Source organism: Martelella sp. K41-7, from assembly GCF_055808365.1.
In genome coordinates this window covers 1,669,880-1,727,297 of the sequence record NZ_CM147867.1, presented here as the reverse complement: position 1 = coordinate 1,727,297, position 57,418 = coordinate 1,669,880, and the positions used below count along the sequence as shown (strand labels likewise).

At 58.2% G+C, this 57,418-nt stretch carries 46 protein-coding genes, 1 tRNA gene and 7 pseudogenes (2 of these 54 cut by a window edge); 25 read left to right on the top strand and 29 right to left on the bottom strand.

What is annotated here, in order from left to right:
- Positions 1-118: the 5' end (the start) of an IS256 family transposase gene (locus tag AC0L7L_RS08190; protein WP_473513301.1), read on the bottom strand. It extends 1,106 nt beyond the left edge of the window; the window shows 118 of its 1,224 coding nt (coding positions 1-118); its start codon is at positions 116-118; the stop codon falls past the left edge of the window.
- A 58-nt stretch (positions 119-176) separates the two neighbouring features.
- Here AC0L7L_RS08190 and AC0L7L_RS08185 point away from each other — a divergent pair.
- Positions 177-1,099: pseudogene (locus AC0L7L_RS08185) on the top strand (transposase); the annotation flags it as partial.
- A gap of 212 nt (positions 1,100-1,311) precedes the next feature.
- Here the strand turns inward: AC0L7L_RS08185 and AC0L7L_RS08180 are convergent.
- Positions 1,312-1,879 (bottom strand): annotated as a pseudogene (locus AC0L7L_RS08180) (transposase family protein); the annotation flags it as partial.
- A pseudogene (locus AC0L7L_RS08175) lies at positions 1,880-2,565 on the bottom strand (IS5 family transposase).
- A 182-nt stretch (positions 2,566-2,747) separates the two neighbouring features.
- Here AC0L7L_RS08175 and AC0L7L_RS08170 point away from each other — a divergent pair.
- The 3 genes and pseudogenes from AC0L7L_RS08170 (at position 2,748) to AC0L7L_RS08160 (ending at position 5,657) form a co-directional block, all read left to right on the top strand.
- Positions 2,748-3,783, top strand: a pseudogene (locus AC0L7L_RS08170) (IS110 family RNA-guided transposase).
- A gap of 592 nt (positions 3,784-4,375) precedes the next feature.
- Positions 4,376-5,339, top strand: a pseudogene (locus AC0L7L_RS08165) (IS110 family RNA-guided transposase).
- Positions 5,340-5,567: 228 nt separating this feature from the next.
- Positions 5,568-5,657: transfer RNA gene (locus AC0L7L_RS08160), tRNA-Ser, on the top strand.
- 323 nt (positions 5,658-5,980) lie between these two features.
- Here AC0L7L_RS08160 and AC0L7L_RS08155 read toward each other — a convergent pair.
- The 8 genes and pseudogenes from AC0L7L_RS08155 to AC0L7L_RS08120 all read right to left on the bottom strand — a co-directional run.
- A complete protein-coding gene (locus tag AC0L7L_RS08155) occupies positions 5,981-7,378 on the bottom strand; it encodes a hypothetical protein (RefSeq protein WP_272211331.1) in 1,398 nt (465 codons plus the stop codon).
- A gap of 31 nt (positions 7,379-7,409) precedes the next feature.
- The gene (locus AC0L7L_RS08150; protein WP_473513299.1) at positions 7,410-8,318 is read right to left on the bottom strand and encodes a phospholipase D family protein; all 909 of its coding nucleotides are present in this window, start codon (positions 8,316-8,318) and stop codon (positions 7,410-7,412) included.
- A complete protein-coding gene (locus AC0L7L_RS08145) occupies positions 8,318-9,871 on the bottom strand; it encodes a hypothetical protein (RefSeq protein ID WP_473513297.1) in 1,554 nt (517 codons plus the stop codon). Before AC0L7L_RS08145 ends, AC0L7L_RS08150 begins: the two co-directional genes overlap by 1 nt.
- Before the next feature lie 84 nt (positions 9,872-9,955).
- Complete coding sequence (locus AC0L7L_RS08140) at positions 9,956-10,336, bottom strand: hypothetical protein (RefSeq protein WP_473513295.1); 381 nt, start codon at positions 10,334-10,336, stop codon at positions 9,956-9,958.
- Entirely contained in the window at positions 10,336-11,661 is a 1,326-nt protein-coding gene (locus AC0L7L_RS08135; protein ID WP_473513293.1) for a recombinase family protein, read from the bottom strand. The genes AC0L7L_RS08140 and AC0L7L_RS08135 overlap by 1 nt, the downstream gene beginning before the upstream one ends.
- On the bottom strand, positions 11,658-12,158 hold the full coding sequence (locus AC0L7L_RS08130) for a DUF2924 domain-containing protein (protein WP_272211325.1): 501 nt from the start codon (positions 12,156-12,158) through the stop codon (positions 11,658-11,660). The genes AC0L7L_RS08135 and AC0L7L_RS08130 overlap by 4 nt, the downstream gene beginning before the upstream one ends.
- Positions 12,159-12,315: 157 nt before the next feature.
- Positions 12,316-13,402, bottom strand: a protein-coding gene (locus AC0L7L_RS08125; RefSeq protein WP_473513291.1) for an IS3 family transposase whose coding sequence is annotated in 2 segments (ribosomal slippage) — positions 12,316-13,150 and positions 13,149-13,402 — 1,089 coding nt in all. Because the reading frame shifts where the segments join, the coding sequence is not laid out codon by codon here.
- Between the two features lie 69 nt (positions 13,403-13,471).
- A pseudogene (locus AC0L7L_RS08120) lies at positions 13,472-14,016 on the bottom strand (IS3 family transposase); the annotation flags it as partial.
- On the opposite strand from AC0L7L_RS08120, the gene AC0L7L_RS08115 reads away from it, so the two are divergent.
- A complete protein-coding gene (locus AC0L7L_RS08115; protein WP_334312904.1) occupies positions 14,015-14,593 on the top strand; it encodes a DNA adenine methylase in 579 nt (192 codons plus the stop codon). The pseudogene AC0L7L_RS08120 and the gene AC0L7L_RS08115 sit on opposite strands and share 2 nt — an antisense overlap.
- A 76-nt stretch (positions 14,594-14,669) precedes the next feature.
- On the opposite strand, the gene AC0L7L_RS08110 is transcribed toward AC0L7L_RS08115, so the two are convergent.
- Positions 14,670-15,494: a tyrosine-type recombinase/integrase gene (locus tag AC0L7L_RS08110; RefSeq protein ID WP_473513289.1), complete on the bottom strand. Its 825-nt coding sequence runs from the start codon at positions 15,492-15,494 to the stop codon at positions 14,670-14,672.
- 307 nt (positions 15,495-15,801) lie between these two features.
- Here AC0L7L_RS08110 and dusA point away from each other — a divergent pair, with 307 nt between their 5' ends.
- The gene (gene dusA / locus AC0L7L_RS08105; protein WP_473513287.1) at positions 15,802-16,812 is read left to right on the top strand and encodes a tRNA dihydrouridine(20/20a) synthase DusA; all 1,011 of its coding nucleotides are present in this window, start codon (positions 15,802-15,804) and stop codon (positions 16,810-16,812) included.
- Positions 16,813-16,892: 80 nt separating this feature from the next.
- On the opposite strand, the gene AC0L7L_RS08100 is transcribed toward dusA, so the two are convergent.
- From AC0L7L_RS08100 to AC0L7L_RS08085, 4 genes are all read right to left on the bottom strand, one after another.
- Positions 16,893-17,105, bottom strand: a complete 213-nt coding sequence (locus AC0L7L_RS08100) for a DHHA1 domain-containing protein (protein WP_473513825.1) — start codon at positions 17,103-17,105, stop codon at positions 16,893-16,895.
- Complete coding sequence (gene alaS, locus AC0L7L_RS08095; protein ID WP_473513285.1) at positions 17,086-19,545, bottom strand: alanine--tRNA ligase; 2,460 nt, start codon at positions 19,543-19,545, stop codon at positions 17,086-17,088. The genes AC0L7L_RS08100 and alaS overlap by 20 nt, the downstream gene beginning before the upstream one ends.
- 162 nt (positions 19,546-19,707) lie before the next feature.
- Positions 19,708-20,790 carry a recombinase RecA gene (recA, locus tag AC0L7L_RS08090; RefSeq protein ID WP_272211320.1) on the bottom strand — a complete coding sequence of 361 codons (1,083 nt, stop codon included), beginning with the start codon at positions 20,788-20,790 and terminating at the stop codon, positions 19,708-19,710.
- Positions 20,791-20,947: 157 nt separating this feature from the next.
- Positions 20,948-22,612 (bottom strand): SulP family inorganic anion transporter, encoded by a 1,665-nt coding sequence (locus AC0L7L_RS08085; protein WP_473513283.1) that lies wholly within the window; start codon positions 22,610-22,612, stop codon positions 20,948-20,950.
- Between the two features lie 181 nt (positions 22,613-22,793).
- On the opposite strand from AC0L7L_RS08085, the gene AC0L7L_RS08080 reads away from it, so the two are divergent.
- A complete protein-coding gene (locus AC0L7L_RS08080; protein WP_272211319.1) occupies positions 22,794-23,648 on the top strand; it encodes an AraC family transcriptional regulator in 855 nt (284 codons plus the stop codon).
- 33 nt (positions 23,649-23,681) lie between these two features.
- On the opposite strand, the gene AC0L7L_RS08075 is transcribed toward AC0L7L_RS08080, so the two are convergent.
- The gene (locus AC0L7L_RS08075) at positions 23,682-24,539 is read right to left on the bottom strand and encodes a MurR/RpiR family transcriptional regulator (RefSeq protein WP_272211318.1); all 858 of its coding nucleotides are present in this window, start codon (positions 24,537-24,539) and stop codon (positions 23,682-23,684) included.
- Between the two features lie 260 nt (positions 24,540-24,799).
- Here AC0L7L_RS08075 and murQ point away from each other — a divergent pair, with 260 nt between their 5' ends.
- The 7 genes from murQ (at position 24,800) to AC0L7L_RS08040 (ending at position 33,027) form a co-directional block, all read left to right on the top strand.
- Complete coding sequence (murQ, locus tag AC0L7L_RS08070) at positions 24,800-25,732, top strand: N-acetylmuramic acid 6-phosphate etherase (protein WP_473513280.1); 933 nt, start codon at positions 24,800-24,802, stop codon at positions 25,730-25,732.
- Positions 25,733-25,795: 63 nt separating this feature from the next.
- Positions 25,796-27,310 (top strand): ABC transporter substrate-binding protein, encoded by a 1,515-nt coding sequence (locus AC0L7L_RS08065; protein ID WP_272211317.1) that lies wholly within the window; start codon positions 25,796-25,798, stop codon positions 27,308-27,310.
- A 33-nt stretch (positions 27,311-27,343) separates the two neighbouring features.
- Entirely contained in the window at positions 27,344-28,303 is a 960-nt protein-coding gene (locus AC0L7L_RS08060) for an ABC transporter permease (protein WP_473513278.1), read from the top strand.
- A complete protein-coding gene (locus AC0L7L_RS08055) occupies positions 28,303-29,142 on the top strand; it encodes an ABC transporter permease (protein WP_272211315.1) in 840 nt (279 codons plus the stop codon). The genes AC0L7L_RS08060 and AC0L7L_RS08055 overlap by 1 nt, the downstream gene beginning before the upstream one ends.
- Entirely contained in the window at positions 29,139-30,887 is a 1,749-nt protein-coding gene (locus AC0L7L_RS08050; protein ID WP_473513276.1) for an ABC transporter ATP-binding protein, read from the top strand. The genes AC0L7L_RS08055 and AC0L7L_RS08050 overlap by 4 nt, the downstream gene beginning before the upstream one ends.
- Entirely contained in the window at positions 30,887-31,900 is a 1,014-nt protein-coding gene (locus AC0L7L_RS08045) for a serine hydrolase domain-containing protein (RefSeq protein ID WP_473513274.1), read from the top strand. The genes AC0L7L_RS08050 and AC0L7L_RS08045 overlap by 1 nt, the downstream gene beginning before the upstream one ends.
- Complete coding sequence (locus AC0L7L_RS08040) at positions 31,900-33,027, top strand: anhydro-N-acetylmuramic acid kinase (RefSeq protein ID WP_473513272.1); 1,128 nt, start codon at positions 31,900-31,902, stop codon at positions 33,025-33,027. The genes AC0L7L_RS08045 and AC0L7L_RS08040 overlap by 1 nt, the downstream gene beginning before the upstream one ends.
- Before the next feature lie 68 nt (positions 33,028-33,095).
- On the opposite strand, the gene AC0L7L_RS08035 is transcribed toward AC0L7L_RS08040, so the two are convergent.
- Positions 33,096-33,932, bottom strand: coding sequence for an IS5 family transposase (locus AC0L7L_RS08035; protein ID WP_272210312.1), 837 nt, complete (start codon positions 33,930-33,932; stop codon positions 33,096-33,098).
- Between the two features lie 154 nt (positions 33,933-34,086).
- On the opposite strand from AC0L7L_RS08035, the gene AC0L7L_RS08030 reads away from it, so the two are divergent.
- Positions 34,087-34,392: a hypothetical protein gene (locus AC0L7L_RS08030; RefSeq protein WP_473513270.1), complete on the top strand. Its 306-nt coding sequence runs from the start codon at positions 34,087-34,089 to the stop codon at positions 34,390-34,392.
- Positions 34,393-34,426: 34 nt separating this feature from the next.
- A protein-coding gene (locus AC0L7L_RS08025) for an IS3 family transposase (RefSeq protein WP_473513268.1) occupies positions 34,427-35,513 on the top strand; the annotation gives its coding sequence in 2 pieces (ribosomal slippage) (positions 34,427-34,683 and positions 34,682-35,513; 1,089 coding nt in all).
- Positions 35,514-36,189: 676 nt separating this feature from the next.
- On the opposite strand, the gene AC0L7L_RS08020 is transcribed toward AC0L7L_RS08025, so the two are convergent.
- The 4 genes from AC0L7L_RS08020 to AC0L7L_RS08005 form a co-directional block, all read right to left on the bottom strand.
- The gene (locus tag AC0L7L_RS08020; protein WP_272211306.1) at positions 36,190-36,603 is read right to left on the bottom strand and encodes a GNAT family N-acetyltransferase; all 414 of its coding nucleotides are present in this window, start codon (positions 36,601-36,603) and stop codon (positions 36,190-36,192) included.
- A gap of 254 nt (positions 36,604-36,857) precedes the next feature.
- Positions 36,858-36,989: a hypothetical protein gene (locus tag AC0L7L_RS08015; protein ID WP_473513265.1), complete on the bottom strand. Its 132-nt coding sequence runs from the start codon at positions 36,987-36,989 to the stop codon at positions 36,858-36,860.
- Positions 36,990-37,168: 179 nt separating this feature from the next.
- On the bottom strand, positions 37,169-37,813 hold the full coding sequence (locus AC0L7L_RS08010) for a DsbA family oxidoreductase (RefSeq protein WP_272211303.1): 645 nt from the start codon (positions 37,811-37,813) through the stop codon (positions 37,169-37,171).
- A gap of 37 nt (positions 37,814-37,850) precedes the next feature.
- Positions 37,851-39,668, bottom strand: coding sequence for an extracellular solute-binding protein (locus tag AC0L7L_RS08005; RefSeq protein WP_272211302.1), 1,818 nt, complete (start codon positions 39,666-39,668; stop codon positions 37,851-37,853).
- Positions 39,669-39,923: 255 nt separating this feature from the next.
- On the opposite strand from AC0L7L_RS08005, the gene AC0L7L_RS08000 reads away from it, so the two are divergent.
- Entirely contained in the window at positions 39,924-40,562 is a 639-nt protein-coding gene (locus tag AC0L7L_RS08000) for an invasion associated locus B family protein (protein WP_272211301.1), read from the top strand.
- A gap of 112 nt (positions 40,563-40,674) precedes the next feature.
- Here AC0L7L_RS08000 and AC0L7L_RS07995 read toward each other — a convergent pair whose 3' ends face one another.
- The 4 genes from AC0L7L_RS07995 to AC0L7L_RS07980 all read right to left on the bottom strand — a co-directional run bounded on the left by AC0L7L_RS07995 (position 40,675) and on the right by AC0L7L_RS07980 (position 43,889).
- Positions 40,675-41,511, bottom strand: a complete 837-nt coding sequence (locus AC0L7L_RS07995; protein ID WP_272212434.1) for an IS5 family transposase — start codon at positions 41,509-41,511, stop codon at positions 40,675-40,677.
- Between the two features lie 77 nt (positions 41,512-41,588).
- Positions 41,589-41,918: a heat shock protein HspQ gene (hspQ, locus tag AC0L7L_RS07990; protein WP_473513263.1), complete on the bottom strand. Its 330-nt coding sequence runs from the start codon at positions 41,916-41,918 to the stop codon at positions 41,589-41,591.
- Positions 41,919-42,067: 149 nt separating this feature from the next.
- On the bottom strand, positions 42,068-43,477 hold the full coding sequence (gene glnA, locus AC0L7L_RS07985) for a type I glutamate--ammonia ligase (RefSeq protein WP_473513261.1): 1,410 nt from the start codon (positions 43,475-43,477) through the stop codon (positions 42,068-42,070).
- 73 nt (positions 43,478-43,550) lie between these two features.
- On the bottom strand, positions 43,551-43,889 hold the full coding sequence (locus AC0L7L_RS07980; RefSeq protein WP_024707846.1) for a P-II family nitrogen regulator: 339 nt from the start codon (positions 43,887-43,889) through the stop codon (positions 43,551-43,553).
- A 356-nt stretch (positions 43,890-44,245) separates the two neighbouring features.
- Between AC0L7L_RS07980 and AC0L7L_RS07975 the strand changes: the two genes are divergently transcribed.
- Positions 44,246-45,712, top strand: a complete 1,467-nt coding sequence (locus AC0L7L_RS07975; protein WP_473513258.1) for an NAD(P)H-hydrate dehydratase — start codon at positions 44,246-44,248, stop codon at positions 45,710-45,712.
- Here AC0L7L_RS07975 and AC0L7L_RS07970 read toward each other — a convergent pair.
- Together AC0L7L_RS07970 and uvrA are read right to left on the bottom strand one after the other, a co-directional pair.
- The gene (locus tag AC0L7L_RS07970) at positions 45,705-46,508 is read right to left on the bottom strand and encodes a DUF72 domain-containing protein (protein ID WP_473513256.1); all 804 of its coding nucleotides are present in this window, start codon (positions 46,506-46,508) and stop codon (positions 45,705-45,707) included. The two genes, AC0L7L_RS07975 and AC0L7L_RS07970, sit on opposite strands and share 8 nt — an antisense overlap.
- A gap of 17 nt (positions 46,509-46,525) precedes the next feature.
- Positions 46,526-49,447 carry an excinuclease ABC subunit UvrA gene (gene uvrA / locus AC0L7L_RS07965; RefSeq protein WP_473513254.1) on the bottom strand — a complete coding sequence of 974 codons (2,922 nt, stop codon included), beginning with the start codon at positions 49,445-49,447 and terminating at the stop codon, positions 46,526-46,528.
- Between the two features lie 245 nt (positions 49,448-49,692).
- Between uvrA and AC0L7L_RS07960 the strand changes: the two genes are divergently transcribed.
- Both AC0L7L_RS07960 and AC0L7L_RS07955 read left to right on the top strand, forming a co-directional pair.
- On the top strand, positions 49,693-50,199 hold the full coding sequence (locus tag AC0L7L_RS07960; protein WP_473513253.1) for a single-stranded DNA-binding protein: 507 nt from the start codon (positions 49,693-49,695) through the stop codon (positions 50,197-50,199).
- 226 nt (positions 50,200-50,425) lie between these two features.
- Positions 50,426-51,304 (top strand): alpha/beta fold hydrolase, encoded by an 879-nt coding sequence (locus AC0L7L_RS07955; RefSeq protein ID WP_473513251.1) that lies wholly within the window; start codon positions 50,426-50,428, stop codon positions 51,302-51,304.
- 38 nt (positions 51,305-51,342) lie between these two features.
- On the opposite strand, the gene AC0L7L_RS07950 is transcribed toward AC0L7L_RS07955, so the two are convergent.
- Entirely contained in the window at positions 51,343-51,990 is a 648-nt protein-coding gene (locus tag AC0L7L_RS07950) for a MarC family protein (RefSeq protein ID WP_272211292.1), read from the bottom strand.
- Between the two features lie 236 nt (positions 51,991-52,226).
- Here AC0L7L_RS07950 and gyrA point away from each other — a divergent pair.
- From gyrA to queA, 5 genes and pseudogenes are all read left to right on the top strand, one after another.
- A pseudogene (gene gyrA, locus AC0L7L_RS07945) lies at positions 52,227-55,024 on the top strand (DNA gyrase subunit A).
- A 148-nt stretch (positions 55,025-55,172) separates the two neighbouring features.
- Positions 55,173-55,667, top strand: a complete 495-nt coding sequence (gene coaD / locus AC0L7L_RS07940; RefSeq protein WP_272211290.1) for a pantetheine-phosphate adenylyltransferase — start codon at positions 55,173-55,175, stop codon at positions 55,665-55,667.
- A 36-nt stretch (positions 55,668-55,703) separates the two neighbouring features.
- Positions 55,704-56,282, top strand: a complete 579-nt coding sequence (locus tag AC0L7L_RS07935; protein WP_272211289.1) for a peptidylprolyl isomerase — start codon at positions 55,704-55,706, stop codon at positions 56,280-56,282.
- A gap of 39 nt (positions 56,283-56,321) precedes the next feature.
- Entirely contained in the window at positions 56,322-56,831 is a 510-nt protein-coding gene (locus tag AC0L7L_RS07930) for a peptidylprolyl isomerase (protein ID WP_272211288.1), read from the top strand.
- Between the two features lie 121 nt (positions 56,832-56,952).
- Positions 56,953-57,418 carry the 5' end (the start) of a tRNA preQ1(34) S-adenosylmethionine ribosyltransferase-isomerase QueA gene (queA, locus tag AC0L7L_RS07925; RefSeq protein WP_272211287.1) on the top strand. Its footprint extends 608 nt past the window's final position, so 466 of the gene's 1,074 nt are visible here — the first part of the coding sequence; the start codon lies at positions 56,953-56,955; its stop codon lies beyond the right edge, outside the window.

Sequence of the window (57,418 nt, the reverse complement as noted above, 5' to 3'; positions counted from 1 at the left end):
TCAGGGCACGTTCGGCCAGTGCTTTCGTCAGTTCGGACAGAATACCATCCTTGCCGAAAAGGTCACCGGGCGAGCGCCCTTGCATCAGGCGGTCCAGGAGTTCTTTGTCGATGCTCATACGTGGGTCTCCTCAAAGAGCAGTTACCACGCCAGAGCACAAAAATCAGGACAGTCCCCACATGCTCGAGATCGGAGCAGTGCAGTTTTTCCATGATCCCCTGGTCGTCGGGACAGCGGACATTCAGGAGCTCTCGAAGACCCACGAGATCGTCTCACGCTCGAAGACCGAGCTTTGGCACCGCATCCTGACGCATTACCTGCCACTCTACTTCCCCGAGGCTGAGCGGTTTCATCGAAGCTCTCGGACCGACTGGCTCCTGGCATTCATCGAGAAGTATCCAACACCGACGATGATTACGACCATGAACCAGGAAGCCTTCATCGCAGACACCTGGCAGGTGGTTGGCAAGAAGGTCTCCAAAGAGCGCCTGCTTTCAGACATTTACGCCACGGCCGAAATCTCTGTTGGATTGCCCGTACATGCGGGCTCCGACGCCGTGCGCATGTTCCGCCTTGTCCTTGCCGAGGGCAGAAGCCTTGTCCGCCAACGCAACGAGATCGAGGCCAGGGCAGTCGAGCTGCCGGACTATCAGTTGCTGACAACCATTCCCGGAATCGGTCCGATCAACGCCATGACCATTCTGGCCGAGGCAGGTGACCTGCGCCGGTTCCGACATCACCGGCAATTCCTGAAGTTCTGCGGCATGGACCTCGCCACTGTGCAGTCTGGCATGTTCCGCGGTCAAAGCCGGATATCGAAGTACGGCAACGCCCGCCTGCGTCGTACGCTCTGGATGGCCGGCCAGACTGCCGTTCTCAAGCGGACCAACAGCTTTCGTGACAAGTTCGAACGCTACATCTCGAAAGATCGACACAACGCTCATCTGCGTCGCAAGGCTTACACCGCGATCGCGGCAAAGATGGCGCGCACCGTACACGCCGTAGTTAAACACGGCGAACCCTATCGCCCCTTCTTCGAGGGGGTGAGCCCAGGCGGAAGGACCTCTTTCTGACACGAGCCGTGGAGGCAGGCATCTGACCTCGTAGATAATGTTCGGGCCTTCTGCTTGGGAATTGGGATCTCGTATTAAGGACGGTGAGGGCCGCCATCGCGCGTACCCTGTGTTTGGCTCATGGAAGAGATCATTTCTTGACGGCAGAGCCCGTCTGGGCAATCTTAACAAGGCACCCGGGACACCGGATGCCCTATGACCTGCTGACCTAAGCAGCCAGATTTTCTCGACATAGGACGTTGTCTGTCAGTACAGTATGGATTGCATAGGGAACCGCTTTGACCAGATTGCGCAGGAACTGGGCAGCCGCCACCTTACCTGCCTTCCCGTACAATTCGGCATAGGTAAACTTGGACGTCCTGTCGATGGCGACGAAGAGGTAGCGTTTGCCCTCGGCGGTGTGAACTTCGGCAATATCAATGTGAAAATAGCCGATGGGATAGGCTTTGAATTTCTTCTTGACCGGCTTGTCGCCCTTTACCTCTGGCAGTCTGGAAATGCCATGCCGTTGCAGGCAGTGATGAGCGCGTGAGGTGTCGAATGGTTGGCTGCAGCGCATAAAGGTAATCATCGAGTGGCAGCAGAGTATGCTTGCGGAAGGCAACGATCACTGCCTCTTCCTCAAGCGACAAGACCGTTGACTTCGGCTCTTTGGGACCGGTCGGTAGATCAGAAACGGAAGTTCGCTTCTTCCATTTCGCAACGGTCTTCTGATTGATCCCATACTGCTTCGAGAGCGTTCTCAGGCTCGCTTGACTATTTTGTATTGCCCGACGGACTGCCTCAGAGCCTGACTCAAAAAGAATTCATCTATAGCAATACCTTGCGAGCCGTTTTGTGATGATGCGGATGTGGGCGATCATAATCCATGCCTCGGCTGAGGCTATGGACTTTTCCCAATCCTTGGCCAGTCTGCGGCTTCTGCCAAGCCATGCAAAGGTCCGCTCCACGACCCATCGGCGGGGAAGAAGTTCAAAACCCTTGGCCTTGTCCGTTCGCTTTATGATTTCCAGCGTCCACTTGCCGACTTTCTTCAAGCGGCCTTTCAATTTGTCGCCCGCATAGCCGCCATCGGGAAAGACATGAAGAAGCCACGGCCAGCAATGCTTGATTGTCCGTAGAAGATCAGTCACGCCATCGCGATCCTGAATGTCAGCGCTATGGACCGTGAGGCCAACCATCAGGCCGATTGTGTCGACAACGATGTGGCGCTTGCGGCCCTTGATCTTTTTGCCCGCCACTCGTAGAAATAGCCCTGTACGGTCGAATAGGGTGGGAAGTCCTTCGGCAGCATTCGCCATTGGCAGCCGGTCGAAGGAATATAGAAGATCGCGTTGATGACGTCACGCAGGCAGATCTTGCGGGGCCTGCCGAGCCGTCGCCCTTTCGGCAGTAACGATGAAATCAAGTCCCATTCCCGATCCGTCACATCGCTTGCATAGCGGGCTGATTTGCGGACATATTGCCGCCGGGTGATTTCGGTCCAGGCCATCGTGCGCTCCATCGTTTCTTCGCAAATCCGATGGAATCACATCCTGCTGAAATCACTCAACTCTTTTTCGGTCAGATGGGGTGATTGGGGTCTCGCCCGAGCCCAGATGCGGGTGGCTGCTCCTGTCGGGATGTTAAAACGTGGTCGATTGGAATGGCCATAAGCATCGGGAAGGAGCAACCATGACGTATTTTGCCGGACTGGACGTGTCTTTGGAAGAGACCGCAATTTGCATTGTCGACGAGAGCGGTCGGATCGTGAAGGAAACGCAAGCGGCGAGCGAACCACAGGCCTTGTCGGATGCGTTACGGAAGGTCGATCTGCCGCTGGAGCGCATCGGACTGGAAGCGTGCTCGCTGACAGCCTGGCTTCACGACGGGCTGCGCGACCAAGGCCTGTCGGCGATCTGCATCGAAACGCGGGCTGCCAATGCGGCGATGAAGACGATGCCCAACAATACCGATCGCAACGACGCCCGCGCGCTTGCACAGATCATGCGCACGGGCTGGTATAGGCAGGTGCATGTGAAGAGCCGGCAATGCCGCCTCTTGCGCTCTCTTCTGGTCGCCCGTCGCACGATGTTGAACGAGATGCGTTCGATCGAAAACGTGGTGAGAGCAATGCTGCGCGAGGCCGGCGTCAAGCTCGGCACGCCGTCGCGCACCGCCTTTGCCGACCGCGTGCGCGCGTTGGCCGGCGCCGAGACGCAAGTGATGGCGATGGTCGAACCGCTTCTTGCGGTCCTCAGCGTCATGCTGAAGGAGCTCGCCCGCCTGACCAGGCAAGTTCAGGGCATCGTCCGCAAGGAGGAAGTCTGTCAGCGGCTGATGAGCGCACCCGGCGTCGGGCCGATCACGGCTCTCACCTTCCGCGCCACGATCGACCGGCCGGAGCGGTTCGGCTCCAGCCAGGCGGGGGCCACATCTGGGGCTGACGCCGGCGCGCTACCAGTCAGGCGAGACCGGTATTCAGGGCAAGATCAGCCGATGCGGCGACGAACTCGCCCGCACCGCGCTCTACGAGGCGGCGCATTCGCTGCTCGTGCGCTCGAAGAAATGGTCGAGCCTCAGGGCGTGGGGCATGAACATCGCCAAACGCCGTGGCATGGCGCGGGCCCGCGTGGCGGTGGCCCGCAAACTGGCGGTCATCCTGCATCGCATGTGGGCTGATGCAACCGACTTCCGCTTTGGAAAGCAGCCTGCCGCACTGGCGGCGTGACCCGAGGCAGATCAAAGGAGCAAGTAACACGAACAAAGCTTTCGCCCGAAAGGGCGAGGCCCGGATCGTTCCGTGGGGACGATGGGCGAGGCGATCTCGTTGAGAGTCCCGAACCTGCCGAACCAAGGTTTGCAAGGTCGTGAAACAGATTGAGACGCCTCGCTCTCCTGACCCCATCATGCGGCGGCCCCGAGAAAATCACCGGTGCGCCGACCGCGAAGAGAAGCGAGTGACCTGCGGAACGGTCCGAGAAAAAGTGCAGGAGCACCTTGACCACAACGACCCCAATCAGAGAAGGCTCTCAGTCGTCGTGGCGCTGCCTTGTAAAACCTGTCCCATAGTGCTTCCCTCCAAGTTTGAGAAAATATTGCACCATCAAAGTCCGGGACTGAACATCTTATGTGCCTCTGGCCTGCTAGATTAGCCCCGTTATCGCTCCCGGCCAGGACCGGCGGCGGGGTGGGATACAGCGCTTAACACCTTATGGCATGACCACGTTCGCTAGCAGGCTGATCCCGCCTCTCTTCACCGTCTCGAACTGTTGATGGCGGCCCGTTCGCGGGACCGCGAAGCATAAGGAAGAGAGAGCGACATGATAGCAGCGACGACAATGATCGGTATAGATGTGTCCCGCGATTGGCTTGACGGTTTCTGCAGTTCAAGTGGTCGGCACTTCCGCCTTCCCAATAGTTGTGAAGGTCACATCCAGTTGCTGGCCCGTCTCCAACTCATGCCGGGTTTGGTACGGGTTGGATTCGAGGCGACCGGCGGGCAGGAGTGGGCGCTTTGGGTCTTCCTCGTCGCGGCGGGGGTCAAGGCTGTGCAACTCCCTCCGGCACAGATCAAGGCCTTTGCCCTTTCCCGAGGAACTCGCGCAAAAACAGACCGGATCGACGCGGAACTCATTGCCAGGTTCATGCTGTCCCGCCCGGAGGCCGGGCGGTTACTTCCGAACAGAAACCTTCGGGTTCTCAAAGCGTTGACGACCCGGCGCGCTCAGATCTTTGACATGCGCAAGCGACTTGCGGCGCAAATCTCCGCACGTGAAAAACAAGGTGTGGCAGAAGACGTCGCCGAAATGGACAATGTCCTGAGAGCAATGCTGGACGACCAGATCAGGGATGTTGAGCGCCGGATCGAGAGCGCCATTTCCCAAGACGACAGTCTGGCTGCAAAAGCGCGGTTGCTGCGATCCATTCCCGGTATCGGCCCGGTCTCGGCAGCTATGCTGATCGCCGAGATGCCCGAGCTCGGACGAGATGAACGCAGGCGAGGCCGCGGCCATGACCGGGCTCGCCGCCGTGCCGCATGACAGTGGCACGATGCGCGGCAGAAGGATGATAGCAGGAGGCCGACGATCTCTGCGACATGTGCTGTTCCAAGCCGCGCTCGCCGCCGCGTGCCACAATCCGGTGCTGAAGCCTCTCGCAAAGCGCCTGAAGACACGTGGAAAACGCCACAAGTTCGTCATAATCGCAATCGCACGCAGGCTGGTCACAATCGTAAACGCAGTCCTCAAGGCGGCCACACCTTGGCGTTCAGAAGCCTCCACCTAAACACAGTTGCTAGAACCTTTCGCTTTTTCATTGCGGAAATATTGGCGTGAAAGTCATGAACGAACCTCGAACACACTGTACGGATTTTGCACCGGAGAAGTGACAGGTTCCGTTCTCGTTCTTGCTTCATTCTGTAAACTTCTGCATGGCGTTGGTTTCTGTGGAGAGGACAAGATTTCGAAAAAACATCTTGATCTCAATGGCATTTAACCCTAAACGGGCGTCATCGGAGAGGTGGCCGAGTGGTCGAAGGCGCTCCCCTGCTAAGGGAGTATACCAGTGATGGTATCGAGGGTTCGAATCCCTTCCTCTCCGCCATTTTCCCCATTGCGAACCAGTGACACCGCCCTGACGGGCACGGATTTTTCCGTGTTATCAAAGGGGTTTACGGGAAATGACCGAACCTCATAGACGCGCCGCCTAGCTGAAGCTGGGCTCAGAATGGCCCTCAGTCTCAGTTTGGGCGAACCTCGCCCATTGCGGTTCGGCCCTCTTTCCTTACGCTTTTTCAATGACCTGACTTCGATCTCCGCCAAAACCCAAACGCGCGTTCCGAACGATATCCATGCCAACGGAGATCGAACACGCAGTAGGCGCATTGCTCAGGATCGCAGCGAAAATCCAGGCGGCGTTTGGGGTGCTTATGGATGAGGAATAGGATCGAGCGCCAGTCTGACCGTGAAGCGCTCGTTCAGCCGGTCATTGATTTCGCCGATCTCGTGAGTGTCATCTTCTTGCAGCGAAATCACCGCACGAACTTGGGTCTCAACGTCTTTCGCCAGCTGATCAAGTGGCTTCAAGATGGGATTGCCGGGTCCAGTTGATCGAGCGCCAGCAACAGCAATCTGCGCCGCAAACCTCGCGAAGGCGAGGTATTCTATGACGCGGTGGTGTTCGCTTTCGTCCGCTTCGACATCGAGCGCATTAAGAGCACGCATCGCCTTGAAATGCTGATTGAGCAGACGCCCAACCAAACGCGGCCAGTCGCCGTTTTTTCCGCTGATTGGCAGAACGTGAAGATCGCTGTCGCCGCCTCCTGCAGGCTGAGCATATGCGAGAATAATCTGCAGCAAGGTTCTCAGCCGCACAAGCTCTGTGGTGGTGATGCGTTGTCCGGCCAAGTCTTTGCTACGCGCCTCAAAGGCTTTTACAGCTTCCTCGATCTTCTTTGCTGTCGCCTTCACCCGCTGTCTCGCTGCTTTTTCTTCGGCGGCCTTTGCAAGCTGAGCAGTTTCCGGTTCGTCGTCGCCTTCGGATGAAGGCTCGGTATTTCGGAGGTCAATTTCTGACTGTCGCCGAAGATCATCCTCATCCTCGCTCGACAAATCACTCGCCATGAGGCCGATTAGTCTGTTCAGGCACATGCTGACAAGATCGGCGGCCCCATCCTGGCGCTTTGCCAAAACGAAGGCATTGCGGCTGTCCTCGGCCTTTGCTCGGCTACGAGCCCGGACAAAAGCTTCATAGGACAGTACCCGGAGTTCGGGTTGCTCATCGCTTCCACTGGCTTCGACCACAGCTCTGCCGACATGCTCCGCAGAGACCGGTTGTTCTCCAATATCAAGCATTTCCAACTCGTTGATGGCCTGGAGCAGGAACAGGTCCTCGTAGGTCGTCTCCGATAGGAAATCTGCGATCTTACGCTTCTTGCCCCGGTGCGGAGGCAAGGTTCGGATCAGAAGCGCGTCAAGATCGACAATGATGGTCGGTACTGAAAGCCCGCCCTCAAACTGAACCCTTGCCGTTCGAGGGCGCAGGTCTGGAGTGGGAAGGTCCCATTCAAACCGAGACGATGTGTCGATCTGAATTCGGTCACCTAACTCGACGCCGTCTCGATCGTATAGCTGCAGTGACAAGGCGCGATCCGAGGCTGGAGCAGGCGGGGTCCAGTTCAGTCGATGTCTCTGCAAGGTGAACGCGCCGCCATCCCGTGCCTGTAAGCCGTCATTGATGTTGGTTGTAATCAGCCGCGGGAGAATTTCGTCCCGATCCAGTGGGGTCTGCCGATATCCGTCGAGTTTCAAAGCGCGAAGAGCCATGCCGGGCTCTACGCGTTTGTATAGGCCCAGTTCAGCGTTTCCCCTTGGGATAGTCGGTCCCAGCAGAGCCGGAAGGGAGCAGTTCATGCTGCCTGAAATCACGTGGTCCCATTCTTTGCCGCAGGCGATAAAGGCTTTGGCATGGACGAGACCGAGAGGACCGTTCGTCCCTCAGATCAAAGAGTTCCACCGTAGCGCCATCCAACACCGACGCGGGAAACTGCGCGGCCAGCGGGTCGATCAGTATATCCGTGGGCGGCATTCCAAGGACTTCACGCAAGCGCGTAAGGCCCTCGAGCTTAGCATCCCAGTAGGGCGATAGCACAACCAGCCGCTCAATTTCATCACCGGCCACTGCAGCCTCGATCTGGTCGAGGAACGTCTGGTCCGATTTGTCGGCGAGAAGGCGGATATCCGATTGATCGCCGGGGGTTTCGATTTCCGCAGCCTCTCGAAGCCATGGCGAATACCGAAAGGCGCGACTCAGAGCGTCCCCAAACCAGGGATCCTCCGCTGGAACGTAGCTTCGGAGGTAGTTTAGCGCCTCGCCAAAGAGAGCCGCATTGTCCTTGTCAGTAGCTGAGTACCTGACATCTGCGACCAGCTCTTTGTTGCCCGCCAGTCCGAGGGCGGTCAGGTTCGCTGATCCAATCAGCAACCGTCCTTTCTCAGGCCCGACCAGTAGGGTCATCTTGGGATGAAACGCGCCACCTACTGACACCTTCGCTAGATGATAAAGCGCTCCGGCGTATCTCGGTGCTCCATATTCGGCGAAGCTCATATTCAGCATCGCTTTGTCCGCCAATATGGCGATGTTCCGGCAGCCAGCGCCTCTCAGTTTCGGGAAAGGTACATCCTCAAAGGCTTGCGCGGAAAAAGCATAGGTTGTCATGAACGCCGAATGAAACCCCGTCTCGCTAAAGACATCGTAATACTTCATCAGCGCTCAAGCTCCTCGAGGCCAAGCGGAGTTACGCCGCGATCATCAAGGAATTTGACGTCGCGGAGGAACTGCACAGCTTGGTCGATCCGAGGACTGCTCGGCGAGACTCGAAAAAAGTCACGGAAACGAAGAGCGCCGTCGTCTGGCTCGAAGAGGAACGTATAGGCCTTCTGATTGCGGAATTTTCGGGAAGCGACCCAAAGATGTCGGCGAAAAATGCGTTCCCTCAGAAGTTCCGCAAGAGCCGTCTGGACGGGCAAATCATGCCGCAATTCTATGAATTTCATCTCGCTTACCAGAGATTGAAAATGCTCTGCACTCCCTAGCCACTCCAGAATGGAACGGTCGAGCTGTTTACCTTTCAAGGACAGTGCCGCAATCACTGACCACGCCGACTTGACTGCCTGCTCATCCTCTGCGGCGGTCAGCGCTTCCTGCATCGCGTGTGCCGCGGTCTTCGCGTGATTTTCAAGATCGGAAATATCGATCTGCTCAAGGATCCACTCCTGCAAAGATTGGTTGCCTGGAAGGCCTGCCATATCCATCACACCCTCAATCACGCCGTCTAGGGACATGCTGTGGGGCGGGGCATTGGTCAGGATGCGTAGACCCGCAAAAAGCAACGTTTCGTACGCCAACCGAAAAAGGTCACTGGCCTGGTACAGCGCCCATACGGGTTGAAGTTCGGACGAGTCCATCCCTTCATCCACTCCGGTAGTGGCACCAAACCAGTCCCACTTCGATTCCTCGGATTTTGGGGGCCGTCCACGCTGGGCGGCTAGGCGCAGCAACATCTTGAGGGTTTGACTTCTGGTCTGGTCGCTTTCTGCCGCCGATGCATGCCGCCCGAAGAGGATAGCTGCGAGTTCACGCTGTTCCGGGCTTCCGGGATTGATGTTCGACGGCTTGATTGGTGCGAGGCGGTCGAGAGTGGCTAGCGTTACGTCTCCGGCCGCAACCGTTTCCAGAAATACATCGGCCAGATCTCCAATAGCTTGTTGGAAGGCATCAGCCAGAGGCAGTGCAGCTTCTTTGCAGAACGGAACAGGCAGGTTGGGATCGTCCATCTTCACGAGCCCCATCTCACGCATTTGGCTGGCGTAGATACCGCCAAAGGCGCCACCCTTGTTGCGAAGATAGCGAAGGTTCGCGTCCGATTCTGGGTCAGCGCCAGTTCTGAAATCGACCAGCGCATCTGCGTTCTCTGAATCAACCAAACCAAGCTGTCGGTTCGCCCAATCAATACCAGCTACGCCGAGCTCGACGTCACCGCGTGCGCAAGTCAGAGCAAAGAGAGCCTCCGCTCGGCGCTGAAAACGTCGGAATGCCTCATATTCATTCGTGACACCTTGCTTCTTTGCATAAGCCTCCAATAGCCACGCGAAAAAGGAATAGTATCTGAGGCGCAACGTGATCGTGCTGATGCCAGGCAATAGAGACTGATAGACAAGCTCGATTGGCCTCTGCATTCCCAGAGGGTCGAGGCCAGTTTCCTGCCCGATATCGGTCCATTCTGGAAAGCCGGGGCCTAAATCAATTTCGTCCAGCATTTTCTGACGCTTCCAAAACCGAGAGTTGTCATCAGAGTAGTTTGGAAGCCTTCACAATGGGAAGCGAAACCTGTCGATCCCTATTCAGTCAAACACCTTTTCCGGCTGCTCGGCCCACGGCAGTTCCGCCACGCCGCAGAGGTCGAAGATCGACAGCACCGTGGGTTCGCGTCGCAGGACCAGCCGCTCCAGCACCGACGGTGCAAGCCATGCCAGCCGGATCACGCGGCTGACATAGCGGTCAGATATGCCTTCCTCTCTGGCGAGGTCGGCGATGGTGGTGACGTCGCCGCGCTCGAGCCTGCGCCGCCAGTCCCACGCGCGGCCGACTGCGCGCAGCAAGCGGGCATCCTGGCCGCGATCCATGGCAACCTCGATCTCCTTGGGAGGCAGGATGCGGGGGCGGCCGCCGCGATTGCGCATTGTGAGCGGGATGTGGACGCGCAGGGTTTCTGGCTCTGCCATCACACCACCTCTGGCTTGGCCGGGGCCATCAGAGCGGCAATCGCGCCCAAGCCCTCATGGCGCAAGTCGACCGCCAGCCCGGCCTCGCTGGCTGTAACTCGCGCCACCAGAAGCCTGACCACGCGCGCCTGTTCGGCCGGGATCAGCGCGTTCCACATCTCGTCGAACTGGGTGAGCGAGGCGCTGATGTCCGTCTCACCAAGGTCTGGCCGATCCTTGCGCAGGGTCCGTGACACCCGCGCAGCGACCTCGGGGGTGCGCAGCAGGCGGCGGATTTCGCCAACCACGGCATCCTCGACCATGCCACCCGGCAACCGCTGCGGCCCGCGCAGCTCTGCCTTGGGGCGTTTCTTGATCACGTCCATCGAGACGTAGTAGCGATAGCGGCGCGTGCCTTTCTTGGTGTGATGCGGAGTCATGGCCACGCCGGTCTCGGTGAAGATCAGCTCGCGCAGCAGCGCGGGTGAGGGTTCCTGAGCCGCGGCCTTCCTAATATACCGGTTGTTCGCGATCACCTCATGCACCTCATCCCAGAGCGTCTCGTCGATGATCGCGTCGTGCTCGCCGGGATAGGCGGTGCCCTTGTGCACCGCGAGGCCGCGATAGACCTTGTTGTGCAGCGTCTTGAGCAGCGAGGTCTTGTCGTAGGGCCTGCCGGTCTTGGTGAGGATCGCCCGCGCATCTAACTCGCGGACCACCTGCGCCGTGGAACTTGACCGCGCGTATAGCGTGAAGATCGTTCGCACCGCCTCGGCCTCGTCCGGATCCACGATCAGCTTGCGGTCTTTCACGTTGTATCCCAGCGGCACCGGCCCATCCATCCAGATGCCCTTTTTGCGGGACGCAGCGACCTTGTCGCGGATCCGCTCGCCGATGACTTCGCGCTCGAACTGGGCAAAGCTGAGCAGGATGTTGAGCGTCAGCCGCCCCATCGACGTGGTCGTGTTGAATGACTGCGTGACGGAGACGAAGGTGACGCCGTGCTTGTCGAAGATCTCGACAAGCTTAGAGAAGTCCATCAGCGCGCGGCTGAGCCGGTCGATCTTGTAGACGACGACGATGTCGATCAGCCCGTCCTCGATGTCCGCGATCAGATCCTTAAGCGCGGGCCTTTCCAGCGTGCCGCCGGAGAAGCCGCCGTCGTCGTATTTGTCGCGCAGGCAGACCCAACCCTCGGCCTTCTGGCTGGCGATATAGGCCTCACAGGCCTCCCGCTGGGCGTCGAGACTGTTGAACTCCATGTCGAGCCCTTCCTCGCTCGATTTTCGAGTGTAGATGGCGCAACGCAGGCGGCGGGGCGGTTGCGGCTGTGTCTGGCGCGTCATTTGCTGATCCTCGGGCGTGGTGTGAAGCCGAAGAACTTCCACCCGTTCCAGTTCGCGCCGGTGATCGCCCGTGCAGCCGCAGAGAGCGACTTGTACCGGCGCCCCTGCCATTCAAATCCTTTCGGCAAGACGGTGACGCAGTGCTCGACACCGTTCCACTCTCGGACCAGCTTGGTGCCCGGCATCGGGCGTCGTGGGTCCGACACCATCTGACCGGGTTCGCCGGAGGCCACCTCCGCCGCCAGAGCATCCAGCGTCCGCCGGGTGTCGCGGCCAATGCCACCGAGGGCCAATTCCTGGATGCGGTAGCCAAGCCGCAGCTCGAGGTTCTGGCGGCTGGTGTTCGGCGCGGGCGCATCAAAGACCGCCGCCCATTTCTCGCGCAGCTCCGGCACGGTCATCGCCTTGAGCGCGACCAGGTCCGCCAGGACAGCGTGGCCCTGCACAGGGCCAAGGCCAATTCTCTTTCCTACTGATTTCGTTGTCACTTTTCTCATTTGTCCTCTCCAACTCGGGTTCGCAACTGGTGACGACGACGGCGAACAAGGGCGAGGATGTCCTGCGAACTGTCTCCGTCGTTCGCAGAATTCTCATTTATTTTTGGTGGGTTGGCGCGGTAATCCTCCCCTTTTTAACGGGGCTTTTTGGTAAAATTCACGCAGCCATTTTCAGTTTCTGTGCGGGTGTCATTCCGCCGATGCCCATATTGGGTCGCTCGTTGTTATAGCTCCATAACCATTGTGTGGCGAACGCCTGCGCCTCTTCGATACTCTCGATGATGTATTGGTCAAGCCATTCGTGTCGTACTGTCCGGTTGTAGCGTTCGACATAAGCGTTCTGCTGCGGCTTTCCAGGCTGGATGTAATTCAGCGCAATGCCCTGATTTTCAGCCCAGTCCATAAGCCTTCCACTGACATATTCCGGGCCATTGTCAACACGTATTGCCAGCGGTTTGCCGCGCCACTCAATGATCTGGTTCAGGCTACGGATGACACGCTCCGCAGGTAGAGAGAAATCGACCTCAATGCCAAGCCCCTCACGGTTAAAGTCATCCAGAACATTCAAAAGCCGAAACTGCCGGCCATCGGCCAGCCGATCCGCCATAAAGTCCATGGACCAGACCGCGTTCGGCGTTGTCGGGACATTGAGTGTATCCGGTTTTTCCCGTTTCAGCCGCCGGCGTGGCTTGATCCTGAGGTTCAGCTCAAGCGCGCGGTAGATGCGATAAACACGCTTATGATTCCAGCGCCGTCCCTGTACGTTCCGCAGATAGAGAAAACAAAGGCCAAAGCCCCAGTTCTTCTTTGCCTGCGTCAAGCCGGTCAGAAGATCGGCGATCTGTTCATTCTCATCATTGCGTTTGCCTTTGTATCGGTAGCAAGTTTCGCTGACACCGAACGTTCGGCAGGCAAGTGCTATGCTCACCCCACGTATCGCCACGGCTTGCGCGGCCACCTCCCGGCGTAGAGATGGCCGCGTCATTTTTTTCCAAAGCCTCTTTCAGCAGTTCGGTTTGCATGCTCATCTCCGCATACATCTTTTTCAGACGGCGGTTCTCGTCTTCCAGCGCTTTCATCTGGCTGATCATCGACGCATCCATGCCGCCATATTTGGCCCGCCATTTATAAAAACTCGCTGAACTCATCCCGTGCTCCCGGCAAAGTTCAGGCACAGGAACGCCACCTTCTGCCTGACGCAGAATGCCAATAATCTGTGCTTCGCTAAATCTCGTCTTTTTCATCAAAATCTCCTCAGTCATAAAACCCGAGAAAATTCTACTTTTGAAGCCCATTATTTTTCGGGGGGATTACCCATTCTGGCTCATCAGCCGGCCGACACGGCGATGCCCTACATCCAGGCCGAGTTCCTTCAGCTCTTCAGTCATGCGCGGTCGGCCATAACTGCCAAGAGATAGGGCGAACTGTTCGCGGATGTGCGCCAAGACAACCATATCCTTGCGTTGGCTTGGGCTCAGGGGACGGCTGCGGTATGCACGATACCCTCTCGGGCTGACATCGATAATCTGGCACAGCCGCTCGATGGGCGACATGTCAGCATTCTTTGCGATGAAAGCAAACCTCATTTGCTTCGCTCCGCAAAGAACTGGGTGGCCTTTTTTAACACCTCCCTCTCCTCCCGGAGCAAGCGGTTCTCTTTCCGCAGCTCGGCGACCTCGCGCTCGAGATCGGACTGGGTGGTTGGCTTCTCAGGATTGCGCCGATCTTGCTGGATCCAACGGCTCAGCGTCGAGAAGCCGACGTCAAAATCCGCCGCCACCTGCCTACGCGGCAAGCCGCTGGTCAAAGCGCCCCGCACTGCCTCAGCGCGGAATTCCGGGGTCGGTTTTTGTGCCATGATGTTTCTCCTTTGTGGCAAAATACCAAGTCAAAGGAGCGGAACAATTCCGCGACAGGTCCAGCTTACGGACCTTGAGCGTTCTGCTCGCTTTTTCTATCTCCAGCGCCTCGCCTTCGGTGGCAAAGTCACGGGCCGCAGTTTCGGCGATGAACGCCATGGGCCAGCCCGCTTCGATCTCACGCGGCTTGGCCCGATCCTGGAAGAAGTGCACGAATGCCTCTCCGGTGTCGTCATCGAAAACCTCGACTGGCGCGCCTTCATCGATCGCTATGATAGGGAAGGGGCGTTGTTCTATCTCGATCCGCCCTACTACGGCTGCGAGACGGATTACAGCAAGGACAGTTTCAAGCGCGCCGACTTTGCCGAACTGGCCGACCGGCTCGCGAGGATCAAGGGGCGGTTCATCCTGTCGCTGAACGACCGGCCTGAGGTGCGCGAGATATTCTCGACCTTCCAGTTTGCCGACGTGAAGCTCGACTACACGATCGGCAGCGGCGAGCAGAAGGCCGTGGGCGAGGTAGTCATTGTTGATCGTTCTGATGATGCCGAAAATCGCAACTACCTGCTCTTCTGAGCGGGTGTCTATCCTATGTACCGCTTGTTCAGGCCGTTTCGGGCATCCATTCCCAGTTTTCGTATTTGTCTCCTCGTTACCGGATATGGGAATAGCGCTTGAGGGAGACCCACGAGCGATGGCCGGAGACGGCAGCGGCGTGCGGAATGTTGTAACCGATTTCGAAGAGCCGGCTTATACCTTCGTGACGCAGATCGTGGAAGTGCAGGTCTTCGATGCCGATCAGCCGGCAGGCCCTTGTGAAGTTGGCGCTGATGGATTCCGGCGCGTAGGGAAAAACCCTTTCGTCTTTCTGCTGCGCGCGCTGGATGACGGCCATTGCCGGCGCGGGCAGGTCGCACCAGTTGTCGTTTCCCATTTTTTGTCCCGGGTTCTTCATGTCGCGCACGAGCACGCGGTTGTTCTGCTCGTCGAGGTCAGCCCAGGTGATGCGGCAGATCTCGTCTTGTCTACGCGTGGAGAAGAGCGCAAACAAGACGATCTCGTCCATGGGCATGGATTGCGGCGCCTGAATACTTCGCTGCCGGAAAAACGTCAGCAGACGGTCGATCTCCTCTAGTGCTGGCCGGCGATCGCGCTGCCTACTTTTTGAGGTCATACCCAGCCGCTTGGCAACGATCACGCCATCCTGCATTGCCTGCCTGTCAAGCGGATAGCCCCACGCAGGTCGCGCAATTGCAAAGACAGATGAGAGATGAGACAGATAGTTCGCAACGGTCTGCGGTTTCTTGTCAATCGAAAGCTCGCGCGCCAGCGCGATGATGTGTGCGCTGGTAATCTCCTCACAAGGGAGGTCGGCGATATCGAAACCTTTCAGCGTGCGAAGGACCTGCTCCTTGGTCCTGCCCATGGGGGCCGCGTTTTCTGTGATGTACTGGTCGATAACGTCCGCAAGCGTCACGTTTCCGTGCCTGGCACGTTCAAGGCCGCCCGGCTCGAACAGGTCGCCCTCGCGCTTGTTCATCCACGCCACTGCGAGCTTCTTGCGGTCGAAGGTCTGGCTCTCGCTGTGGACTGTTTTACCGTTTCGCTTTATGCGAATTTGCGCCGTATATGACATTCTGCCATTTCTGCGCTGTATTCGAGCTGTTATTGTTCCCATGGGTGCTACACGTTTTCTCCGGATGCTACATTGTAGCACTAGCACTCCAAAAATGAGCTGAAAAAGGCATAAAATAGGATAAAAAACTTATATTGAAATGAGCGAAATGCAGGAAAAAGAGAATAAAGTCAACGATATAGCCTCAAGGCGTTTCGCCGTTGCACCGATGATCGATTGGACGGATCGGCATTGTCGATATTTTCATCGGCAGATGATGGCTGGCGGGCAGGTTTATACCGAGATGATTGTTGCTGACGCTGTTTTGCATGGGGATCGGGAGCGGTTGCTGGGATTTGATGCCGCAGAACACCCGGTCGTTCTGCAACTTGGCGGGTCGGACCCGCACAAGCTGGCTGAGGCTGCGCGGATCGGTGCGGATTTTGGCTATGACGAGATCGGTCTGAATGTCGGCTGCCCGTCGGACCGGGTACAGTCGGGTGTTTTCGGTGCCTGTCTGATGCAGTCTCCGGAGGTTGTAGAAAAGGCTGTCGTGGCGATGAAAGAAGCCGTCGACACTCCCGTGAGTGTGAAATGCCGCATTGGCGTTGACGATCAGGATCCGGAAACGGTGTTGCCCGACTTCGTGGGGCGGATGGCAGGTGCCGGGGCGGATGCGCTCTGGGTTCATGCCCGCAAGGCCTGGCTAAAAGGGCTTAGCCCGAAGGAAAACCGCACAGTCCCGCCGCTTGATTATCCACTGGTTTACCGCATGAAGACGGAGTTCCCCGATTTCTTCATTGGCATCAATGGCGGCATTGCCAGCCTGGATGAGGCCGAATTACATCTAAGCCATGTCGATGGCGTGATGCTGGGGCGGGCTGCCTATCAGACCCCCCGTTTGCTGGCAGATGTCGATCACCGTATATTCGGCATGGCGGAAAAGCAGCTCGACCTGAAGGTGTTGTGCGAAACGATGATGGATTATGCTGACCGGCAGATGGGAAAGGGGGTGAGGCTGTCGCAGGTCACCCGACACATGATCGGGCTCTTCAGCGGTTATGCTGGTGCGAGGCGCTATCGCCAGGTCCTGTCCACCGAAGCGACCAGTCCCGGCGCAGGGCCGCAGGTCATCGCCGACGCTTTCAATGCGATAGCCCCTGACGCCGAAATAGTCTGACTTTCCTGTCGTTCTGCTTGTCTTTGTTGATTGTGCCACTGGCTGTGGCACAATCAACGCAGTTCACTTCAGTCTGAAGTCTATGCCAGTGTTGCGCGGATCGCTGCGATGGCGTCTTCAGCCTTATCACCGTCGGGACCGCCGGCCTGAGCCATGTCCGGCCGTCCGCCGCCGCCCTTGCCGCCAAGCGCTGCTGCGGCGAGGCGCACAAGATCAACTGCGGAGACGCTGTCCGTCAGGTCTGGAGTGACGGATACGACGACACTCGCCTTGTTATCTTCCGCAGTGCTGATGAAGACCAGAACGGTGCGGGTCCTGTCTTTCTTGGCGCTGTCCGCCAGTGCCCTTCAGTTCCTTGGCGGCGACGCCGGAAAGAACTTTGGCAGCCAGCGAAATGTCACCGATTTTCTCGGCTTCGTCGGAGGCGCCGGAGCCGCCGAGAGCGATTTGCTTTCGGGTTTCAACGAGCTCGCGTTCGAGCCGGCGACGTTCTTCCGATAGAGCGACAACCCGGTTCGCGACCTCGTCAGGCTGGACTTTGAGGCTTGCGGCCAGCGCCTTCACCTTGTCATCCTGTGCGGTAAGGTAGCGGCGCGCATCAACACCGGTCAGTGCCTCGATGCGCCGGACACCGGCGCCTACAGCGCTCTCGCCGACTATGCGGATCAGGCCGATTTCGCCTGTAGCGCACACATGGGTGCCGCCGCAAAGCTCAAGCGAATAGGTTTTGCCGGCCTTGTCGCCGGTGGTCGCCGTACCCATCGACACGACGCGGACCTCTTCGCCATATTTCTCACCGAACAGCGCCATGGCGCCCTCGGCGATGGCATCGTCGACCCCCATGAGGCGGGTGGAGACCGGCGCGTTCTGCAGCACGATCTCGTTGGCCATGTCCTCGACGACGGCAAGCTCTTCCGCGTTCATCGGTTTGGGATGGGAAATGTCGAACCGCAGACGCTCCGGTGCCACCAGCGAGCCCTTCTGGGCGACATGGGGGCCAAGCTTCTGGCGCAGCGCTTCGTGGAGCAGGTGGGTTGCGGAATGGTTGGCGCGAAGGCGCGACCGGCGCGCGTGATCGACTGCGAGGGTCACGGGCTCACCGATCTTGATCTCGCCATCCTCGATTTCACAATGATGGATGAACAGGCCACTGCCCTTCTTATGGGTGTCGGTCACACGGAGTTTCGCAGTGTCGGTCGAAATCATGCCGGTATCGCCCATCTGGCCACCGGATTCACCGTAGAACGGTGTCTGGTTGACGACCACGGCAACTTTATCGCCTGCAGAAGCCGTTTCGACGGCTGAGCCGTCTTTCACCAGCGCCAGCACCACGCCTTCGGCCTTTTCGGTTTCATAGCCGAGAAATTCGGTGGCTTCGTGTTTGTCGCCGAGCTCGAACCAGATGGTTTCGGTTGCCGTATCGCCCGAACCAGCCCAGTGGGCGCGGGCTTCGGCGCGCTGGCGGTGCATTGCGTCCTGGAAACCGGTGAGGTCAACGTGGATATCGCGCGCACGCAGGGCATCCTGGGTCAGATCGAGCGGAAAACCATAGGTGTCGTAAAGCTTGAAGGCTGTCTCTCCGTCGAGGCTGTCACCCTTGGAAAGGTTGCTTGTGGCCTCTTCCAGCAGGGTCAGGCCGCGGTCGAGGGTTTTGCGGAAGCGGGATTCTTCCAGCTGCAGCGTTTCCGAAATCAGCGATTCAGCGCGCTGCAATTCGGGATAGGCACGTCCCATCTCGCGGACGAGCGTCGGCAGCAGCCGATAGATGATCGGCTCCCTTGCGCCAAGCAGTTCAGCATGGCGCATGGCACGGCGCATGATCCGGCGCAGCACATAGCCGCGGCCTTCATTCGACGGCAGCACGCCATCGGCGATCAGAAAGGCAGACGAGCGAAGGTGATCGGCAATCACCCGGTGGCTTGCCTGGCGTTCGCCTTCGGCCTTCACGCCGGTCAGCTCCTCGGATACACCGATGAGCTCTCGAAACAGGTCGATATCGTAATTGTCGTGTTTGCCCTGCAGTACGGCGGCGACCCGCTCAAGCCCCATGCCGGTGTCAATCGACGGGCGGGGCAGGTTTTCGCGCCGTTCCGGCGTGATCTGCTCGTACTGCATAAAGACCAGGTTCCAGATCTCGATGAAGCGGTCACCGTCTTCTTCCGGTGATCCGGGCGGGCCGCCCCAGATGTGGTCGCCATGGTCAAAGAATATTTCCGAGCACGGGCCGCAGGGTCCGGTATCGCCCATCGACCAGAAATTGTCGGAGGTCGGGATCCGGATGATGCGCTCCTCGGGCAGGCCGGCAATCTTGCGCCAGAGTTCGAAGGCCTCGTCATCTTCGTGATAGACGGTTGCCAGAAGCTTGTCCCTGGGCAGACCGAACTCCTTTGTGATCAGCTCCCAGGCCAGCGAAATCGCCTGTTCCTTGAAGTAATCGCCGAAGGAAAAATTGCCCATCATTTCAAAGAATGTGTGATGGCGGGCGGTATAGCCGACATTGTCCAGATCGTTATGCTTGCCGCCGGCGCGCACGCATTTCTGTGCCGTCGTTGCGGTCGAATAGGGGCGGTGTTCAAGGCCAGTGAAGACGTTCTTGAACGGCACCATGCCAGCATTGGTGAACATCAGGGTCGGGTCGTTGTGGGGCACAAGCGGACTGGAGGCGACGACCTCATGTCCGTTCCGCTTGAAGAAGTCGAGAAAGGTCGACCGGATTTCATTCACGCCACTCATAATATGCCACGCCCCTTCGTATATCGGTGTTTTCTGCCGAGACTTTCACGGCTTTTAGCGACAGGCGCGGCCACTGTCCAGACAAGACAAAACAGCGGCCTGTTAAAGCCGCTGCTGGATGACTGTTGAAATTGCATAACCGCTGTATGATCAGCAGGCAGATCAATCGTCTTCGGTTCCGGTCGCCTGGTCTCCCTCGCCAGAATCCAGAAGCCCCTCGGAGAGAAGTCCTGCATTTTGACGCAACGCCAGTTCGATCTCGTCGGCAAGTGTGGGGTTTTCCTTCAGGAAGGTCTTGGCATTCTCACGCCCCTGGCCGAGCCGTTGACTGTTATAGGAGAACCACGAACCGGATTTCTCCACGATGCCGGCCTTGACCCCGAGATCGATCAGTTCGCCCGTCTTGGAGACACCTTCGCCATACATGATATCGAACTCGACCTGCTTGAAGGGTGGGGCCATCTTGTTCTTGACGACCTTGACACGCGTCTGGTTGCCGACCACCTCATCACGGTCCTTGACCGCACCGATGCGACGGATGTCAAGACGGACGGAGGCGTAGAATTTCAGTGCATTGCCGCCTGTCGTGGTCTCGGGCGAACCGAACATGACGCCGATCTTCATACGGATCTGGTTGATAAATACCACCATACAGTTCGAGCGTGAGATCGATGCCGTCAGCTTGCGCAGCGCCTGGCTCATCAGCCGTGCCTGGGAACCCGGCAGGCTGTCGCCCATCTCGCCTTCGATTTCAGCGCGCGGGGTAAGAGCCGCAACCGAGTCGATGACGATCACATCCAGCGCGCCGGAACGTACCAGCGTATCAGCGATTTCGAGCGCCTGCTCGCCGGTATCGGGCTGGGAAATCAGAAGGTCGTGTAGGTCGACGCCGAGTTTGCGGGCATAGATCGGGTCAAGCGCATGCTCGGCATCGATGAAGCCGCAGGTGCCGCCACCCTTTTGCGCTTCGGCGATGGTCTGCAGCGCCAGAGTGGTCTTGCCGGAGCTTTCCGGGCCGTAGATTTCGATAATACGGCCGCGCGGCAGGCCGCCGATACCAAGGGCGATGTCAAGACCCAGCGAGCCAGTCGAAACGGTCTCGATCTCGACGATGCTGTCCTGGGCGCCGAGCTTCATGATCGAGCCCTTGCCGAAGGAACGTTCGATCTGGGAAAGTGCTGCTTCCAGCGCTTTACTCTTGTTCACGGATTTTTCCTCAACGAGTTTGAGTGAATTCTGTGCCATCGACTTTATCCCTTGTTTCGCCCGCCGCCTAGGTGAGGCCCTGATTTACCTATTCGTACCCTATTTGTTCTCATGTTTCAATCCCCCTGTGATCATTGAAAATAGGGCACTTTTCAATCTATGTTCTTTTTATGTTTCGCGGTGAAAGAGATGTGGATCAATGCTTGTCTGTCCCGGCATCCGGTCTGGCGGCAGCGTTTGCAATCATCTCGGCTGCAGCGTCAAGATCGGCGCAATAGATGACGTGGTTCTCATCGATGCGGTGGGCAGCGAGAATGGACTTCACCTCTGGCGCAACGCCGGTGAGCAGGACGCGGACATGGCGGGAACGCGCACGCCTGACTGTACTTTCCAGAACATTGGCTGCGGACAGATCGATGTAGGATACCTCCGAGAGATCGAGAACGAAGTTTGTCGCGCGGTCGGCGATGCGGTCAAGCACCGAACCGACGGTTGTGGCGGCGCCGAAGAAGAACGCGCCGGAGATGCGATAGACGATGGTGTCTGGGTCGGTGTTGACGATGGGATGTTCGCTTCGGGCGTTGTAATCGTCATAGGGACTGACAGCGACATCGCGACCCATGCGGTCGATGAACAGCACGGCACCGAGCGCAAAGCCCGCGACGATGCCTTCGGTCAGGTCACGGAAGACAACGAGAAGCAGGGTGACTGTGAGGATCACTGCGTCGCCGCGCGAACTTCTGAAGAGCGCGCGGATTGCGGGCTTTTCGATCATGCTCCACGCCACAACTGCCAGGACTCCGGCAAGAGCTGCCAGCGGAATGAAGCGGGCAAGCGGGGCGGCGACCAGCATGAAGATCAGCAGAAAGGCTGCATGCAGCATGCCGGAAAATGGACTGGTGGCACCGGCGCGGACATTGGTGGCAGTGCGCGCGATTGTGCCTGTGACGCAGATGCCGCCAAAAAAACCAGAGGCGATATTGGCGATGCCCTGGCCGATGAGCTCCATGTTGGAGCGATGCCGCCGGCCGGTCATGCCGTCAGCGACGACGGCCGACAGCAGCGATTCGATTGAGCCCAAAAGTGCGAAGGCGAAGGCATCCGGCAGAACTGAAATCACCTTTTCAATCGACAAGGTCGGCACTGAAGGAGGCTGCAGGCCGCGAGGCAGGCCACCGAACTGACTGCCAATGGTTTCCACCGGCAGCTGCAGCAAGGTGGCGGCAAGCGTGGCGATCGCAACTGCTATCAGCATGCCGGGCCAGCCGGGTCTGAGCTTTCTGAGCGCGACGATAAGGCCGATCGTGCCGATGGCGATGGCGAGTGCGGCGAAATTGGTGGTGCCGACGAATTGCGCCAGATAGGCAACCTTGTCGGCAAACGGTCCCGGTTCCTTGTCCGGCAGGTCGAGCCCGAGGATCGCCGATAGCTGGCTGGCAAAGATGATGATGGCGATGCCCGCGGTAAAGCCGACGGTCACGGGGTAGGGGATAAAGCGGATATAGGCACCGAGGCGCAGATAACCGGCGGCGATCATGATCAGCCCGGAAATGATCACCGCGAGCATCAGCCCGTCCAGGCCGTGGCGCTCAGCTGAGGCGGCCACGAGAACGATGAAGGCGCCCGCAGGTCCGCCGATCTGGTGGCGGCTCCCGCCGAATAGCGAGACAAAGAAACCACCGACGATGGCGGCGTAAAGTCCGCGATCCGGCGAGACGCCGGATGCTATCGCGATGGCCATGGAAAGCGGCAGCGCGACGATGGCGACGGTCAGGCCGGCGATAGTATCAGCCTTCAGCCGCGAAAGGTCATAACCTTCCTTTAGAACGCTGACGGTCTTGGGGACGAGACGTGTAGGCATGACTTTGCGACCTTGCGCGAGAATGGGATAATGTCATCGATGCTTATCAAATCAGCCGGCGCACGCAAAGGGCGCCTTGAAAGGCGAAAGGTCGCGGTAACATTCCGCAAGATTTGTCAAATCGGCTCGTGCTTCAACGCATGGGCCGAGTGAACGGGCCAAGTTTTAACGGAAAGAGACAATGAACAGTGAACCGGATTTTCAGACCTACCAGCAGCGCCTGATGCGGGTGAGCGCACATATCCATAACCATCTCGATGATGACCTCGACTTTGCGACGCTGGCCGAAGTTGCCTGCCTTTCGCCATGGCACTGGCATCGCATCTATCGCGGCGCCTATGGCGAAACCATCGCAGCGACAGTGCGGCGGTTGCGGTTGCACCGTGCCGCGGGTGAACTGGTGAACTCCGATACCCCCATCGAGGTGATTGCCAGCCGGTCCGGATCATCGGGTGTTCAGGCCTTCACGCGTCTCTTCCGTCAAGCCTATGGCATCACACCGGCGCGTTACAGAAATGAAGGTCGGCACAAGGTGTTCGATCAACCGGTCAAGCAATGGGAGAGTGACATGTATGACGTTGAACTGCGCAGCATGAATGCGCGACGGCTTGCGGGTCTGCCGCATCGTGGATCGTATATGGATATTGACAAGGCATTCGGGCCTGCCGCCGGATTGATGGCCGCAGCCGGCGCCTTCGGGCCTGATACGGAAATGATCGGGGTTTACTACGATGACCCCGGCATTACGGATGAAGCCGCGCTGAATTCGTTTGCCGGGCTGACTTTGCCGGAGAGCGCCGAGGTGCCTGAGGGGTTGGAAAGCCGGACGGTTGCGGGCGGCCGCTATGCGGTGCTGACCCACACGGGTCCTTATGCCGAATTGCACAAGGCCTATCACTGGTTTTATGGAAGCTGGCTGCCAGCTGCGGGTCAAGAGCCGGCCGACGCTCCGCCCTGCGAAATCTATCGCAACAATCCGCGTGACACACCGCCTGGTGAACTCATCACCGAGATCTGCGTGCCGCTGAAAGCCTGAGGGGCTGGCAGGCCGCGCTTTGCTGGCGCTTCGTCATTTCTCGGAGCCGAGTTTAAGCGCGGTCACGGCCTCACCGCTATCGGCGATATAATCGCCGGCGTCTTCCTGGCGCTGAAGTAGCAGAATGAACAGGAAGTCGGTCAGCATCAGCTGGGCGTCGCGCGAGGTGATCGCGGAAGAGCGTACCCGCTCTTCGTCGGCGATCGTATAGAGCGTGATATCGGCATGTCGTGCAATCGGGTTTTGCTGCGGCCCGGTGATCGAAACGACCGCCGCGCCGCGCTTGCGGGCAAGTTCTGCAATCCGCACGGTCTCGATACTGGTGCCGGAATGGGAAAGCGCAAACAGCACATCGCCGGCTTTCGCGGCCGAGACATTGGCCATCTGAATGTGGCTGTCGGCATCATGGAGTGCATAGCGCCCGAGCTTCTGCAGTTTCAGGCAGAGGTCGCGGGCCACCAGTGACGAGGCGCCGACACCGGCCACATGAATGCGTGTTGCCGTGTCGATCAGCTCCAGCGCGTGTGCAATCTCGCGTTCGTCATTGGCTGCCATGGTCTGCTGCATGGCGTGCATCTTGCTCGCCAGCATTTTCTGGGCAACAGTCGCCGGGCTGTCGGCGAGTTCAATCGTGCTGTGCAGTGCGCCGGGTGTGCCCCATTCGCGGGCAGAGGCCTTGCTGAGCGCGAATTTCAGGTCCTGATAGCCGGAAAATCCAAACTTCTGGGCAAATTTGACCACGCTGGACTGGCTGCGGCCGGTCTCTTCGGCAAGGCGCGCTGAAGACAGGCGCAGAACCTCTTCGGGATGGTCCAGAATGAAACGGCCGATCTGGCGGTCCGCCGGCGCAAGGCTTTCAAGCTGTGCTTCGATCACGTTCAGAACGGACACCGGTCTTCCTCTCGTTCAGCCTGCGTTCGGCGCGGAATAATAAATTCCCTAATCCCGGAATACAACGGAATGATTGCGAAAGCGTAACGACCTATCGTGGCCTTGGGCAGCCCGCGGACAGAGCCGGTATGCCTTTTCTGTATGGAATAAATTATTCTGAATTGGATTTGACAAATGGAATTTGCGATTATAGCGTTCGTGTGAAGTCGCGGTGACGAAAAACAACAATACGCACCGCCTGCCATAAAGGGGAACTGATTGTGAATTTGCTGGCCGGCGAGCTTGAAAAACTGGTTTCCGAGGGGCGTAATCCGCGCACGCTCGAACTCGACCTGCTGTCAACGCGCGAAATCATCGAGAAGATCAATACAGAGGATGGCGCCGCCGCAATCGCGGTCGGGCGCGAGGCCGAAGCCATAGCCGAGGCCGTCGAGCGCATTGTCGACGCCTTCAACGCCGGCGGCCGTCTTGTCTACATAGGTGCTGGTACCAGTGGCCGGCTTGGGGTTCTGGACGCATCCGAGTGCCCGCCGACATTTTCCGTGCCGCCCGGCATGGTCGTCGGCCTGATCGCAGGCGGCCAGAAGGCGCTCACCACGGCGGTCGAGGGCGCCGAGGACGACCCGGTGCTGGGCGCTGAAGACCTGAAGACAATCAGCCTGAGCGCGAAGGACGTCGTCGTCGGGATCGCCGTCAGCGGCCGCACGCCCTATGTCATCGGCGCTTTGAACTATGCCAGGCAAACCGGGGCGGTAACCATCGCTCTGTCCTGCAATCCGTCCTCCGCGATCGCGGAAATCGCCGATATTTCAATTGCGCCTGTTGTCGGCCCGGAAGTCCTTGCAGGGTCCACCCGCCTGAAATCCGGCACGGCCCAAAAACTCGTTCTCAACATGCTGAGCACAGCCAGCATGATCCGCATCGGCAAGGTCTATCAGAACCTGATGGTCGATGTGACGGTCTCCAATGCCAAGCTTTATGCACGTGCCATGCGCATCGTGATGGAGGCCACCGGCGTTTCGGACGATACCGCCGAAAGCCTGCTCTGGAAAACCGGAAACGACGTCAAGCTCGCCATTCTGATGGCGCTGTCAGATGTGGAATTGCAGGAGGGCCGCGATCTTCTGACGGAGACGGGCGGTTTTCTGCGCAAGGCGATCAATCAGAAGACGGCGAAAAGCCGCAAAAGCTGAAGTCTCTCCGGTGCCGGCAAAGGCCCGCATCGGCAACACTCAATAATCTCGAGGGATATGATCATGGGAAGACCCCGCTTTAAAAATCTGGTTTCCGCGGTTGCCGTTGCCGCCGCGCTCGGTGCGGCATTTCCGGCAACGGCTGCAACGCTCAACATGGCCTGGTCGCAGGATGCCACCGGTCTCGACCCGCACAAGCAGACAGCGTTTTCGTCGCTGCGCCTGCTGGAGCTTGTTTACGAGCCGCTGGTGCGTACCGACAGCGATCTCAATATCGCACCGGCTGTCGCCACCTCCTGGGAATTTTCCGAGGATGGCCAGACATTGACCTTCAAGCTTGATGCAGATGCAAAATTCTCCAATGGCAACAAGGTTATGACTTCGGATGTTAAAGCTTCATTTGAGCGTATTCTGAATGAGGAAACCGGGGCTTCGGCGCGCGCCAATTTCCTGTCTATCGAAAGCATCGACACCCCGGACGATGAAACCGTGGTGTTCAACCTGTCGCAGCCGGACGTACCGTTGTTGACCGCAATGTCCTCGATCAATGCCGCAATCTTGCCGGCAGGCCTCATCGAGGCGGGTATGATCGGAACCGAAACGCTCGGCTCCGGACCTTTCGTTCTGGATAGCTGGGAGCCCAATTCCCGCGAAGTGCTGAGCGTCAACGAGAACTGGGCCGGTGGTGCTGTTGGTGTTGATGGCATCAACATCTCCGTGCTGCCTGATGAAACCGCAATCCTCGCAGCACTGCGCACCGATCAGGTGGATTTCGCACTGATCAATGATCCGCTGGTCGCGACGCTGGTGCCGAGTAATCCAAACCTGTCGCTCAACCGTGAGCCGGTGCTGAATTATCATGTGCTTCAGCTGAATGCTGAAGAGGGCGCGATGACGGAAGAAAAGGTCCGTCAGGCCATCTCCTGCGCCATCGACCGTCAGGATGTGCTGGATGCCGCCCTTCTGGGCGAGGGCAAGGTAACCGGACCGCTGACCATGCCGGCTTACGCGTCCGATCCGTCCGATCTCCTCTGCTATGCACCCGATCTTGAAAAGGCGAAGGCTCTGATGGCTGAAGCCGGATACGAGGACGGGTTTTCCGCCAGCGTGATTGCCGCGACCGGCGAGCCGCCGACGGCTGCTGCCGAAGCGCAGGTGATCCAGTCACAGCTTGCCGAAATCGGCATCGATCTCGAAATCGAAATGATGGAGCTCAACGTTTATATCGACCGCTGGCTGAAGGGCGATTTCGACATGGCGGTGGCGCTCAATGGCGGACGCACCGACCCCTACACCATGTATAACCGCTACTGGACCAAGGACGGCAATCTGGCCCATGTCGCTCATTACGGAGATGACATGCTCGATAGCCTGATGCAGCAAGGTCGTGTCGAGACGGACCCGGAAAAGCGCAAGGAGATCTTTGCCGAATTCTCCAAGCATATCACCGATGTCTCTCCGTGGATCTGGCTTTACACCGGCTACAGCTACACGGCTGCGAACGACAAGGTCAGCGGTTTTGAGGCCAACCCGACGGGCTCGCTGTTCGGACTTTCGGCTGTAACCGTCGGCGAATAAACCGGCTGGGCAAGAACAAGAGGCGCATACCCCATGAACTATCTGACCCGGCGACTGGTGACCTTTCCTGTGGTCATGCTCGGGGTATCCGTCCTCGTCTTCGTTTCGATCAGGCTGGTTCCCGGTGATGCCATTACGGCGATGCTGGGAACCGAGGCCGGCCTGCTGACGCCGGCGCAGCGCGCTTCGCTGGAAACCTATTTCGGCATGGATCAGAGCTGGTTCGGCCAGTACTGGCACTGGCTCGGCGGCGTGCTGCAGGGTAATCTCGGCATCTCGGTCACCTATGGCCGCCCGGTGCTGGATGTCATCCTGCGGGTGTTTCCGCTGACGCTGGAGCTGGCACTTCTCTCGATGATCGTGGCGCTGGCCGTCGGGCTACCTGCGGGCGTCTACGCAGCCACCCATGCCGAACGGCCCTCCGACCTGATTGTGCGCATTGTCGCCATGGTCGGCCAGTCGACGCCGAGCTTCGTCGTCGCACTTCTGGCGATCTATGCGCTTTCGGTCTGGTTTGGCGTGTTGCCGGCAATGGGCACCTTCACACCGCTTTGGGAAGACCCGCTGAAAAACCTTGCGCAGATGATCCTGCCGGCTCTGACCCTTGGCTTTGCCTTTGCTGCCGCGGTCACCCGTATCTCCCGCTCTGCCATGCTCGATATTCTCTCCGATGACTATATCCGCACCGCCCGCGCCAAGGGCGTTCCGGCGCGCTCCGTTATCTGGCATCACGCCTTGCCCAATGCGCTGATCCCGGTCGTCACCGTGTCGGGTGTGGAATTCGGTTATCTTCTGGGCGGTGCTGTCATTGTCGAGCAGGTGTTTGCGCTGCCGGGGCTGGGGCGCACCGTTCTGGACGCGATTCTCCAACGTGACTATGCGCTGGTGCAGGGGAGCGTGTTGTTCATCGCGTTTAATTTCATGATCGTCAATCTGGCTGTTGATCTCGCCTATGCGGCACTCGATCCGCGCATTCGGCTCGGAGGCAAATGATGACCTTGCTACGTTCCATCTTTGCCCATCCGAGCGGGCGTATCGGCGGCACCATCGTGGCGCTCTACCTCATCATCGCCATCATGGGGCTTGTCGGTCTCACCCCGCATGATCCGCTGATGCAGTTTCGCATAGACCGGCTGCACGCCCCAAGCGCCACCTACTGGATGGGCACTGATCTGCTGGGACGAGACGTTGCAAGCCGCCTCATGATCGGGATCGCACAATCCTTCATCGTTTCGTTTGCATCGGTGGCGCTGGCAACCGTTCTCGGCATCGTTCTGGGGCTGACTGCGGCATGGTTCGGCTCCTACTGGGACGGCACGATCATGCGGGCAATGGATGTGCTGCTGGCTTTTCCCGCGATCCTGCTGGCGCTCCTGATCATCACCATTGTCGGCCCGGGTACCTGGACCAGCGTGATGGCGATCGCCTTCGTCTACACCCCGATCTTCACCCGCGTGGTACGTGGCCCGGCACTGTCGCTTAAAACCCGCGAATTCGTCGATGCCGCGCGCACCTTCGGCAGTTCCAGAACCTACATCCTGTCGCGTCACATGCTGCTCAATCTTGTTGCCCCGCTGACTGTGCAGGTGACGCTGGCGCTGGCGTGGGCGCTTTTGACGGAGGCAGGGCTTTCCTTCCTCGGTCTCGGCACCCAGCCGCCGCAGGCCTCGCTCGGGCTTATGCTGAGTGAAGCGCGCAATTTGATGGAAATGGCGCCCTGGCTTTTGGTGTTCCCGGCCTTCGCCATCATGATCGGCATTCTGGGCTTCAATCTTCTGGGCGATGCGCTGCGTGACATCCTCGATCCGCGCTCAAGGGGTGCTGTGGCATGAGCCATCTTCTTTCCGTTTCGGACCTCCATGTCGGCTTCGGCAAGGACCCGGTCGCAAACGAGGTCGTCCACGGCATCGGCTTCACCCTTGATCCCGGCGAAACGCTGGCGATCGTCGGTGAGAGTGGGTCGGGCAAGTCCGTTACCGCGCTTTCCGTCAATCGGCTGGTTGATTTCGGCGGCGGAAAGATCACCGGCGGTCGGATCGATTTCACCCTCGGTTCGGGGGCTGTCATTGACCTTGCCGCAGCGCCCGAGAAGGAACTGGCAGCGATCCGGGGCCGGGAAATCGGCATGATCTTTCAGGAGCCGATGACGTCGCTGAACCCGGTTCATGCCATCGGTGAGCAGATCGCCGAAAGTTTCCGCCTGCATCACGGCTTGACCGGAAAACAGGCGATGCGTGCGGCCATCGATGCGCTGGAACGGGTGCGCATTCCCGATGCTGCGCGGCGCCTCAAATATCATCCGCATCAGCTTTCCGGCGGCATGCTGCAGCGGGTAATGATTGCCACGGCGCTGTCGTGCAATCCACGTTTGCTGATTGCCGACGAACCGACGACCGCGCTCGATGTGACGGTGCAGGCGCAAATCCTGGCGCTGCTGTCCGAACTGAAGCGTGAAAGCGAGATGGGGCTGGTCTTCATCACCCATGATATCGGCCTTGTTGCAGGCATAGCCGACAAGGTGATGGTAATGCAGAACGGAAAAGCCGTGGAGCAGGGGGAGACCGATGCGGTGCTCGATGATCCGCAGCATCCCTATACGCAGCATCTTTTGAAGGCCGTTCCGCATTTTGACGATGGACGCGCAGTCCGCAGCGATTTTTCGCGGCTGACAACACAAGCCGCCAAACCCGCCCTGATCGTCGAGGATCTGACCGTCCGCTTTCCGGTCACCTCCGGCTTTTTCAATCGTCGGAGCGGTGCGGTGCATGCCGTTGACGGGATCGATTTCGATCTGATGCCCGGCGAAACGCTCGGTATCGTCGGCGAAAGCGGGTCGGGCAAATCGACCACGGCGCGCGCCATCATGGGGCTGACCAAGCCGACACGCGGTGCGTTTCATCTGGGCGAGGACGGTTCGGCGTCGGCGCACGGTGATCCGGTCCAGATGGTGTTTCAAAACCCCTATGCCTCGCTCAATCCGCGCCTGCGCGTCGACAGCATTCTCGCCGAGCCGGTGATTGCCACCGGCGGGCGGCTTGATGCGGCAACGCGCACCCGCATGGCCGAACTGCTGGAACGCGTCGGCTTGCCGCAAGACGCGTTGGTGCGCTATCCGCACGAATTCTCCGGTGGCCAGCGCCAGCGCCTGTGTATCGCCCGCGCGCTGATGTTGAAGCCCTCCGTGGTGGTGCTGGACGAGGCCGTTTCCGCACTCGATGTCTCGGTGCAGGCGATGGTGCTGGAGCTTTTGACCGAGTTGCAGCGCGACATGAACCTTTCCTATTTGTTCGTCACCCACGACATGGCCGTGGTCGAGCGCATCGCGCATCGGATCGCCGTGGTCTATGCCGGGCAGATTGTCGAGATTGGCGATGCCGCCTCGGTGCTTTCCGCGCCCAGACACGCTTACACAAAACGGCTGATTGCCGCCGTGCCGAGCATTGAACGGCGGCGGCAGGATTACCGGCTCGACACCACAGAAGTGCCCTCGCTGGTGCGTCCGCCCGGCTATGAGCCGCCGAAACCCGAATGGCAGAGCTTTGGCGCCGATCATATGGCGAGAGCGGAGCAGGTGTGATGACAGCAGAGATTTCCGGACGCTTCGAAAAGGCCTTCGCGGCCCTTGAAACATCGGTTTCCGGCGGTCATATTCCCGGTGGTGTGCTTGGGTTTACAGATATTGAAGGCAGGCGGCTGACGCAGGCGACCGGTTCTGCGGCCTTGGTGCCGGAAAAGCGCCTGATGGACGTCGGCACATGGTTCGATCTTGCATCACTCACCAAGGTCATCTTCACCACGGAACGCATTCTGGCGCTTGCCAGTGAAGGCGCGATCGATCTCGACCAGCCATTGACTTCCGTGATTCCGGATTTTCGGCAATATGACCCGAACTGCTGGGAACGGCAGGTGACTTTCCGTCAGTGCCTCGGCCATCAGACCCATTTTCCGGCGGTTGAGCCGATCTATACCTATGGCGACTCCCCGGACCGGCTGCGCGCCTTCGTGCTGCAGCGGAAGTGGCAAAGGGTCGAGACACCGGTCTATTCCGATATCAATTTCATCCTGCTCGGCATTGTGCTGGAGCGGCTGTCGGGCCGGAAAATCCGCGATCAGGACCCGGGGCCGGGCTTTGCCTTTTCGGCAGGGCCAAGCGATACGGCCGCCACCGAACGCTGCACATGGCGCGACCGGGTGATCTGCGGCGAGGTGCATGACGAGAATTGCTATGCGCTCCAGGGCTCCGGCCATGCCGGGCTTTTCGGCACGGTCGATGCCGTGCTCGACCATGCGTCTGGCCTGTTGAACCGCGATGCTGCAGATGATCCTGTCGTGAAGCTGATGCGTGAGCCGCTGTCGGAACGCCGCACCCATGGCTGGGAGCGGGCTTATGAAAACTGGCATGGCGGCGCGCATTGTTCTCACGGCACACTCGGACACACCGGCTTTACCGGCACATCGCTTTATGTCGATTTCGAACGTGGTTATTCATGGACGCTTTTGACCAATCGGGTGCATCCGAGCCGCCATTCGGACAGCGGCATCATGGCGCTCAGACGCCGTGTCAGCGACCTCATCAACGGAGCGGAATGATGGCTGAAGATTTCAAACCGGTCTGGGCGGTCGGCCTGATGACCGGAACCGTGCTTGATGGCAATATCGATGTCGCACTTGTCAAAACAGACGGTGCCACCGTTGAGGCTTTCGGTGTCTATACGCTGGCGCCCTATCCGCAGGCCACACGCGACCTTCTGGAGGAAACGCTGGCCGCTGCCCGGAAATGGAATTTTGAAGGGCCTGAACCGAAGATCTTTGCCGAGGCGGAGAAGGTGCTGACGCGGGCGCAATCCGATGCGGTGCGGGCGCTGGTGGAGAGCGAGCGGATGAGCATGGCCGACATCGCTGTTGTCGGCTTCCACGGCCAGTCCGTGCTGCACCGCGCGCCACAGAAGGAACGCCTTGGCGATACCCGCCAGCTTGGCGACGGCGCGCTGATGGCGAGGATTCTCGGTTGCAAGGTCGCCTATGATTTTCGCACGGCGGATATCCGTGCGGGCGGGCAGGGCGCGCCGCTTTCTGCGGCCTATCATCAGGCTCTGCTCAAAAGTCTGGATACATCCGGCAAGACAGCCGTGCTTAATCTCGGCGGCGTTGCCAATGTCACCTGGTGGGATGGCGATCAGCGGCTGATCGCGTTTGACACCGGCCCGGCCAACGCGCCGCTCAACGATTTCATGAAGGCAAACGGCCTCGGCGAGATGGACCGCGACGGGGCGCTTGCGCTTTCCGGCACGGTGGATGAGGCAAGGCTTTCCAAACTGCTCAAGCATCCCTATCTCGCAGCGCCTTACCCGAAATCGCTTGACCGCTTCGATTTCTCCGCCGCCATGGCCGAAGGACTGGACCCGGCAACCGGTGCTGCGACGTTGACGGCGTTTACGGCCGGCGCCGTTGGCAAGGCGCTCGACCTTTTGCCCGCGCGTCCCGAACGCTTGGTCGTCTGCGGCGGCGGCAGACGCAACCCGGCAATCATGGCGATGCTCGAAAGCCGTGCCGGGATTGAGGCAGTGCAGGCCGAGGCGGTGGGCTGGCGCGGTGATGCGATCGAGGCTGAATGCTTCGCGTTTCTGGCGGTCAGGGCGCTGCGCGGCTTTCCCTTGAGCTTTCCGACGACGACAGGCGTACCGGAACCGATGACCGGTGGCCGGATTGCCGGGTGATGTTCAACCGGGTGGGCGACAATTCAAAATGTTCTTCGCTGCGTCTTCTTAGAGCCGGATTCAAAAGTTCATGATGGGAAACAATATCGTGCGAGGCGTCTGGTCATCACCCTGATGCTGGCGATGTTGACCCATGCTGTGGCGCTTGCGATGGACTTTTCCCAATCTTTGGCCAACCGACGGCATCGTCCGAACCAGCCGAAGGTGCGCTCCACCACCCATCGGCGGGGCAGAACCTCAAAGCCTTTCGCTATGTCGGAGCGCTTGATGATTTCAAGGTTCCATTGGCCGCATCCGCGCAGCGCTTTTCGCAACTTCTGCCCGGCATAGCCGCCATCTGCGAAGACATGGCGCAACCAGGGGAAACGGTAGCGGATGGCTTTCAGGACATCGGGCGCACCGTCGCGGTCCTGGATATCGGCAGCATGGACAAGCACGAACAGCATCAGCCCGATCGTATCGGTGATGATGTGGCGCTTGCGGCCCTTGATCTTCTTGCCGGCGTCGTAGCCCGAAACCCCGCCGCTTTCGGTGGTCTTGACACTCTGGCTGTCGATGACACCGGCTGTGGGCGAGGCCTCGCGCCCCTCCAGTTCGCGCGTAGCGCAGACGAGCAGATGATTGATGGTCTGCCAAAGGCCGATGTCGCGCCAGCCATAGAAATAGCCTCGCACCGTGGAGACCGGAGGGAAGTCCTTCGGCAGAGCCCGCCATTGACTGCCGCTGCCCGCAATATAAAGGATCGCGTTCACCACTTCCCTCATATTCGTTTTCCGTGGCCGCCCGCCGGGCTTGGCCAGCGGTATCAGTGGAGCAATTACAGCCCACTCACGGTCCGTCAAATCGGTTGGATAGCGAAGGCGATCCCGGTTATGCTGCAGGCGGGTGATATCATTCCAGGGCATGCGATCCTCCACGTTCTTGGCAGAGGTGGTTGAATCACATCCTTCTGATATCACTCAACAACTTTTAAATCGGGCTCTTAGTTATTGATCAGCCTCCCGAGAGATTTGCGATTTCACTCCAAAAGTTTAGCATAGTGATAGCGAGGAAGACGGCTTGGATACTTTACTTAGAATCCCATACGAGTTTCAAATCGTTCTGGTTGCAGGTTACCTTGCATATAAAGTCATTACTATTGGAAGAGGGAGAATTCATCGTGCCGAAGACTTTTTACTTCAAGTTTTGACTTTCGGAGTATTAGCGCGCTCGTCGGTTTCTCTTTTTATCTGGGGCTTTGCCTCAGAAGTTAGACTTAATATGGAAGACTCGGTTTCAGTAGCGATAGTTGCGGGATCGACGTGTGGCGTCGCGGTTTTAATTGGTATGGTAATCCCCCCGAAAAATAATGGGCTTCAAAAGTAGAATTTTCTCGGGTTTTATGACTGAGGAGATTTTGATGAAAAAGACGAGATTTAGCGAAGCACAGATTATTGGCATTCTGCGTCAGGCAGAAGGTGGCGTTCCTGTGCCTGAACTTTGCCGGGAGCACGGGGTGAGTTCAGCGAGTTTTTATAAATGGCGGGCCAAATATGGCGGCATGGATGCGTCGATGATCAGCCAGATGAAAGCGCTGGAAGACGAGAACCGCCGTCTGAAAAAGATGTATGCGGAGATGAGCATGCAAACCGAACTGCTGAAAGAGGCTTTGGGAAAAAATGACGCGGCCATCTCTACGCCGGGAGGTGGCCGCGCAAGCCGTGGCGATACGTGGGGTGAGCATAGCACTTGCCTGCCGAACGTTCGGTGTCAGCGAAACTTGCTACCGATACAAAGGCAAACGCAATGATGAGAATGAACAGATCGCCGATCTTCTGACCGGCTTGACGCAGGCAAAGAAGAACTGGGGCTTTGGCCTTTGTTTTCTCTATCTGCGGAACGTACAGGGACGGCGCTGGAATCATAAGCGTGTTTATCGCATCTACCGCGCGCTTGAGCTGAACCTCAGGATCAAGCCACGCCGGCGGCTGAAACGGGAAAAACCGGATACACTCAATGTCCCGACAACGCCGAACGCGGTCTGGTCCATGGACTTTATGGCGGATCGGCTGGCCGATGGCCGGCAGTTTCGGCTTTTGAATGTTCTGGATGACTTTAACCGTGAGGGGCTTGGCATTGAGGTCGATTTCTCTCTACCTGCGGAGCGTGTCATCCGTAGCCTGAACCAGATCATTGAGTGGCGCGGCAAACCGCTGGCAATACGTGTTGACAATGGCCCGGAATATGTCAGTGGAAGGCTTATGGACTGGGCTGAAAATCAGGGCATTGCGCTGAATTACATCCAGCCTGGAAAGCCGCAGCAGAACGCTTATGTCGAACGCTACAACCGGACAGTACGACACGAATGGCTTGACCAATACATCATCGAGAGTATCGAAGAGGCGCAGGCGTTCGCCACACAATGGTTATGGAGCTATAACAACGAGCGACCCAATATGGGCATCGGCGGAATGACACCCGCACAGAAACTGAAAATGGCTGCGTGAATTCTACCAAAAAGCCCCGTTAAAAAGGGGAGGATTACCGTATGGCGTGGCGTTCAATTGGGGAACGAGCAGTCAGGTTTATGATGAATTCAATGGGGATTTATCGAGATGATCACGAGATCGTCGACTTGGCATTCTCTCACAAACCAACTAGCAGCATGGACAGTTGTGCAAGCACACCTCAAAAACGGAAGTGTACTTGAAGCAAACTTCGGATTGATGAAACCAATGCCAAGGACGCCAATAATAATTAATGATGATGGAATAGCGGTCTATGTTACAGGAGTTTACCGCGCAGACGGCACCTCTGAGCAGTTCGATATCACCGGCAATGATAGCGATATCACAATAACTTATCTGCCGAGATCAGAAATCAATCGAGATCGACATATCTTGGCAGATTCATGAACGCTATCTAAACAAGAAATAAACTAGCGTTTAGGGGGCTTGGCTTTAGAACCAGAACCTGTAGTGCTGGGAGTGACCGAAGCCCCTTTTCCTCCAGTAGCAGGTCGAGTAGTAACGGGGCGAGCGCTGTTGGGCGTGATTGGCTTTGCCATACGTATTTCCACCGAAAATAATAATTACCAATAAAAACCATTTTACATCATTCTTTTTAAACTATCAAATAAATAGGGTAATACGTAAATGAAGGTTTTTTGAAAGAAGCGCTGATTTACAGTTTCTTTTGAAGAAAAATCCGGTCACGGCCAGCGATGAAATTCTCCATGCGGCCATATTCAACGTAGCCGCAGCGTTTGTAGGTCTTCAGCGCAACGGGATTGAACGTATCGATATAGGCACTGTGACAGCCACGTTTGCGCGCTTCTTCTTCAGCTGTATCCAGCAGCTTTCCGGCAACACCACTGCCGCGCGCTTCAGCGCCCACCCACAGCCGCTGAACATAGAGCCAGCCCCATGCGGTCATCCCGTTGATGCCGGCGATTACACGGCCATCGTCCTCACGCGCGAATACCGACAGCGGTGTGCGTTCGGCGGGCCCGACATCGGCATCGTTGAAGTCTGAAAGGTTGTTGTCGACGACGTTTACATCGTCGGCATCGGGTTCGGCGGTAACTGTAAACTGCATGGGGACCGTCTGAGTCGTTGTTCTTCCGGCGACAGGATACTCCAATTCATTCAAACGGATAATCGGCCTGACAGAAGAAAACACAGGAGCCGGCAACGGATACGGTTTGGCCGTTCCGGCGGTTTTCCGGGTAAACCAAATCAATGACTTTGGCCGCCCCACTACAAGACGGTGGTTTGAACCCGATATCCCAAATCGGGGGAGTATTGTGCACTTTATGTGTCGGGCCGGGCCCATGAGGGGGTCAGATACGCTCACGCATAGAAGTGATCCTTGCACATGATAGTAAACGGGTTGCGGGCAGCAAGCCATTCCTGGACCTCGTCAAGCACCACATCGGTCACCCGGCTGATCAGCCGGGGTATCTTTCCCGTCTGCGTAGCCAAGATGCGCCGCCAGTTCAGTGGTGACCATGCGTTTCAACAACCTGATTTTGAGCTCTTTCATCAGCCCTGCATCGCGCCAGGCATGATCCTCATGCTGCTTGCAACCCTTCAGAAGCTCGGCCGGCAATTCCCTGGAATTGCAGAATCCTGTTCGGCGGTGCCGGGTAGACCTGACGACATCAGGCGGTCGCAAGTTGCTGCAGGGCGTTCTGTATCACCTCGGCGGGCTGTGCGCCGCTTAAGGCGTATTTCTGGTTCAGAACAAAGAACGGTACACCGGTAACGCCCATCTGTTCGGCATTGACGATTTCGTTTCGGACCGTGTCCACATCGGCATCGCTCGAAAGCAGGCGCATGACCATTTCCCGGTCCATTCCGGATTCTGCTGCGATATCGGCAAGCACTTTGTGATCGCCGATATTGAGGCCGTCTTCGAAATTCGCCTTGTAGAGCCTGTCGATCACCGCATTCTGCATGGCGATGCTCTCAGTGTGGGCCCAGAGCAGCAGGCGATGGGCATCGAGTGTATTCGGGCGGATCAATATTCTTTCGAAATTGAAGGTGATGCCCTCTTCGCGGCCGAGTTCGGTGAGCTGGGCGTGCATTTCATCACGACGGATCGGGCTGCCGAGCTTTTCGGCGAGCATAGCCTGATTGTCGACGCCTTCCGGCGGGACGGTGGAATCCAGTTCGAAGGGCCGCCATTGCACCACTACCTCGAGATCGTCGGCGAGCGCGGAGATGGCGCGATCGAGACGCGCCTTGCCCAGATAGCACCAGGGGCAGACGACGTCGATGACGGCGTCGATGGTTACGGTGTTCATACCGTTCCTTTCCAGATTTGTTTTACGGCCACCGTGTTTATTGCGCGGTCGCATCCCACCAGGTGGGCAGCTGATAGCCATAGATAGGTGTGTGTTCCGGCGGCTCAATATCGCTCCAGCGCGCAAGCCATTGGCCTTGCCGATGATAAAGCGGGAGCATGTAGTGGCCGTTGACGAGCAGACGATCGAGAGCACGGACCGAATCGGTAAAGTTTTCGGTGGAACGCGCCTCCAGCATGTCGTCAATCATGCGATCAACATTGCTGCTGGCCACACCCGCAAAGTTGAATGTGCCTTCGATATCGCGCGAGCGCGATTCCCAGCGCCAGATTTGCTCGGCACCCGGAGACAGCGAGGACCTATAGTAGAATCCCGGCGCGACCAAAACGATCATGTCATAGTCGAAGGTGTTAAGGCGCTTCTGGTACTGGGCGTCGTCCACGGTACGGATCGTCATCGCCACACCGATCAGGTTCAGCGAATGCTGATAGGCAAGCGCCAGTTTCTCCTGCGCGGCACTGGTGGTCATCATTTCAAAGGCCAGTTGGTTGCCATCCGGGCCAATCATCCTGCCGCCGTCGATCCTGTAGCCGGCCTCCGCCATAAGACGCACAGCAGCGCCCAGAACCTTGCGGTCGGAGCCGGACCCGTCGGTGACGGGCATGGTATAGTCGCCGGCAAGGATTGCCGGATCGATGATATCGACCGCGCCTTCCAGCAGTTCGCGTTCGGTTTCGCTTGCCGGATTGCCATAGGCGCCGAGATCTGAATTCTGCCAGTAGCTTTCGGTGCGCGCATAGGCATTGTCGAACAGCGTCCTGTTCACCCACTGAAAGTCGAAGATATTCGACAGCGCTTCGCGTACCCGCGCATCCTCGAATTTGGGCCGGCGGGTGTTGAACACGAAGCCCATCATCCCTGTCGGCGTCTGTGGCTCGAACATATCCTTGATCACCTGACCGTCAGTGGCTGCGGGAAAATCATAGGCCCGCGCCCAGTGGCTCGGATCATCGTCGGGAAAAACATCGACTGCGCCTTTCTTGAAGGCCTCGAACAGTGTTGAACTCTGCAGGTAATAGTCGACGGTGATCTTGTCGTAATTCGCAAAGCCGACCATCGAGGGCAAATTTTCAGCCCAGTAGTCGTCGCGGCGAGTATAGACGATCCGCTGACCTGGCTCCATGCCGTCAATGACATAGGGCCCGGATCCAAGCGGCATGGCCATGGTGTTTGTGTCAAACGTGTCGGGATCAAGTGCGTGCTCGGGAAACACCGGCATCAGCGCGAAGATAAGCGGTGTTTCCCGGTTGGCTTTGTCATTGAAGGTGAAGCGTACACTGCGCTCTCCGACCTTCTCCATCTTCTCCACGAGATCGAGGCGGCGGTTATAGGGCGGGCGTCCCTTTTCTTTCAAGAGATTGAAGGTGAACATCACGTCTTCAGGCGTCACGGGTTCGCCATCCGCCCATTTGGCGCGCGGGTCCATGTTGAACTGAATATAGCTGCGCTCGTCGTCCCATTCCGCGGTTTCGGCAAGCAGGCCGTAAAGCGTGAACGGCTCATCGCGCGAGCGCTTCATCAAAGGCTCGTAAACCAGATGGCCGAATTCCTCTTCCCAAAGGCCTCGCGCCGAAGAGCGCATGCCCTTGATGACGAACGGATTGAGCGCATCGAAAGAACCGATCACACCATAGGTGATTTCGCCGCCCTTCTTGACATCGGGATTGACGTAGCTGAAATGCTGGTAATCTGGAGCAAGGGCAGGAGCGCCGTGCATGGCGATGCCGTAAAGCGGATTGGCCGCAGCGACGCCGGCCCAAGCCACTGAAACGAGGAGAGGAACAATTAAGCGCATTGATTCGTCCTGACGTGATCCTTCGGGCGAGCAGATTACCATGAGCGCCATCTTTGGCGAAATACCATTGGGATTTTGCGGTTTCGCGCTAATTTAGACGCTTTCAGGGGTGGATCACGATCAAATGTGACGATATCAGAGGAAACACTGGCGGTTGAGGCCCGAAACAGGGACAGTCTGCCGCATTTCGGTAACATTAGGCATGCAGGTTCCATCACCATTGACCTCATGCAGACGAACCAGGAGAGATTTTTCATGCTTTCACGCGCCAGATTTATGAAGCATGTCGCGGTTTGCGCTTTCGCCGTTGCCGGTATTTCGACCGGCGCCGCAACGGCTCAGGAGCAGCAACCGGCGCAGCAGGGTGGCGGATTGCCGACCCAGGGTTGGTTCAAGACCTGCAACGAAAACGCTGATGCCAAGGTCTGTATCGTTCAGAACTACGCCCGCGCCGAAAATGGTCAGGTTCTGACGGCCGTCGGACTGATTATACCGGAAGGCGAAAATGGTCAGCCCACGCTGCAGGTCACGGTTCCGACATTCCGCATCATCCCGGCCGGGGTGGCCATGCAGATTGACAATTCCAGTCCGCAGCGCATCAATTTCGAGATCTGCACCGCCGAACAGTGCATCGCGCGTGCGCCGCTGACTGACACGCTGGTCAGCGCCATGAAGCGTGGTGGTCAGGTGACCTTCACCTCGGTAAACGTGCGCCAGCAGCCAAATCCTGTCGACGTGACCCTGAGCGGCTTTACCGCAGCTTTTGACGGCGACCCGATCAGCCAGCCCGATCTCGTTGAAAGCCAGCGCAACCTGGATGAGTCCATCCAGAAAATGGCTGTCGACCGCCGCAAGCGGATCGAGGAAGCGCAGCAGAACGCGACCGGCAACTGATCCGAATAAATTAAGCCGACACAACAAAAGCCCGGTCGTTTCATCGCGACCGGGCTTTTTTACGCTGATTGGGAAAGCCGAACTTGGCTGTCTCAGAGCCGGATTCAAAAGTTCATGATGGGAAACAATATCGTGCGAGGCGTCTGGTCATCACCCTGATGCTGGCGATGTTGACCCATGCTGTGGCGCTTGCGATGGACTTTTCCCAATCTTTGGCCAACCGACGGCATCGTCCGAACCAGCCGAAGGTGCGCTCCACCACCCATCGGCGGGGCAGAACCTCAAAGCCTTTCGCTATGTCGGAGCGCTTGATGATTTCAAGGTTCCATTGGCCGCATCCGCGCAGCGCTTTTCGCAACTTCTGCCCGGCATAGCCGCCATCTGCGAAGACATGGCGCAACCAGGGGAAACGGTAGCGGATGGCTTTCAGGACATCGGGCGCACCGTCGCGGTCCTGGATATCGGCAGCATGGACAAGCACGAACAGCATCAGCCCGATCGTATCGGTGATGATGTGGCGCTTGCGGCCCTTGATCTTCTTGCCGGCGTCGTAGCCCGAAACCCCGCCGCTTTCGGTGGTCTTGACACTCTGGCTGTCGATGACACCGGCTGTGGGCGAGGCCTCGCGCCCCTCCAGTTCGCGCGTAGCGCAGACGAGCAGATGATTGATGGTCTGCCAAAGGCCGATGTCGCGCCAGCCATAGAAATAGCCTCGCACCGTGGAGACCGGAGGGAAGTCCTTCGGCAGAGCCCGCCATTGACTGCCGCTGCCCGCAATATAAAGGATCGCGTTCACCACTTCCCTCATATTCGTTTTCCGTGGCCGCCCGCCGGGCTTGGCCAGCGGTATCAGTGGAGCAATTACAGCCCACTCACGGTCCGTCAAATCGGTTGGATAGCGAAGGCGATCCCGGTTATGCTGCAGGCGGGTGATATCAGTCCAGGGCATGCGATCCTCCACGTTCTTGGCAGAGGTGGTTGAATCACATCCTTCTGATATCACTCAACAACTTTTAAATCGGGCTCTCAGTGCGATACCGCATGACGGGGGGCCAGCTGGCCATTGTCGGTGACAGTGAAAATCTCGCCGATCTGGGGATTGCGCAGCGGTTCACCACTCAGATCGTGTTCGAGATTGCCCTGGGAGACATAGGCCACATACCCCTTTTCGTCGTTTTCGGCGACGAGATGATAGAAGGGCTGGTCCTTGTCCGGCCGGATCTCCGGCGGAATCGAATTGTACCACTCATCTGTGCGGGAAAACTCCGCATCGACATCGAACACGACGCCCCGAAAGGGAAGCGTACGGTGGCGCACGATATCGCCAATATTGTATTTCGCTTCGCGTATCTTCATGAGCATTTCCTTTCAGTTCCTATATGGAAATGCTCCGGCGCGGCTGCAAGAGGTTTGGCGGATTCAACGTCAAAGTCTTTGAAAATAATGAAAAAACCGGCCGCCAAATGGCGACCGGTTTTCCGGTTTGAAACCGATACGGGCTAAAATCAGACCGAGTAGTACATGTCGAATTCGACCGGGTGCGGCGACATTTCGAAACGCAGAACTTCTTCCATCTTCAGTTCGATGTATGCGTCGATCTGGTCGTCATCGAATACGCCCCCGGCGGAGAGGAATTCGCGGTCCTTGTCAAGGCTCTCAAGCGCTTCGCGGAGCGAACCTGCAACCGTCGGGATTTCCTTCAGCTCTTCCTTCGGCAGGTCGTAGAGGTCCTTGTCCATGGCATCGCCGGGGTGCAGCTTGTTCTTGATGCCGTCAAGGCCGGCCATCATCAGGGCTGCAAAGGCGAGGTAGGGGTTGGCGCCCGGATCGGGGAAACGGACTTCAACGCGCTTGGACTTCGGCGAGGAGCCGAACGGAATACGGCAGGATGCCGAACGGTTACGGGCGGAGTATGCCAGCAGAACCGGAGCCTCAAAACCCGGGACCAGCCGCTTGTAGGAATTGGTCAGCGGGTTGGTGAAGGCGTTGATGGCCTTGGCGTGCTTGATGATGCCGCCGATGTAGAACAGGCAGTTCTCCGACAGACCGGCATATTCATCACCGGCAAAGGTGGGCTTGCCGTCTTTCCAGATTGACTGGTGAACGTGCATGCCCGAGCCGTTGTCGCCATAGACCGGCTTCGGCATGAAGGTTGCGGTCTTGCCATAGGCATGGGCAACCTGGTGAACGCCGTACTTGTAAATCTGGGTCTTGTCGGCCATCCGGGTCAGCGTGTCGAACACCATGCAGAGTTCGTGCTGAGCGGAAGCCACTTCGTGGTGGTGCTTTTCAACGGTGATGCCCATTTCGGCAAGAACCGTCAGCATTTCCGAACGCATGTCCTGGACGCTATCGACCGGGGGAACCGGGAAGTAGCCGCCCTTCATGCGCGGACGGTGGCCCATATTGCCGGTTTCGTATTCCGTAAAGGCATTCGACGGCAGTTCGGTGCTGTCGACCTGGAAGCCTGTATTGTAGGGCTCTGCAGAAAAACGAACGTCGTCAAAGACGAAGAATTCAGGCTCGGGACCGAAGAAGGTGGTGTCGCCGATACCGGTCGACTTCAGGTAGGCTTCGGCCTTCTTGGCCGTGCCGCGCGGGTCGCGGTTGTAGGATTCGCCGGACAGCGGCTCGAGAATATCGCAGAATACAGCCATTGTGGACTGTGCAAAGAACGGGTCCATATGCGCCGTAGCTGTGTCGGGCATCAGAACCATGTCGGAATCGTTGATGGCTTTCCAGCCTTCGATTGACGACCCGTCGAACATCACGCCATCGGCGAACATGTCTTCATCGACAGCCGAAACGTCCATCGTCACATGCTGCAGCTTACCCTTGGGATCGGTAAAGCGCAGATCGACAAATTTGACGTCGTTGTCTTTGATTTGTTTCATAATTTCAGCAGCTGTCGTCATTTAACGTTTTCCTTGCATAAGAAGATGACGATAGGGATTCTCCGCCTTTTCGGATGAAAAGAGGAGGGATGGATCAGATGGCGTCAACGCCGGTTTCGCCGGTGCGGATACGCACGACGCCCTCGACGTTGGAAACGAAGATTTTTCCGTCGCCGATGCGCCCAGTCTGCGCGGCATTGCGGATGGCATCGATGACGGCATCCACATTGTCGTCTGCCAGTACGACTTCGACCTTAACTTTGGGAAGAAAGTCAACGACGTACTCGGCGCCACGATAAAGTTCCGTGTGACCCTTCTGGCGCCCGAAGCCTTTCGCCTCTGTGACAGTGATACCCTGCAGGCCGACTTCCTGAAGGGCTTCCTTCACTTCGTCCAGCTTGAAAGGTTTGATGATCGCTTCGATCTTTTTCATGAGAAAATTGCTCTCCGCTTCTCCCGTTGAAGCAGGCATCGGCCCGCTCTTCACTTCATATGCATATAACATGCCAAGTTGACAATGTTGTCGCTTAAACGCCCGAAAATGAAAGCGTCTTTTTACGAATACCGCAGCACTGCGCTTGTGCCACTGAAATCAGGTTCGCCAAGAGGCCTGTTTGCGTCAAGAGTAGGGCGAGCTGAACGCGATTGCCGGGCTGTGCATGGCGTTTGAGCAATCATTGATGTCTAAAATATAGGCAATTGACTATTGGTTGGACAGATTGTCGGTCACGCTTGCGCTTCTGATTGATTTGTCGTTCTACTCGTTCACGCATTACGGAGGTCTAATTAATGCTGCTTCTGACACCGGAAGAAATGGGTCGTGCCGACACACTGGCGGCGGCAAGCGGGATCGACAGCTACGGGCTGATGGAGCAGGCAGGCTGTGCGGTATCGGCGGCGTTTCTGCGTCTGTTTCCTGAAGCGGCACGTGCGGTAGTTTTCTGCGGTCCCGGCAACAATGGCGGCGACGGTTATGTTGCGGCAAGGGCGCTAAGCGCGGCCGGCGTTCCAGTGATGCTTCATCATTTTGGCGATCCGGACCGGCTTGGAGGGGATGCCGCTCGCGCCCGGGCTGAGTGTAAGATGGAAAGCCGTCCGCTACGGCAGTACCAGCGCCAGCCCGGCGATGTCATCATCGATGCGCTGTTTGGCGCAGGGTTGCAGCGTCCTCTTTCCGACGATGTCGCAGCATTGACCGAAGCCGTCGCAGAGGCGGCCATTCCTGTGATCTCGGTCGATCTGCCGTCAGGCATCAGCGGGTTGAGCGGGCAGGTTCTGGGTGCCGCGTTCCGGGCCACCCATACCGTGACCTTCATGCGTGCCAAGCCAGGCCATTATCTGCTTCCGGGGCGCAAACATTGCGGCCACCTCGAGGTATTCGATATCGGTATTCCGCAGCGCATGTTGGCGGAAGCAGGTGGCATTCACAGCCTGAATACCCCGGCAATTTTCGGCGGTAACCTGCCGGTGCTTTCGGCAGACGCACATAAATTCAGGCGCGGCCATCTCGGCGTTTTCAGCGGTGGACCATCCGCCACCGGTGCAGCACGCCTTTCGGCCGTGGCGGGGCTGAAAACCGGCGCCGGGCTGGTGACACTCGCTGTGCCATCCAATGCCGCGCTTGTCGCGGCGACCCATGTCACCGCGGTGATGATTAAATCGATCTCAGACGTTGCCACACTTGATGACTGGCTGAATGACAAGCGTCTGTCCGCTTTCGTTCTGGGGCCGGGTTTCGGTATCGGTAAAAAGGCGCGGGCATTCGTGCCAGCCCTTGTCGCACGGCCGCTGGTGCTGGATGCCGATGGGATCACATCCTTTGCGGAAAATCCCAATGAGCTGTTCAGCCTTCTGGGAGGCGGTGAGCCACATTGCGTGCTGACGCCGCATGAGGGCGAATTCGCGCGTTTGTTTCCCGATATTGCGAGAAACGGCGACATCGGAAAACCGGAAAAGGCAAGCAGCGCTGCCAGACGCGCTAATGCCATCGTGCTTTACAAGGGCGCGGACACCGTTATCGCATCACCTGACGGCCGCGTTGTGATCAACACCAACGCCCCGCCATGGCTGGCGACAGCGGGGTCCGGCGATGTTCTTGCCGGCATTATCGGTGGCTTGCTGGCTCAGGGCATGCCGGCATTCGAAGCGGCTTGCGCCGGAGCCTTTCTTCATGGCGAAGCGGCAAAGCGGGCGGGTGAGGGGCTGACGGCGGAAGATCTGCCGAACCACCTGCCGCCTTTGAGCGCGATCAGCTGAATTTCTGCTGCAAAGCCATAGCGCCGGCCGGCGCACGAACCTTGCCATTGGTGATGAAGAAGGCGTAGACGTCTCGTGGCGTTTTCTCCGGCCTGGCATCATCGACAAGCGGCAGATCGTCGGGCATTCCACCTTCTGCCCAGCTTTGCAGGCGCCCGGCCCAGCCATCCATTTCTGCGTCGGCGTAGCAGTGCGGACTATCGTCTGCGCCCTTTTGAAGGCGGGCATAGACGAAATTACCAGTGACATCGGCAATCATAGGATATTCGGGATGATCCGCGCAGACGATCGTCGCGCCATAACGGCGCACAAGGCGGACGAATTCGGGCGTGACGAAAGACGGATTCCTAGCTTCTATCGCATGGGAAAGCTGAATTCCATCATAGGCTTGTGGCAGTAACTTGAGAAAGTCTTCAAAGTCATCCGGATCGAATTTCTTGGTCGGCATGAACTGCCAGAGGATCGGACCGAGCTTGTCGCCAAGCTCTGTAATGCCCTGACCGAGAAACTTGCCGATTGAACCCTCTGCCTCCGCCAGCGTCTTGCGGTTGGTACAATAGCGGCTGGCCTTCAGCGAGAACACGAAACCATCCGGAACGCTCGCCGCCCATTTGGCGAAGGTGGCAGGTTTCTGAGAGGAGTAATAGGTGCCGTTGACCTCGATGACCCGAAGCTGCGTGGCGGCATATTCCAGCTGCCGGGTTTTCGGCAGCTTGTCGGGATAAAAGCTCTCGTTCCACGGATCGAAGGTCCAGCCGCCGATACCGGCACGGATTTCACCTGAGTTCGATGCCATGTCCTCGTGCTCCCTTTCTATTCCGCAGCTTCCGTCTTCTTCGGCGGCCGTCGTTCCAACAGCTCGCGCATATAAACACCCGTATAAGAGCGCTTTTCCCTCACGATATCTTCGGGCGTGCCGGTCGCGACGATCTCGCCACCGCCATCGCCGCCCTCGGGTCCGATATCGATCACCCAGTCGGCGGTTTTGATGACCTCAAGATTATGCTCGATCACGACAACGGAATTGCCCTGTTCGACCAGCTTGTGCAGCACATCGAGCAATTTGGCGACGTCGTGGAAATGCAGACCGGTGGTCGGTTCATCGAGAATGTAAAGCGTCTTGCCGGTCGAGCGACGCGACAATTCCTTGGCGAGCTTGACGCGCTGCGCCTCACCGCCCGACAGCGTGTTGGCCTGCTGGCCGACCTTGATATAACCAAGGCCGACATCGGCAAGTGTCTGCAGCTTGTCGCGCACAGAGGGGACGGCAGAGAAGAACTCGACGCCTTCCTCAACCGTCAGCTCCAGAATGTCGGCAATCGATTTGCCCTTGAAGTGAACCTCCAGCGTTTCGCGATTATAGCGTTGGCCATGGCAGACGTCGCAGGTCACGTAAACATCGGGCAGGAAGTGCATCTCGATCTTGATCAGCCCGTCACCGTGGCAGGCCTCGCAGCGTCCGCCCTTTACGTTGAAGGAGAAACGCCCGGGCTGGTAGCCGCGCGCCTTTGCTTCCGGCAGGGCGGAGAACCATTCGCGGATCGGGGTGAAGGCGCCGATATAGGTGGCCGGATTGGAGCGCGGCGTGCGCCCGATCGGCGACTGGTCAATATCGATCACCTTGTCGACGAATTCCAGACCCTCGATGCGATCATGCGGAGCCGGATTTTCGCGCGCACCCATAATGCGCCGCGCAGCGGCCTTGTAAAGCGTCTCGATCAGGAAGGTCGACTTGCCGCCGCCGGAAACCCCGGTCACCGCGGTAAACACACCGAGCGGTATGGATTCGGTGATGTTCTTCAGATTATTGCCGCGCGCGCCGACCACCTTGAGGGCTTTGCCCTTCTTCGGCGTTCGCCGCTCCGAGGGAACGGCAACGGCGAGGTTGCCGCTCAGATATTGTCCGGTCAGCGATTTCGGGTTGGCCATAATCGCCGCCGGGGTGCCCTCGGCGATTACCTCACCGCCATGGATGCCGGCAGCCGGGCCGATGTCGAGCACATAATCGGCGCTCAGGATCGCATCCTCGTCGTGCTCGACCACAATCACCGTATTGCCGATGTCGCGCAGATGTTTCAGCGTTTCCAGAAGCCGGGTATTGTCGCGCTGATGCAGGCCGATCGATGGCTCATCGAGCACGTAGAGCACGCCGGTGAGCCCCGAGCCAATCTGGGAGGCAAGCCGGATACGCTGGCTCTCGCCGCCAGACAGCGTGCCGGAATTGCGCGACAACGTCAGATATTCAAGGCCGACGTCATTCAGGAAGCGCAGCCGCTCGTTGATTTCTTTCAGGATACGCACGGCGATATCATTCTGCTTCTGCGAAAACCGGTCTGGCAGGCTTTCGAACCAGTCGCGTGCCGCCTTGATCGACATTTTGCTGACATGGCCGATATGGCGGTCGTCGATCTTGACGGCCAGAGCTTCGGGTTTCAGCCGGTAGCCGTTGCAGGCCGGGCATGGGGCGGCGGCCATGTATCGCTCGATTTCCTCGCGCGCCCAGGCCGAATCCGTCTCCTTCCAGCGCCGTTCGAGATTCGGCATGATGCCCTCGAAGGTCTTGGTGGTCTTGTAGGAGCGCGCGCCATCGGCATAGTTGAATTCGATTTTCTCGCTGGTACCGTTCAGGATTGCATCCGTCGCCGTCTTGGGAAGCTTGTCCCAGCGTTCGGTCATCTTGAAGCCGAAATGCTTGCCGATCGCCTCAAGCGTCTGCTTGTAATAAGGCGATGAGGACTTAGCCCAGGGCGCGATTGCCCCGTCCGCAAGCTTTTTCGCGCGGTCCGGCACAACAAGATCTTCGTCAATCTTCTGCTGGAAACCGAGCCCGTCACAGGTCGGGCAGGCGCCGACAGGGTTATTGAATGAAAACAGGCGTGGTTCGATTTCCGAGATTGTGAAGCCTGACACCGGACATGCAAATTTTTCCGAAAAAACAATGCGTTCATGGGTGTCGTTGAGAGATTTGTTCTTGGAGCCGCCAGCGGCCGTTTCCGCTTCAGGCAGCGGCTTGTCGGCAAACTCGGCAATGGCGAGGCCATCGGCAAGCCGAAGGCAGGTCTCCAGACTGTCGGCAAGACGGGTCGCCAGATCGGCGCGCACGGCCACGCGATCAACGACGATATCGATGTCGTGCTTGTATTTCTTGTCGAGCTTCGGCGCCTCGGCGATTTCGTAGAAGGCTCCATCGATCTTCACTCGCTGAAAGCCCTTTTTCATCAGCTCGGCCAGTTCTTTGCGGAACTCGCCCTTACGGCCGCGAACCAGCGGCGCCAGCAGATAAAGCCTTGTGCGTTCTTCCATTTCCAGAACCCGATCGACCATCTGGGTGACGGTCTGGCTTTCGATCGGGAGCCCGGTCGCAGGCGAGTAGGGCACCCCGGTGCGCGCAAACAGAAGGCGCATATAGTCGTAGATTTCGGTGACCGTGCCGACGGTGGAACGCGGGTTTTTCGAAGTGGTCTTCTGCTCGATCGAGATGGCTGGCGACAGTCCGTCAATGCGGTCGACATCCGGCTTTTCCATCATTTCGAGGAATTGGCGCGCATAGGCCGACAGGCTCTCGACGTAGCGGCGCTGGCCTTCCGCATAGATCGTGTCGAAGGCGAGCGATGATTTGCCCGAGCCCGAAAGCCCGGTCATCACGATCAGCGAATTGCGCGGAAGGTCGACATCGATACCCTTCAGATTGTGCTGGCGCGCACCACGAATGGTAATATTTTTGAGTTCGCTCATGGTTTTCGGCTTCTCGGCAAAGGAAAATCGGTTCTTATGTAGTTCGCAGGAGCGGCCTGTCGAGGTTTTATCCAATACGGCGTCGGAAATGAATCGGTTGACGGGATCATATCAGCGCTTTAGAACAAATAAAGAACATTTTTATTGTGGATTTCATGCCCGCGATTGGTCGCCACGCGGCAGATCGTTTATGCTGGTTTGAAATTCTTCAAGAGGCCGCTGTCGCGGCCAAAGCAGGTGGTTTCATGGCAGGTAGTGTAAACAAGGTCATCCTCGTCGGCAATCTCGGCGCGGACCCGGAAATCCGACGCACCCAGGACGGCAGGCCGATCGCCAACCTGCGGGTGGCAACTTCGGAAAGCTGGCGCGACCGCAATTCCGGTGAGCGCAAGGAGCGCACCGAATGGCACCGCGTGGTGATCTTCAGCGAAGGCCTGTGCAAGGTTGCCGAACAGTTTCTGCGCAAGGGCTCCAAGATTTATATCGAGGGCCAGCTGCAGACCCGTAAATGGACTGACCAGGGCGGTCAGGAGCGTTATTCGACCGAGGTCGTTCTGCAGGGCTTCAATTCCACGCTAACCATGCTCGACGGGCGTGGCGAAGGCGGCGGCGGAGGCCAGGGTGGCGGCGGCCAGAGCGGCGGTTACGACGACTACGGCTCGCAGCCGGCCTCTGGCGGCGGCGGCGCTCGCAGCGGCGGTGGTTCCAGCGGCGGTTTCTCGCAGGATCTCGACGACGATATTCCTTTTTGATCTGTATTAATCGGCAGTCGGCGCGACCGCGAGGTTGCGTCGGCTTTTATATGTGACTGCAGGCCATAGTCCGGATTCTCAAATGAAGGCGAGTAAGAAAACATGAAACTGATCCGTTAGCGGGGATTGCGAGAAACCACTGAACCGGTGTGCCGTTCTTGCGGTCAGCACCGAAGGTTTTGACGCCCGTTCCTCTTGGAACGGCGATGCTTTTTATGGATCAGACATGACGGATTTTCTTTCTCCGGTCACCGATAAGGGTGATCGTTACGGCGTTTTGGAAAGCGGCGGTTTTCTTCTTTCATACATCATTGAAGGGCTGGGCATTCCACTTCTTGTGGTTGGCAGTGCCAACTATTATGCGCGCTGTTTCCCGGCGTCTTTACGACGGCACTGCCGGTTTCATTTCATCGACCATTGCGGGTTCGCGACGCCGATTACGGGATGCGAAGACAGTGACTCCAGTCTCGATCGCGTTGTCAGCGACATCGAGCGCATGCGTGTGCATCTCGGCCTTGAGCGTTTTGCCATTCTCGGCCACTCCGGGCATGGATATATGGCGCTGGCCTATGCGGCGCGTTTTCCAGAACGCGTGAGCCATGTCGTGATCGTCGGCACGGCCCCGAGCCAGTCCGGAGCGATGCTGGAGGCTGCGGAGGTGCGGTTTTCTGCCGAGGCCGATGCCCGTCGAAAGACAATTCTGGAGCGGGATCTTCTTTGCCTTGCAGACGATATCCAGACAGAGCCGGGTGCCCGTTTCCGGCATCTTCTGTTGCGGCTTGGTGCGCGAAGCTGGAGCGATCCCGGCTATGATGCGCGCCATTTGTGGCAGGATGTGCCGATAAACGATCCGGTTTTCGATCATCTCTGGGGCGAGGTCTTCCGTGATATCGACATGGTCGCTCTCGCGGGGGCTGTTTCTGCCCCGGTGCTGATTGCGATTGGTGCCCAGGATTACCTGATCGCGCCAGCCGAAAGCTGGGACGAATATCGTTCGGCCTTCGCTGATGTCAGGATAATCACGTTTGCGCAAAGCGGGCATACGCCACCGCTTGAAGAGCCAGAGGCTTTCAGTGAAAGCCTTCTGGAGTTTCTCGGGGCGTAAGGCGTGAAGGGATCGGCGGGCTTGTCCCGCCGGTTTGCCTAGCCTGACGCGACCGGGCCTATATGGAAGGCTGTCTGCATACCGTCGATGACGAATTGTACGGCAAGGGCAGTCAGCATCATACCCAGAATGCGGGTGAGGATATTCCGCCCGGTTTCGCCCAGAAAACGGTCGATCAGCCCGGCGGAAAGCATGGCTAGAAGCACCACCAGCGCGGCGATGAAGATCACGAGCACAAGCGCTAGTTTGTCCAGTACCGTCTCCATTTTTGACCCGAGCAGGATCGTGGCCGAGATCGCGCCGGGCCCGGCGATCAGCGGCATCGCCAGCGGGAAAGCCGCAAGATTGGCGATATTGTCCTTGGTAATGGCGGTTTCTGTGGTTTTCTCCTTGCGTTCCTGACGCTTCTCGAAAATCATTTCGCAACCGATCCAGAACAACAGGATACCGCCTGCGATGCGGAACGCACTCATGGAGATGCCAAGCGCGCCGAGGATACTGTCGCCGAAAAGTGCGAACGCAAGAAGCAGGAAGAAGGAGATGAGGGCGCCCCGCACGGCCACGCGACGGCGTTGGCCACGCGTCATGCCGACTGTCAGTGCCAGGAATATCGGCACCATGCCGGGCGGGTCCATCGTCACCATCAAGGTGGTGAAACCACTCAAAAGCGTTGTCAGTTCAGTCATCGAAACCTCCCGGTTCTGCTGGTTTCGGATTCGGCAGATATTACAGCATTTTCGGAAACCCAGAGTCGTAACGATGTCATTCTTGCTACCCTGCCACAAATCTGCCGCCAAATACGAATTTATTTTGTCGTGGGCCGCTGCTGTGTCCACCACCCAAATGCTTTGCAAATTGGCGTTCGGGATCGGATTCGGCTATAAACGCGCCATATGATTCTAGCTTGAGATCGTGATTCATTTTGACTGATCAAACGACACCATCGGGCGGGGGCTCCCGCCGGGCATCGAGCCCATTTCCATCATGGAAGAAATGCAGCGTTCCTATCTCGATTACGCCATGAGCGTGATCGTCAGCCGTGCGCTGCCGGATGTGCGCGACGGGCTGAAACCGGTGCATCGCCGCATTCTCTACGGCATGTCCGAGCTCGGCGTTGACTGGAACAAGAAATACATGAAGTGCGCCCGTATTACCGGCGACGTCATGGGTAAGTTTCACCCGCACGGCAATTCCGCGATCTATGATGCGCTGGCGCGTATGGCGCAGGACTGGTCGCTGCGGCTGCCGCTGATTGACGGGCAGGGCAATTTCGGTTCCGTCGATGGCGATCCGCCGGCGGCCGAACGCTATACCGAGTGCCGGCTGCAAAAAGTCTCGCATACTTTGCTCGACGATCTTGATAAGGATACCGTCGATTTCCGCGAGAACTATGACGGAACGCTTTCCGAGCCGGTCGTTCTTCCGGCGAAGTTCCCGAACCTTCTGGTCAATGGCGCCGGTGGCATTGCCGTCGGTATGGCCACCAACATGCCGACGCATAATCTCGGCGAGGTGATCGACGCCACCATTGCGCTTATGGAAAATCCCGCTATCGAGCTTCCGGAGCTGATGCAGATCATTCCCGGACCGGACCTGCCGACGGGCGCACAGATCCTCGGTCGTGCCGGTATCAAGTCAGCCTACGAGACCGGACGCGGTTCTGTGATCATGCGCGGGCGGGCGACCATCGAGCCGATGCGCGGCGACCGCGAGCAAATCATCATCACCGAAATTCCCTATCAGGTGAACAAGGCGACGATGATCGAGAAAATGGCCGATCTTGTGCGTGAAAAGCGCATTGAGGGCATCTCCGATCTGCGCGATGAATCCGACCGCGAAGGCTATCGTGTTGTTGTCGAACTGAAGCGCGACGCCAATGCCGACGTGATCCTGAATCAGCTCTACCGCTACACGCCGCTGCAGACTTCGTTCGGTTGTAACTTCGTGGCGCTGAACGGCGGCAAGCCGGAACAGATGAGCCTGCTCGACATTCTGAGGGCCTTTGTTTCCTTCCGCGAGAATGTTGTCAGCCGCCGGACCAAATACCTTCTGCGCAAAGTGCGTGACCGGGCCCATGTGTTGGTCGGTCTTGCCATTGCGGTTGCCAATATCGATGAGATCATCAGCCTGATCCGCCGCGCGCCTGATCCGCAGACGGCGCGTGAGCAATTGATGGAAAAGCATTGGCCGGCAAAGGATGTCGAGGCGCTGATCCTGCTCATCGAGGACCCGCGTCACAAGATCAGCGACGACGGCACCTATCAGCTGTCCGAGGAACAGGCCCGGGCCATTCTCGAACTGCGCCTGTCCCGCCTGACCGCGCTGGGTCGTGATGAAATCGGTGACGAACTCGGCAAGATCGGCGACGAGATCAAATCCTATCTTGAAATCCTGTCTTCGCGCACGCGGATTCAGGAGATCATCAAGGAAGAGATGATTGCTGTCCGGGATGAATTCGGCACGCCGAGGCGCACCGAAATTCTTGAAGGCGGTCCCGATATGGACGATGAGGACCTCATCGCCCGCGAGGACATGGTCGTCACAGTTTCGCGCAATGGCTACATCAAGCGGGTTCCGCTCAACACTTACCGCGCCCAGCGGCGCGGTGGTAAGGGCCGCGCCGGCATGGCGATCCGTGATGAGGATTTCGTCACCCGCGTGTTCGTGGCCAATACCCACACGCCGGTACTGTTCTTCTCCTCACGCGGTATCGTCTACAAGGAAAAGGTCTGGCGCCTGCCGATCGGCACGCCGCAGTCACGCGGCAAGGCTCTGATCAATATGCTGCCGCTGCAGCAGGGCGAGGCGATTACCTCCATTCTGGCGCTGCCGGAGGATGAGGAAAGCTGGGCCGAACTCGATGTGATGTTCGCTACCACACGTGGCACTGTGCGCCGTAACAAGTTGTCGGACTTCGTGCAGGTGAACCGCAACGGCAAGATCGCGATGAAGCTCGATGACGAGAATGATCGCATCCTGTCGGTCTGGACCTGTACACCGGATGACGATGTGTTGCTGACGACGGCGATGGGCCAGGCGATCCGCTTCCCGGTTCCCGCCATCCGCGTCTTCTCCGGTCGAAATTCGATCGGTGTGCGTGGCATCGGGCTTGCCGAGGGCGATGAGGTGATCTCGATGACCATCGTCAGCCATGTCGACGCCGAGCCCTGGGAACGCGCCGCCTATCTGAAACGGGCCGCACTCGAACGCCGTACCGAAACCGGGGAGAGTGAGGAGATCGCGCTTGTCGGCGAGGACGTAGCTGAAGAGGGCGTGTTGAGCGATGATCGCTACGAGGAGCTTAAATTCTATGAACAGTTCATCCTGACAGTGACCGAAAAGGGCTTTGGGAAGCGTTCATCCTCCTATGACTTCCGCATCTCCGGCCGTGGCGGTAAGGGCATTCGTGCTACCGACACATCGAAAACCGAAGAAATCGGCCGTCTGATCGCCGCCTTCCCGGTTCTGGAGGGCGACCAGATCATGCTGGTCACCAATGCCGGACAGCTGATCCGTGTACCGGTCTACGATATCCGTATCGCAAGTCGTGCCACCAAGGGTGTCACGGTGTTCAAGACCGGGGGCGACGAGAAGGTTGTTTCCGTCGAGGGGATCTCCGAGCCCGAAGAAGCCGAACCCGTTGAAGGCGACGGTACGGAAGAGGTCACCACCGACGAGACGCCTGCAGCCGAAACCGACGAGGGCGACAACGAGGCCTGATCCTGGTGCCTTTCAATCTGCGGAAGCCGGGCCTTTGGGTCCGGCTTTTTGCTTTCACCGGCCTGGTGCCGCCCGGCCCGGGGCAAAGCGGCTTGCAGCCTGTCGCGTTCCGTGACAAAAGGCCGAAACCGAAACCGAGGCGTGACGAATGGCAACGGCATTTTACCCCGGCTCTTTCGATCCGATGACCAATGGCCATCTCGATGTGGTGCTTCAGGCGCTCAACATTGCAGACCGGCTTGTGCTGGCAATCGGCATCAACGCCGGAAAGAAGCCGCTGTTCGAATTTGAAGAGCGTGCCGCCTTCCTTCAACGCGCTGTCGCCGAGCACCTGCCGGAACGTCGCGGCGATGTTTCCGTGGTGGCCTTCAAGGGGCTGGCAATCGATGCAGCACGGGAAAATGGCGCGGGCATGATCATTCGTGGCCTGCGCGATTCCACCGATTTTGCCTATGAAATGCAGATGGCGGGCATGAACCAGACTATGGCGCCGGACATTCAGACCGTATTTTTGCCGGCGATGGCACTTTCCCGTCCGATATCGGCCACATTGGTGCGGCAGGTCGCTGCCATGGGCGGCGATGTGGAGCGCTTTGTGCCGGACTATGTGGCTGCCGCGCTAGAGGCCAAATTCCCGCGCTAGAGTCCGGGTGAGGAAACGATTTTCAAGGAGAAAACCATGAGGAAGACAATTGCAGGACTGGCTGCCGCCACAATGATGACGGTGGCCTCGATTGCCGGCATGGCTGAGGCCCAGGACGGCAAAGACCTTCTGACGCTGAACACCTCGGAAGGCCCGGTCGTAATCGAGCTTTTCGATGACGAAGCCCCGCAGAATGTTGCCCGCGTCAAGGAACTTGCCGAAGACGGTGCCTATGACAATGTCGTGTTTCACCGTGTGATCGACGGTTTCATGGCCCAGACCGGTGACGTTCAGTTCGGCGATGCCGAGAGCGGTTACGACGCCAACAGGACCGGGACGGGCGGTTCGGATATGCCTGATCTTCCGGCAGAGTTCTCCGACATTCCATTCAAGCGTGGCGTGGTCGGCATGGCGCGTTCGCAGAACCCGAATTCCGCAAATTCGCAATTCTTCATCATGTTTGACGATGCGACGCATCTGAACGGCCAGTACACCGTCATCGGTGAGGTCGTTGAAGGCATGGACAATGTCGACAAGATCAAGAAGGGCGATCCGGCACAGAATGGCACAGTCAGCGATCCCGACCGGATCCTGAACGCCACTGTCAGCCAGTAACCCTCCCATTTCGACCTAACTCAGCCACAGGAGATCCAGATGGCCGAAATCAAAGATCCGGAAAACACCTTCATCATGGAGACGACCAAGGGAAAGATCGTGATCGAAGCGTTCCCGAACGTGGCCCCCAAGCACGTCGAGCGTGTTCGTGAACTGACCCGTGAAGGCGCCTATGACGGCGTCGTCTTCCACCGCGTTATCGCTGATTTCATGGCGCAGGGCGGTGACGTGAAGCACGGCAAGAAGGGGTCCGACGCCTTTCATCCGGGACGTGCTGGTACCGGTGCCTCCGAAAAGCCGGATCTTCCGGCTGAATTCTCTTCGGTCCGCCACATTCGTGGTACCTGCTCGATGGCACGTTCGCAGAACCCGAACTCGGCCAACTCCCAGTTCTTCATCTGCTTCACCGACGCTCCCTGGCTCGACAAGCAGTATACTGTCTGGGGGCAAGTCGTAGAAGGCATGGACGCCGTTGATGCGTTCGAGCGCGGGGAACCTGTGCGCGACCCCGACCACATCATTACGATGAAAGTCGCCGCGGACGTTTGATTGGCCTGCCGCGAAGGGCTGCCTTCTTTGCTTGGGCTAAATCCTAGGCTACGGCCCAAAAACAACCCGCCCGGCCTCGTGCCGGCGGGTTTTCGAATTTTATGAGAATTGTCCTGATACAATGCGTGTAGACCTCTTTGATTTCGACCTGCCAGATGAAAATATCGCGCTGAGGCCAGCCGATCCGCGTGACAGTGCGCGTATGCTTCTTGTGCGGCCGGAACAGACGCTGGCGCTCGAAGATCGCATTGTCAGCGAACTGCCGACCTTTCTGAAGCCGGGCGATGCGCTGGTTTTCAACGACACCAAGGTCATACCAGCCCAGCTCGAAGGTATCCGTCTGCGCCCTGGCGGCGAGGATGTGCCGGTTTCCGCCACGCTGCATCTGCGCAAGGCCGACAACATCTGGCATGCTTTTGCGCGGCCGGGAAAACGCATCAAGAGCGGCGACCGCCTGCATTTCACATCCGCTGACGGTCTTGCCACACTCGAGGCCGAAGTGACCGAAAAGCGGGAAGGGGGCGAGGTCGTCCTTTTCTTCAATGCGCGCGGGGCGGCACTCGACGAGGCGCTTATGCGCGTCGGCC

Excerpts from the sequence above, each read along its gene's own strand:
- AC0L7L_RS08140 (WP_473513295.1), bottom strand. The coding sequence starts at position 10,336 with ATGGCAGAGCCAGAAACCCTGCGCGTCCACATCCCGCTCACAATGCGC.
- AC0L7L_RS07935 (WP_272211289.1), top strand. The coding sequence starts at position 55,704 with ATGAGGAAGACAATTGCAGGACTGGCTGCCGCCACAATGATGACGGTG.
- AC0L7L_RS08065 (WP_272211317.1), top strand. The coding sequence starts at position 25,796 with ATGGGAAGACCCCGCTTTAAAAATCTGGTTTCCGCGGTTGCCGTTGCC.
- AC0L7L_RS08085 (WP_473513283.1), bottom strand. The coding sequence starts at position 22,612 with ATGCCTACACGTCTCGTCCCCAAGACCGTCAGCGTTCTAAAGGAAGGT.
- AC0L7L_RS08080 (WP_272211319.1), top strand. The coding sequence starts at position 22,794 with ATGAACAGTGAACCGGATTTTCAGACCTACCAGCAGCGCCTGATGCGG.
- uvrA (WP_473513254.1), bottom strand. The coding sequence starts at position 49,447 with ATGAGCGAACTCAAAAATATTACCATTCGTGGTGCGCGCCAGCACAAT.
- AC0L7L_RS08145 (WP_473513297.1), bottom strand. The coding sequence starts at position 9,871 with ATGCTGGACGAAATTGATTTAGGCCCCGGCTTTCCAGAATGGACCGAT.
- AC0L7L_RS07955 (WP_473513251.1), top strand. The coding sequence starts at position 50,426 with ATGACGGATTTTCTTTCTCCGGTCACCGATAAGGGTGATCGTTACGGC.
- hspQ (WP_473513263.1), bottom strand. The coding sequence starts at position 41,918 with ATGAAGATACGCGAAGCGAAATACAATATTGGCGATATCGTGCGCCAC.
- AC0L7L_RS08135 (WP_473513293.1), bottom strand. The coding sequence starts at position 11,661 with ATGACGCGCCAGACACAGCCGCAACCGCCCCGCCGCCTGCGTTGCGCC.
- AC0L7L_RS07980 (WP_024707846.1), bottom strand. The coding sequence starts at position 43,889 with ATGAAAAAGATCGAAGCGATCATCAAACCTTTCAAGCTGGACGAAGTG.
- AC0L7L_RS07995 (WP_272212434.1), bottom strand. The coding sequence starts at position 41,511 with ATGCCCTGGACTGATATCACCCGCCTGCAGCATAACCGGGATCGCCTT.
- AC0L7L_RS08010 (WP_272211303.1), bottom strand. The coding sequence starts at position 37,813 with ATGAACACCGTAACCATCGACGCCGTCATCGACGTCGTCTGCCCCTGG.
- AC0L7L_RS07970 (WP_473513256.1), bottom strand. The coding sequence starts at position 46,508 with ATGGCATCGAACTCAGGTGAAATCCGTGCCGGTATCGGCGGCTGGACC.
- AC0L7L_RS08045 (WP_473513274.1), top strand. The coding sequence starts at position 30,887 with ATGACAGCAGAGATTTCCGGACGCTTCGAAAAGGCCTTCGCGGCCCTT.
- AC0L7L_RS08000 (WP_272211301.1), top strand. The coding sequence starts at position 39,924 with ATGCTTTCACGCGCCAGATTTATGAAGCATGTCGCGGTTTGCGCTTTC.
- AC0L7L_RS08130 (WP_272211325.1), bottom strand. The coding sequence starts at position 12,158 with ATGAGAAAAGTGACAACGAAATCAGTAGGAAAGAGAATTGGCCTTGGC.
- AC0L7L_RS08150 (WP_473513299.1), bottom strand. The coding sequence starts at position 8,318 with ATGAAGTATTACGATGTCTTTAGCGAGACGGGGTTTCATTCGGCGTTC.
- glnA (WP_473513261.1), bottom strand. The coding sequence starts at position 43,477 with ATGACGACAGCTGCTGAAATTATGAAACAAATCAAAGACAACGACGTC.
- AC0L7L_RS08055 (WP_272211315.1), top strand. The coding sequence starts at position 28,303 with ATGACCTTGCTACGTTCCATCTTTGCCCATCCGAGCGGGCGTATCGGC.
- AC0L7L_RS07930 (WP_272211288.1), top strand. The coding sequence starts at position 56,322 with ATGGCCGAAATCAAAGATCCGGAAAACACCTTCATCATGGAGACGACC.
- AC0L7L_RS07950 (WP_272211292.1), bottom strand. The coding sequence starts at position 51,990 with ATGACTGAACTGACAACGCTTTTGAGTGGTTTCACCACCTTGATGGTG.
- coaD (WP_272211290.1), top strand. The coding sequence starts at position 55,173 with ATGGCAACGGCATTTTACCCCGGCTCTTTCGATCCGATGACCAATGGC.
- AC0L7L_RS08115 (WP_334312904.1), top strand. The coding sequence starts at position 14,015 with ATGATGTTTCTCCTTTGTGGCAAAATACCAAGTCAAAGGAGCGGAACA.
- dusA (WP_473513287.1), top strand. The coding sequence starts at position 15,802 with ATGCAGGAAAAAGAGAATAAAGTCAACGATATAGCCTCAAGGCGTTTC.
- AC0L7L_RS08060 (WP_473513278.1), top strand. The coding sequence starts at position 27,344 with ATGAACTATCTGACCCGGCGACTGGTGACCTTTCCTGTGGTCATGCTC.
- AC0L7L_RS08020 (WP_272211306.1), bottom strand. The coding sequence starts at position 36,603 with ATGCAGTTTACAGTTACCGCCGAACCCGATGCCGACGATGTAAACGTC.
- AC0L7L_RS08155 (WP_272211331.1), bottom strand. The coding sequence starts at position 7,378 with ATGGCTCTTCGCGCTTTGAAACTCGACGGATATCGGCAGACCCCACTG.
- recA (WP_272211320.1), bottom strand. The coding sequence starts at position 20,790 with ATGGCACAGAATTCACTCAAACTCGTTGAGGAAAAATCCGTGAACAAG.
- AC0L7L_RS07975 (WP_473513258.1), top strand. The coding sequence starts at position 44,246 with ATGCTGCTTCTGACACCGGAAGAAATGGGTCGTGCCGACACACTGGCG.
- AC0L7L_RS08050 (WP_473513276.1), top strand. The coding sequence starts at position 29,139 with ATGAGCCATCTTCTTTCCGTTTCGGACCTCCATGTCGGCTTCGGCAAG.
- alaS (WP_473513285.1), bottom strand. The coding sequence starts at position 19,545 with ATGAGTGGCGTGAATGAAATCCGGTCGACCTTTCTCGACTTCTTCAAG.
- AC0L7L_RS08005 (WP_272211302.1), bottom strand. The coding sequence starts at position 39,668 with ATGCGCTTAATTGTTCCTCTCCTCGTTTCAGTGGCTTGGGCCGGCGTC.
- AC0L7L_RS08035 (WP_272210312.1), bottom strand. The coding sequence starts at position 33,932 with ATGCCCTGGAATGATATCACCCGCCTGCAGCATAACCGGGATCGCCTT.
- AC0L7L_RS08040 (WP_473513272.1), top strand. The coding sequence starts at position 31,900 with ATGGCTGAAGATTTCAAACCGGTCTGGGCGGTCGGCCTGATGACCGGA.
- AC0L7L_RS07960 (WP_473513253.1), top strand. The coding sequence starts at position 49,693 with ATGGCAGGTAGTGTAAACAAGGTCATCCTCGTCGGCAATCTCGGCGCG.